Origin of the sequence: Methyloligella sp. GL2 (genome assembly GCF_013341275.1) — a bacterium.
In the GTDB taxonomy this organism is placed as follows: domain Bacteria; phylum Pseudomonadota; class Alphaproteobacteria; order Rhizobiales; family Methyloligellaceae; genus Methyloligella.
Window position 1 is genome coordinate 1,211,538 of the sequence record NZ_CP054476.1, and the last position, 57,157, is coordinate 1,268,694.

Annotated in this window: 49 protein-coding genes (1 of these 49 running past the window's edge); 23 read left to right on the forward strand and 26 right to left on the reverse strand. The window is 64.4% G+C overall.

Features of this window, described 5'->3' with window-relative positions:
- Positions 1-249: 249 nt before the first annotated feature.
- The gene (locus tag HT051_RS05685; protein ID WP_174541139.1) at positions 250-588 is read left to right on the forward strand and encodes a P-II family nitrogen regulator; all 339 of its coding nucleotides are present in this window, start codon (positions 250-252) and stop codon (positions 586-588) included.
- On the opposite strand, the gene treY is transcribed toward HT051_RS05685, so the two are convergent.
- The 7 genes from treY to HT051_RS05720 all read right to left on the reverse strand — a co-directional run bounded on the left by treY (position 585) and on the right by HT051_RS05720 (position 16,350).
- Positions 585-3,302 (reverse strand): malto-oligosyltrehalose synthase, encoded by a 2,718-nt coding sequence (treY, locus tag HT051_RS05690; protein WP_174541140.1) that lies wholly within the window; start codon positions 3,300-3,302, stop codon positions 585-587. The two genes, HT051_RS05685 and treY, sit on opposite strands and share 4 nt — an antisense overlap.
- Positions 3,302-5,170: a 4-alpha-glucanotransferase gene (gene malQ, locus HT051_RS05695; protein ID WP_174541141.1), complete on the reverse strand. Its 1,869-nt coding sequence runs from the start codon at positions 5,168-5,170 to the stop codon at positions 3,302-3,304. Before malQ ends, treY begins: the two co-directional genes overlap by 1 nt.
- On the reverse strand, positions 5,167-7,008 hold the full coding sequence (treZ, locus tag HT051_RS05700; protein WP_174541142.1) for a malto-oligosyltrehalose trehalohydrolase: 1,842 nt from the start codon (positions 7,006-7,008) through the stop codon (positions 5,167-5,169). The genes malQ and treZ overlap by 4 nt, the downstream gene beginning before the upstream one ends.
- Positions 7,005-9,080: a glycogen debranching protein GlgX gene (gene glgX / locus HT051_RS05705; RefSeq protein WP_174541143.1), complete on the reverse strand. Its 2,076-nt coding sequence runs from the start codon at positions 9,078-9,080 to the stop codon at positions 7,005-7,007. Before glgX ends, treZ begins: the two co-directional genes overlap by 4 nt.
- 8 nt (positions 9,081-9,088) lie before the next feature.
- The gene (glgB, locus tag HT051_RS05710; protein ID WP_174541144.1) at positions 9,089-11,305 is read right to left on the reverse strand and encodes a 1,4-alpha-glucan branching protein GlgB; all 2,217 of its coding nucleotides are present in this window, start codon (positions 11,303-11,305) and stop codon (positions 9,089-9,091) included.
- A complete protein-coding gene (treS, locus tag HT051_RS05715) occupies positions 11,302-14,604 on the reverse strand; it encodes a maltose alpha-D-glucosyltransferase (protein ID WP_174542883.1) in 3,303 nt (1,100 codons plus the stop codon). Before treS ends, glgB begins: the two co-directional genes overlap by 4 nt.
- 258 nt (positions 14,605-14,862) lie before the next feature.
- Positions 14,863-16,350, reverse strand: coding sequence for a trehalose-6-phosphate synthase (locus HT051_RS05720; protein WP_174541145.1), 1,488 nt, complete (start codon positions 16,348-16,350; stop codon positions 14,863-14,865).
- A 246-nt stretch (positions 16,351-16,596) separates the two neighbouring features.
- On the opposite strand from HT051_RS05720, the gene otsB reads away from it, so the two are divergent.
- From otsB to HT051_RS05735, 3 genes are all read left to right on the forward strand, one after another.
- The gene (gene otsB / locus HT051_RS05725; RefSeq protein WP_174541146.1) at positions 16,597-17,325 is read left to right on the forward strand and encodes a trehalose-phosphatase; all 729 of its coding nucleotides are present in this window, start codon (positions 16,597-16,599) and stop codon (positions 17,323-17,325) included.
- Between the two features lie 151 nt (positions 17,326-17,476).
- Positions 17,477-18,868 carry a hypothetical protein gene (locus HT051_RS05730; RefSeq protein WP_174541147.1) on the forward strand — a complete coding sequence of 464 codons (1,392 nt, stop codon included), beginning with the start codon at positions 17,477-17,479 and terminating at the stop codon, positions 18,866-18,868.
- Between the two features lie 181 nt (positions 18,869-19,049).
- Positions 19,050-19,616, forward strand: a complete 567-nt coding sequence (locus tag HT051_RS05735) for a hypothetical protein (protein ID WP_174541148.1) — start codon at positions 19,050-19,052, stop codon at positions 19,614-19,616.
- 27 nt (positions 19,617-19,643) lie between these two features.
- Here the strand turns inward: HT051_RS05735 and HT051_RS05740 are convergent, their stop codons facing one another.
- Positions 19,644-20,558 (reverse strand): metallophosphoesterase, encoded by a 915-nt coding sequence (locus tag HT051_RS05740; RefSeq protein ID WP_174541149.1) that lies wholly within the window; start codon positions 20,556-20,558, stop codon positions 19,644-19,646.
- Positions 20,559-20,738: 180 nt separating this feature from the next.
- Between HT051_RS05740 and HT051_RS05745 the strand changes: the two genes are divergently transcribed.
- Positions 20,739-21,233 carry an NUDIX domain-containing protein gene (locus tag HT051_RS05745; protein WP_246810189.1) on the forward strand — a complete coding sequence of 165 codons (495 nt, stop codon included), beginning with the start codon at positions 20,739-20,741 and terminating at the stop codon, positions 21,231-21,233.
- 66 nt (positions 21,234-21,299) lie between these two features.
- Here the strand turns inward: HT051_RS05745 and HT051_RS05750 are convergent, their stop codons facing one another.
- Both HT051_RS05750 and wrbA read right to left on the reverse strand, forming a co-directional pair.
- On the reverse strand, positions 21,300-22,274 hold the full coding sequence (locus tag HT051_RS05750) for a glutathione S-transferase family protein (protein WP_174541150.1): 975 nt from the start codon (positions 22,272-22,274) through the stop codon (positions 21,300-21,302).
- Between the two features lie 50 nt (positions 22,275-22,324).
- On the reverse strand, positions 22,325-22,936 hold the full coding sequence (wrbA, locus tag HT051_RS05755; RefSeq protein ID WP_174541151.1) for an NAD(P)H:quinone oxidoreductase: 612 nt from the start codon (positions 22,934-22,936) through the stop codon (positions 22,325-22,327).
- A gap of 379 nt (positions 22,937-23,315) precedes the next feature.
- On the opposite strand from wrbA, the gene HT051_RS05760 reads away from it, so the two are divergent.
- Positions 23,316-23,855 (forward strand): GNAT family N-acetyltransferase, encoded by a 540-nt coding sequence (locus tag HT051_RS05760; RefSeq protein WP_174541152.1) that lies wholly within the window; start codon positions 23,316-23,318, stop codon positions 23,853-23,855.
- On the opposite strand, the gene HT051_RS05765 is transcribed toward HT051_RS05760, so the two are convergent.
- The 4 genes from HT051_RS05765 to HT051_RS05780 are packed head-to-tail and all read right to left on the reverse strand — an operon-like array spanning position 23,821 to position 30,733.
- On the reverse strand, positions 23,821-25,902 hold the full coding sequence (locus HT051_RS05765; protein WP_174541153.1) for a hypothetical protein: 2,082 nt from the start codon (positions 25,900-25,902) through the stop codon (positions 23,821-23,823). The genes HT051_RS05760 and HT051_RS05765 overlap by 35 nt on opposite strands.
- 3 nt (positions 25,903-25,905) lie before the next feature.
- Positions 25,906-28,782, reverse strand: coding sequence for a DUF4159 domain-containing protein (locus HT051_RS05770; protein WP_246810190.1), 2,877 nt, complete (start codon positions 28,780-28,782; stop codon positions 25,906-25,908).
- Positions 28,779-29,726: a DUF58 domain-containing protein gene (locus HT051_RS05775; protein ID WP_246810191.1), complete on the reverse strand. Its 948-nt coding sequence runs from the start codon at positions 29,724-29,726 to the stop codon at positions 28,779-28,781. Before HT051_RS05775 ends, HT051_RS05770 begins: the two co-directional genes overlap by 4 nt.
- Before the next feature lie 8 nt (positions 29,727-29,734).
- Positions 29,735-30,733 (reverse strand): MoxR family ATPase, encoded by a 999-nt coding sequence (locus tag HT051_RS05780; protein WP_174541154.1) that lies wholly within the window; start codon positions 30,731-30,733, stop codon positions 29,735-29,737.
- A 165-nt stretch (positions 30,734-30,898) separates the two neighbouring features.
- On the opposite strand from HT051_RS05780, the gene HT051_RS05785 reads away from it, so the two are divergent.
- The 3 genes from HT051_RS05785 (at position 30,899) to HT051_RS05795 (ending at position 33,099) form a co-directional block, all read left to right on the forward strand.
- Positions 30,899-31,474: a DUF1285 domain-containing protein gene (locus HT051_RS05785; protein WP_174541155.1), complete on the forward strand. Its 576-nt coding sequence runs from the start codon at positions 30,899-30,901 to the stop codon at positions 31,472-31,474.
- A 103-nt stretch (positions 31,475-31,577) separates the two neighbouring features.
- Complete coding sequence (locus HT051_RS05790) at positions 31,578-31,838, forward strand: DUF6111 family protein (protein WP_174541156.1); 261 nt, start codon at positions 31,578-31,580, stop codon at positions 31,836-31,838.
- 28 nt (positions 31,839-31,866) lie between these two features.
- Positions 31,867-33,099, forward strand: a complete 1,233-nt coding sequence (locus HT051_RS05795) for a CCA tRNA nucleotidyltransferase (protein ID WP_174541157.1) — start codon at positions 31,867-31,869, stop codon at positions 33,097-33,099.
- A gap of 87 nt (positions 33,100-33,186) precedes the next feature.
- Here the strand turns inward: HT051_RS05795 and HT051_RS05800 are convergent, their stop codons facing one another.
- The 3 genes from HT051_RS05800 to groES form a co-directional block, all read right to left on the reverse strand.
- Complete coding sequence (locus HT051_RS05800) at positions 33,187-33,630, reverse strand: glyoxalase superfamily protein (protein WP_174541158.1); 444 nt, start codon at positions 33,628-33,630, stop codon at positions 33,187-33,189.
- 295 nt (positions 33,631-33,925) lie between these two features.
- On the reverse strand, positions 33,926-35,569 hold the full coding sequence (gene groL, locus HT051_RS05805; RefSeq protein ID WP_174541159.1) for a chaperonin GroEL: 1,644 nt from the start codon (positions 35,567-35,569) through the stop codon (positions 33,926-33,928).
- A gap of 79 nt (positions 35,570-35,648) precedes the next feature.
- A complete protein-coding gene (groES, locus tag HT051_RS05810; RefSeq protein ID WP_174541160.1) occupies positions 35,649-35,963 on the reverse strand; it encodes a co-chaperone GroES in 315 nt (104 codons plus the stop codon).
- Between the two features lie 233 nt (positions 35,964-36,196).
- Between groES and HT051_RS05815 the strand changes: the two genes are divergently transcribed.
- Both HT051_RS05815 and HT051_RS05820 read left to right on the forward strand, forming a co-directional pair.
- On the forward strand, positions 36,197-36,466 hold the full coding sequence (locus HT051_RS05815) for an usg protein (RefSeq protein WP_174541161.1): 270 nt from the start codon (positions 36,197-36,199) through the stop codon (positions 36,464-36,466).
- Positions 36,467-36,558: 92 nt separating this feature from the next.
- Entirely contained in the window at positions 36,559-37,125 is a 567-nt protein-coding gene (locus HT051_RS05820) for a DM13 domain-containing protein (protein WP_174541162.1), read from the forward strand.
- Positions 37,126-37,203: 78 nt separating this feature from the next.
- Here HT051_RS05820 and HT051_RS05825 read toward each other — a convergent pair whose 3' ends face one another.
- The 4 genes from HT051_RS05825 to hemF all read right to left on the reverse strand — a co-directional run bounded on the left by HT051_RS05825 (position 37,204) and on the right by hemF (position 40,615).
- Positions 37,204-38,181 carry a fatty acid desaturase gene (locus HT051_RS05825; protein WP_174541163.1) on the reverse strand — a complete coding sequence of 326 codons (978 nt, stop codon included), beginning with the start codon at positions 38,179-38,181 and terminating at the stop codon, positions 37,204-37,206.
- Between the two features lie 408 nt (positions 38,182-38,589).
- On the reverse strand, positions 38,590-39,018 hold the full coding sequence (locus HT051_RS05830) for a BA14K family protein (protein WP_246810192.1): 429 nt from the start codon (positions 39,016-39,018) through the stop codon (positions 38,590-38,592).
- Positions 39,019-39,231: 213 nt separating this feature from the next.
- A complete protein-coding gene (locus tag HT051_RS05835) occupies positions 39,232-39,447 on the reverse strand; it encodes a cold-shock protein (RefSeq protein ID WP_174541164.1) in 216 nt (71 codons plus the stop codon).
- A 271-nt stretch (positions 39,448-39,718) separates the two neighbouring features.
- Positions 39,719-40,615: an oxygen-dependent coproporphyrinogen oxidase gene (hemF, locus tag HT051_RS05840; protein ID WP_174542888.1), complete on the reverse strand. Its 897-nt coding sequence runs from the start codon at positions 40,613-40,615 to the stop codon at positions 39,719-39,721.
- Between the two features lie 430 nt (positions 40,616-41,045).
- Between hemF and petA the strand changes: the two genes are divergently transcribed.
- The 5 genes from petA (at position 41,046) to HT051_RS05865 (ending at position 45,758) form a co-directional block, all read left to right on the forward strand.
- Positions 41,046-41,630: a ubiquinol-cytochrome c reductase iron-sulfur subunit gene (petA, locus tag HT051_RS05845; RefSeq protein ID WP_174541165.1), complete on the forward strand. Its 585-nt coding sequence runs from the start codon at positions 41,046-41,048 to the stop codon at positions 41,628-41,630.
- 22 nt (positions 41,631-41,652) lie between these two features.
- Positions 41,653-42,915 (forward strand): cytochrome b N-terminal domain-containing protein, encoded by a 1,263-nt coding sequence (locus HT051_RS05850; RefSeq protein ID WP_305798178.1) that lies wholly within the window; start codon positions 41,653-41,655, stop codon positions 42,913-42,915.
- Positions 42,912-43,715, forward strand: coding sequence for a cytochrome c1 (locus HT051_RS05855; RefSeq protein WP_174541166.1), 804 nt, complete (start codon positions 42,912-42,914; stop codon positions 43,713-43,715). Before HT051_RS05850 ends, HT051_RS05855 begins: the two co-directional genes overlap by 4 nt.
- A 693-nt stretch (positions 43,716-44,408) precedes the next feature.
- A complete protein-coding gene (locus HT051_RS05860) occupies positions 44,409-45,278 on the forward strand; it encodes an S-methyl-5'-thioadenosine phosphorylase (RefSeq protein ID WP_174541167.1) in 870 nt (289 codons plus the stop codon).
- Positions 45,279-45,758, forward strand: coding sequence for a hypothetical protein (locus tag HT051_RS05865; protein ID WP_174541168.1), 480 nt, complete (start codon positions 45,279-45,281; stop codon positions 45,756-45,758).
- A 69-nt stretch (positions 45,759-45,827) separates the two neighbouring features.
- On the opposite strand, the gene HT051_RS05870 is transcribed toward HT051_RS05865, so the two are convergent.
- The gene (locus HT051_RS05870; protein ID WP_174541169.1) at positions 45,828-46,025 is read right to left on the reverse strand and encodes a hypothetical protein; all 198 of its coding nucleotides are present in this window, start codon (positions 46,023-46,025) and stop codon (positions 45,828-45,830) included.
- Between the two features lie 110 nt (positions 46,026-46,135).
- Between HT051_RS05870 and HT051_RS05875 the strand changes: the two genes are divergently transcribed.
- The 3 genes from HT051_RS05875 to HT051_RS05885 all read left to right on the forward strand — a co-directional run bounded on the left by HT051_RS05875 (position 46,136) and on the right by HT051_RS05885 (position 49,265).
- Positions 46,136-46,681 carry an adenine phosphoribosyltransferase gene (locus HT051_RS05875; protein WP_174541170.1) on the forward strand — a complete coding sequence of 182 codons (546 nt, stop codon included), beginning with the start codon at positions 46,136-46,138 and terminating at the stop codon, positions 46,679-46,681.
- Positions 46,682-46,803: 122 nt separating this feature from the next.
- Complete coding sequence (mtnA, locus tag HT051_RS05880; RefSeq protein ID WP_174541171.1) at positions 46,804-47,907, forward strand: S-methyl-5-thioribose-1-phosphate isomerase; 1,104 nt, start codon at positions 46,804-46,806, stop codon at positions 47,905-47,907.
- A gap of 59 nt (positions 47,908-47,966) precedes the next feature.
- Positions 47,967-49,265 (forward strand): MgtC/SapB family protein, encoded by a 1,299-nt coding sequence (locus HT051_RS05885; protein ID WP_174541172.1) that lies wholly within the window; start codon positions 47,967-47,969, stop codon positions 49,263-49,265.
- Here the strand turns inward: HT051_RS05885 and HT051_RS05890 are convergent.
- Positions 49,262-49,423, reverse strand: coding sequence for a hypothetical protein (locus tag HT051_RS05890; RefSeq protein WP_174541173.1), 162 nt, complete (start codon positions 49,421-49,423; stop codon positions 49,262-49,264). The two genes, HT051_RS05885 and HT051_RS05890, sit on opposite strands and share 4 nt — an antisense overlap.
- 297 nt (positions 49,424-49,720) lie before the next feature.
- Between HT051_RS05890 and HT051_RS05895 the strand changes: the two genes are divergently transcribed.
- From HT051_RS05895 to HT051_RS05910, 4 genes are all read left to right on the forward strand, one after another.
- On the forward strand, positions 49,721-49,891 hold the full coding sequence (locus tag HT051_RS05895) for a hypothetical protein (protein ID WP_174541174.1): 171 nt from the start codon (positions 49,721-49,723) through the stop codon (positions 49,889-49,891).
- A gap of 49 nt (positions 49,892-49,940) precedes the next feature.
- Positions 49,941-51,125 (forward strand): SH3 domain-containing protein, encoded by a 1,185-nt coding sequence (locus HT051_RS15235; RefSeq protein ID WP_174541175.1) that lies wholly within the window; start codon positions 49,941-49,943, stop codon positions 51,123-51,125.
- Between the two features lie 72 nt (positions 51,126-51,197).
- Positions 51,198-53,249 (forward strand): bifunctional aldolase/short-chain dehydrogenase, encoded by a 2,052-nt coding sequence (locus HT051_RS05905; protein WP_174541176.1) that lies wholly within the window; start codon positions 51,198-51,200, stop codon positions 53,247-53,249.
- A gap of 189 nt (positions 53,250-53,438) precedes the next feature.
- Entirely contained in the window at positions 53,439-54,653 is a 1,215-nt protein-coding gene (locus HT051_RS05910) for a methyl-accepting chemotaxis protein (protein WP_174541177.1), read from the forward strand.
- A gap of 40 nt (positions 54,654-54,693) precedes the next feature.
- Here HT051_RS05910 and ychF read toward each other — a convergent pair whose 3' ends face one another.
- The 3 genes in view from ychF to HT051_RS05925 are tightly spaced (at most 52 nt apart) and all read right to left on the reverse strand, a layout consistent with a single transcriptional unit that may run on beyond the window.
- Positions 54,694-55,791, reverse strand: a complete 1,098-nt coding sequence (ychF, locus tag HT051_RS05915; protein ID WP_174541178.1) for a redox-regulated ATPase YchF — start codon at positions 55,789-55,791, stop codon at positions 54,694-54,696.
- 52 nt (positions 55,792-55,843) lie between these two features.
- A complete protein-coding gene (gene pth, locus HT051_RS05920) occupies positions 55,844-56,539 on the reverse strand; it encodes an aminoacyl-tRNA hydrolase (protein WP_174541179.1) in 696 nt (231 codons plus the stop codon).
- A gap of 51 nt (positions 56,540-56,590) precedes the next feature.
- Positions 56,591-57,157, reverse strand: the 3' portion of a protein-coding gene (locus HT051_RS05925) for a 50S ribosomal protein L25/general stress protein Ctc (protein ID WP_174541180.1). Its footprint extends 78 nt past the window's final position; 567 of the gene's 645 nt are visible here — the last part of the coding sequence; its start codon lies off the right edge, out of view; it ends in the stop codon at positions 56,591-56,593.

The window sequence follows — 57,157 nt, forward strand, 5'->3', positions numbered from 1 at the left end:
AGCGGGCGAAAATGGTGTTGTTTTGCACGAATTCTGAGCACTGGTGATAGTTTCGGCAATTGCTTTTAAAGCCTACAAAAAAGCTAGCATCGTTCCCAAGTAGAGCTATAGCTTTCGCGTAGGTCAAAGCTTGCCCTGATCATATTGGGGGTGCTGAGGCTGAAAGCGAGGCTCCGGACTACCGGCGGTTTCGGGCGTTTTGTTCCGCAGCCGGCCCGGTGCCTGTAAGCAAAACAATGGGAGAACGCCATGAAGTATATTATCGCTATTATTCAGCCGCATCGGCTTCATGCCGTGCACGATGCTCTCGTCGGTATCGGCGTGGAGGGTCTGACGGTCACGGAAGTCCGCGGTGTCGGGCGCCAGAAGGGTCACACGGAAGTCTATCGCGGTGCCGAGTACCGCGTGGATTACGTGCCGAAGGTGAAGCTGGAGATCGCCGTCGATACGCCGCTTGCCAAGAAGGTCGTGGATACGATCATCGAGCATGCCAAGACCGGTAAGGTCGGCGACGGCAAGATCTTCGTGCAGAACCTTGAGAGCGTCACGCGGGTCCGCACCGGCGAGACGGGCGCAGAAGCGCTCTAAGCCGGTTCGGCGACCAATAGCGCCACGGGAAACGACGCAAGCAGTTCCGCAAGAAACAGCCCCGAGCCTTCGTCAGGTATCGTCTCACCGGTCAGGATATTGCGCCAGCTTCGGCCGGCCCAATCCGCGGGAAGGGCGACCTGCGTGTCCCCCCAAGCCTCGGGCGGCACATGCGGAAGCGTACGATCGCCGATCAGCTTGCGGGCCCGGATCGGCGCCACGGTCAAGACGGCAAGGGAGGGCGTGCTCCGCAGATAGCCGAGCGCGCTCTCCTTTTCTTTGCCGGCCAGCTCCAGCGGCCGGTATTCCCCTTCTAGAAAGAGCTCGGCATGCTCGCGGCGGAGATTCAGGCCGCGCTGCAGCACGCGCAGCTTGATGGCGCCGGTCTGCCAGTCGCCGACCAGGGCGGCGGTGCTCTCCTCGGCGTTGCGCAGCAGCGCCGCTTCGCGCGCCTCGAAATCGACCGGCCGCCGGTTATCGGGATCGACCAGGCTGAAATCCCAAAGCTCCGCGCCTTGATAGATATCCGGCACGCCCGGCGCGGTGAGCTTGAGCGCAGTCTGGGTGAGGCTGTTCAGGGCGCCGGCAATTGCGATCGGCTTATGGGTCTCGGCAAAGTCGTCCAGGAAAGCGGCTGAGCGTTCGGGGTCCAGAACGGTGCGGACGAAGTGCTCGATGGTCTCTTCGTAAGGGCGGTCCTGGTCGGTCCAGCTGGTCCTCACCTTGGCCTCGCGGATCGCCTTCAGCATGAAGGCTTCCATGCGCTCGGCGAGCTCCGCCATGGCGCCGGTGTCGGTAGGATCGAGCTTCAAGGGCCAGGCACCGGCCAGCGACTGATAGAATAGCCACTCGTCTTCGGCGGTCGGCGCGCGGACGGTCTCGCCGTCTTTGCGGGCATGGGCGTTGATCTCAGCCCAGCGGGAGACGGCATCGGCCCAATCCTCCGCCGCTTCGGAGAGGGCGTAGAGACGGGCGCGGGCGTCTTCGCCGCGCTTGGTGTCGTGGGTGGAGGTGGTCGAGAGGCCGGAGAGCTGGCGTCTCTCCCGTTCCTTCATGGCGCTATGGAAGGCGGCGACGGGGCTTGCGAAAATCTCCGGCGCGCCGCCCACCTCGTTCAAGGCGATCAGCCGGTTATAGCGATAGAACAGCGTGTCTTCGACCGCCTTGGCCATCAGCGGCCCGGTGGTCTGCTGCAGGCGGGTGACGAAGGTCAGCGCCTCGGCGCGGGCGGCGGGGTCTTCCAGCGCGAGCCGCCAGATGCGGGCGATGAAATCGATGGCGAGCTCGTCCTCCACCTCGCGGGAGCGCTTGGCGTCCTCGACCGCCTTGGCGATCAGCGCCTCGTCGGCCGGCTCCGGCCCTTCCACATCGACATAGGTGCGGTAGACGGGAAGCACCGCGGCAAGCTCGATGATGGCGCGGCGGAGCGTATCGGGGCCGAAATCCCGGGTGACCAGATCGGCGTCGGCCAGGCGCAAGGCGAGATGCGTGAGCACGTCCAGCTCGCCGGCGAGATTGCGCACGAAGATGCGGCGCTTGGTTTGCAGCACCAGGCGGGCATAGTCGAGCGGCGCGCCGGTGAAGGCGTGATAGGCTTCGGTCATCGGCGCTTCGCCTTGCGGGGCGGTGAGCAGCGCGCCGAGGCTGCGGATGAACTCATAGCCGGTGGTGCCGAGCACCGGCCAATCCTCGCGCAAGCTCTCGTCCTCGCCGAGGATCTTCTCCACCAGCAGGGGGAAGGGGCCGGGCTCCTCCGTCCTCTCGGCGATGGCCTCCTGCAATTTCTTGAAATAGGCGAGGGGGTCGGAGAGCCCGTCGACATGATCGAGGCGGATACCGTCGGCCAGCCCGTCCGCCACCAGCTCCAGCAGCAGGCGGTGGGACTCTTCGAACACGCTAGGCTGCTCCATGCGCACCCCAACGAGATCGGCGACCTCGAAGAAGCGGCGATAGGTCAGGGTCTCGCGGGCGGCGCGCCAATAGGCGAGGCGCCAGACTTGCGCTTCGTGCAGGGCGTGAATGGTCTCGCGGTCGTTCGCGGCCTTGGCGAGCGCCGCCTGCAGCGCCTTAAGCTGGGCTTCGTCTTCGAGCCGCGCTGCGAGCTCGGTCTTCAGCTCCTTGGTGGTCTCCGGCGTTGCGATGGCGAAGCGATTGGTGAGGTCCTCGAAGCTCTCGCCGGCACTCGACAGCAGTCCGGCATAGCTCGGCGGGTGCATGGGAAGCTTGAGGCCGTTGACTGCGAAATTGATGCCGCCATTCTCGATATCGAGATCGAGGCCGAAATCGCCGCGCTCCAGCACGATGCCGTAAGGCGCAGGCAAGGCCGGGATCAGCAGCTTGTCGGCCCGCCAGTCGATATCGAAGGTGCTGGCGTGGGGGCTCTGGGCACCCCATTCCAGCACATCGCACCACCAGCGATTGAACGGACTGGCCCCCATGTGGTTGGGCACGAAGTCGAGGATCAGCTGCATGGCCTCGCGGCGGAGTGCGCCGATCAGCCCGGCCAGCCCTTCGCGCCCGCCAAGCGCCGGCTCGATCTCGTTGTAGTCGGCGATGTCGTAGCCGTGGGTGGAGCCCGGGACGGCGCGGAAGATCGGCGAGGCGTAGAGATGGCTGACGCCGAGACGCGACAGATAGGGCAGCAGTTGGGCGGCGCGGGTGAAACCGATCCCCTGACGGAATTGCAGCCGGTAGGTTGCCGTCAGGGGTGCCATTAGCGGGGCCGTTCCGCGGCGATGGCGTCGGCGAGCTTGCGGAACAGATGATGCTGAGTCAGCTCGCCGATATTCACCGTCATCTTGCGCCGCCAGTTGGGATGCTCGTCGGTGGTGCCGGGGAGGTTGGCCTGCTCCTCGGTGCCGAGCACGTCGTCGAGCTGTACGGCGAAGAGGCGGCAGGGCGTCCAGGCGAGGAAGCGGTGAATGGCGATCAGAATATCCTCGCTCATCTCGCTGCGCCCCGACAGTACGGCGGGATCGCCGCCGAGCAGGCCGGATTCGCACAAGGCTTCCACCAGCAGGCGCTTTTCGCTGCGGCGTCCTTCGGCCTGGCTGGTCGCCTCGATATGGGTGCTGGCGCCGACGCGGAAGCGCCAGGCGACGTCGTTGCCCTGCCACCAGCCGCGCAAGGTCGGCAGGTCGTGGGTCGAGGCGCAGACCATAGCTTCGCGGCGATAGGCGTGGGGCGGCAGGAAGCGGCCCTCCTGGCGGCTGAAATACAGCACCTGATAGGAGAGCATGCCGCCGCGGACGATCGTGTCGGAGAAGCCGGGCGGTACGGTGCCGAGATCCTCGCCGATGACGAGGCAGCGGGCGACCCAGGATTCGTCGGCCACCATCTCCAGCATGTCGCGGAAGGGGTAGCGCACATAGGCGCCGCCGAGCGCGTCGCTATTCTCAGGGATCCAATACAGCCGCTTCAGCCCCATGGCGTGGTCGAGACGGAGCGCGCCGGCATGGCGCATATTGGCGCGCAGCAGCTCGCGGAACGGATCGAAATGCTGCTGGTCCAGCCCCATGGGCGAGAAGGGGATCAGGCCCCAATTCTGGCCACCGGGGCAGAGCGCATCCGGCGGGGCGCCGATGCGGGCCTTGCGCGCGGTGGCATGGCCGCCGCACCAGGCCGACGAGCCGTCAGGCGAGGCGCCGATGGCGAGATCGAGATACAGCCCGATGCGCATGCCGGAGCGGCGGGCGCGGTTCTGCGCCGCGGCAAGCTGGGTATCGGCGATCCATTGCAGCCAGATATGGAAGGCGATGCGGTCCTTGTGACCGCGGGCGAAATCGCGCACGGCGAGGCTGTCGCGGTCCTGAAATTCGGGCGGCCAGGTCGACCAGGCGACATAGCCGCCTTGCTCGACGAAATATTCGGACAGGGTCTCGTAGAGGGCGAAGTTCTGCAGCGCCGCGCCCTGCTCGAGCTGGAAATGGGCGAAAGCCTTGCGCGAGGCTTCGTCGGCGGATTGGATGAAGCGCTCATACAGTGCTTCCAGCGCCTTCATCTTCACCCGGTAGACGCCTTCGTAATCGATGAGCTGGCTGGCGCGCAGCTCGGGCAGCTCGGCGAGAAATTCGTCGCGGTTCGGCAGGCTGTCGAAACCGGCCACCTTGTCGGGGGCGATGAAGATCGGGTTGAGGAAATTGCGGGTCGAGGGGGCGTAGGGGCTGATGCGCGAGGAATCGGCGGTGAACAGGGCATGCAGCGGGCTGATGCCGATGAAGTCGGCGCCGAGCGAGGCCATGATGGCGGCCAGATCGGCGAGATCCTGGAAGTCGCCGATACCCCAATTGCGTGCCGAGCGGAGCGAATAGAGCTGGGTGGCGAGGCCCCAGACCCGGTTCTCGACGAGCCAAAGCGGCCAGAAGGCGCTCTTGGAGAGGTCGTGGATGTCGTCCTCGGCCACGGGCTCCGGCGCACGGGCGAGGCTTTCCTCGATCTCCGCCTCGCTGCCGACGGCGACGCCCATGACTTTGAGCACCTCGGCCTTGGTCGAGAGCGGGGTTTTTACCCACGCGCCGGTCTCGCTCATATAGCCGTCGTCGATACCGTAGCACTCGGCCAGTTGTTGCAGCTTCTCAGTCACCTCTCACTCCTAGCATTTCCCTCAACCAAGCGGCAGACCAGCGACCGGGGGGGCAGGCTGCCGCCTCGCAGCGCCGCGGCCGCCCCAGCCGGACGCTCGAATAGAACCGCACCTTCCATGAAGGCGGGCAAAGGCGTTTCGGTTTCACCGAAATTTGCGGCGATGAAGAGCGTGGCGTCTTCGGCCAAGCTCCAGCGCACGGCAATGGCGCGCCCCTCCACCGCTTCGATCGTGCCGGCATGCGGCGGCACAGCTTGAAGCAGCGGCACGATATGGCGATGACGGATGCCGAGCAATTCGGCGATCAGTGTCTCCCGCCGCTGGCGCTTGTTAGCCGGTACCAGGTCCGGCTTCAACCTGGAGGCTTCGAAGGTCTCTGGCGCATTGGGATCGGGGATGCGGTCGCGGGCGGCCGGATCGGCGAACAGGCGCACCTTCTTGAACTCGTTGCGGCGGCCCTTACGGACGGCGGCGGCGAGATCGCCGTGAAAATCGGTGAAGTACTGGAACGGGCTCTCCTCGGCATATTCCTCGCCCATGAAGAGCAGCGGGATATGCGGCGAGAGCAGAAGCAGGGAAAGGCCGGTCTCGACGGCATCGATATCGACCAGGGCGTCGAGCCGTTCGCCGAAGGGGCGGTTGCCGGTCTGATCGTGGTTCTGCAGGAAGTCGACAAAGGCGGTGGGCGGCAGATGGCCGGACGCCTCGCCGCGGATCTTGCCGCCGCGGAAGCGCGAGACCTCGCCCTGATAGTCGAAGCCCTCCGCCTCGCAGCGGGCAACACGGGCGGCGGGCGCACTGAGGTAATCCTCGTAGAAGCCGTCATCCTCGCCGGTGAGAAGATGGTGCATGGCGTGGTGCCAGTCGTCGTTCCATTCGGCGGTGAACAGTTTCGGCCGGCCCTCGGCGTCGAATTTCAGCAAGGTGGTGAGGTTGCTGTCGTCCTCCGAGGTCAAATGAATATGCCGGTCGGGGAAGGTCTCGCGCACGGTGCGGGCGATCTCCTGCAAGATCGGTTCTTCGCTGTCGTCGGCGATCTGGTCGATGGCGTCGAAACGCAGCCCGTCGAAGCGATACTCCTCCAGCCAGTAGAGGGTGTTGTGCAGGAAGAAATCGCGCACCGGACGGCGGCTGAAATCGATGCCCGGCCCCCAGGGCGTATGGCGCTTCTTGTCGAAGAAGTCGGCGGCATAGGCGTGGAGATAATTCCCGTCCGGGCCGAAATGATTATAGACCACGTCGAGTAGGATCATCAGGCCGCGCGCGTGGGCGGCATCGACCAGGGCTTTCAGCGCATCGGGTCCGCCATAGGCGAGATGCGGGGCGTAGTGCAGCACGCCGTCATAGCCCCAGCCGCGATTTCCGGCGAATTGCGCGACGGGCAGAATTTCCACCGCGGTGATGCCGGCTTCGGCGATCCGGTCGAGCTGGCGGGCGACGCCTGCGAAGTCGCCGGTCTCCGAAAACGTGCCGGTATGGGTCTCGTAGAGCACCGCTTCGCCCCAAGGCCGGCCGGTCCAGTCCGGCGTGTTCCAAGCATAGGCGTTGGGGTCGATCAGCTTGCTCGGGCCATGCACGTCGCCCACTTGCGCGCGAGCCGCGGGGTCGGGAACGCTCATGCCGTTCTCGAGGGCAAAGCTATAGCCTTCGCCGGGAGCGATCTTGTCGGTCACGAGCTCGAACCAGCCATCGCCCGCTGGCTGCATGTCTAAGGTCTCGCCGGTCTTGGCGACGCGTAAGCCGAGCTTTCTCTGCGATGGCGCCCAGAGGCGGAAGCGGACGCCGTCTGGCGTGATCTCGGTGCCCCAGGGCGAAGTATGCGAAAAGCGATTGGTCACGGCGCGACCCTTTCCAGCAGCAGCACGGCGCGGCCGGGGATCATCACCGCGCCGCCGACCAGCGGCCGGTCGGGGCGGATCTCGCCGGTCGCGGAATCGCAAAGAACGCGCCAGCGATTGCCGCCCTCGATCTCGGGCAGGGTGAAGGAGATTTCCTCCGCATCGCTGTTATAGAGCTGAAGCAGTAGCGTCTCGGCATCGGCCAGCGCCAGGCCGACGCATTTCGCCACCGGGTCTTCCCAATGCTCGGGCCGCTTCTCCTCGCCGTCGGGCTTGTACCAGGTGGCGTTTTCGATGCCGGGCGCTACCGGCTCTCCATGCAGGAAGCGGGTGCCGCGCAGCAGCGGATAGTCTTTGCGGAGCTGGGCGAGGCCGGCGAGGAAGCCGTAGAGATTGGCGTCGCGCGCCGAATGCTCGCCCCATTGCATCCAGGAAATGTCGTTGTCCTGGCAGAAGGCGTTGTTGTTGCCGCCTTGGGTGCGTCCGAGCTCGTCGCCCATGTTCAGCATCGGGGTTCCCTGGCTGAACATCAGGCTGGCCAGCTCGGCGCGGCGCAGCCGGTCGCGGATATCGAGAATCTCCGGATCGTCGGTCGGGCCTTCGACGCCGCAATTCCAGCTGCGGTTGTCGTCATGGCCGTCGCGATTGTCTTCCTTATTCGCTGCGTTGTGCTTCTCGTTATAGGAGACGAGATCGGCCAGGGTGAAGCCGTCATGGGCGGTGATGAAGTTGACGCTGGTCCAGGGGCGGCGACCTTCGCGGTCGTAGACGTCGGCCGAGCCGAGCACGCGGGCGCCGAGCCCGGGCAGGCTGCCCATCTCGCCGCGCCAATAATCGCGGATGTCGTCGCGCCAGCGGTCGTTCCATTCCGCCCAGCCCGGCGGGAAGCCGCCGACCTGATAGCCGTTCTCGCCGAGGTCCCAGGGTTCGGCGATCAGCTTCGCCCGGCTCAGCACCGGGTCTTGCGAGATCGCATCGAGGAAGGAGGAGTTGGGGTCGAAGCGGTCGCGGTCGCGGGCCAGCGCCGAGGCAAGGTCGAAGCGGAAACCGTCGACGCCGCCGACCTCGACCCAATAGCGCAAGGAATCCATCACCAGCTGGAGCACGCGGGGGTGGGTGGTATCCAGCGTGTTGCCGCAGCCGGTGGTGTCGTAATAGTGCCGCTTCTCCTCGTCGAGCTTGTAATAGGAGAGGTTGTCGATGCCGCGGAAGGAGAGGGTCGGGCCGAACTCGTTGCCCTCGGCAGTGTGGTTATAGACCACGTCGAGCAGCACCTCGATGCCGGCGCGGTGATAGGCATCGACCATGGTGCGGAACTGCTCGATGCCGCCGCCCTCGGTGAGATAGCGGCTGGCCGGGGCGAAGAAGCCGATGGAGTTGTAGCCCCAATAATTGCTGAGCCCCTGATCGACCAGGATGCGGTCGTTGACGAAGGCCTGCACGGGCAGAAGCTCGATGGCGGTGACGCCGAGGCGGCTCAGGTGCTCGATGATCTGCGGCTCGGCGAGACCCAAAAACGTGCCGCGGATAGCTTCCGGGATATCGCTGCGCCGCGCCGTCAGCCCTTTCACATGGGCCTCGTAGATGACGGTCTCGTTCCAGGGCAGGCAGGGGCGCTCGATATCCGACTGGGGAAGCTCGCCGGCCACCACACATTTCGGCATGAAGGGCGCGCTGTCGCGCTTGTCGAGAACAAGATCGGCGTCCTTCTTCACCCCGATCTTGTAGCCGAACAGGGCGTCGTTCCATTCCAGGGCGCCGGCATAGAGCTTGGCGTAAGGGTCGAGCAGCAGCTTGTTGGGATTGAAGCGATGGCCTTCGGCCGGCTCATAGGGGCCGTGCACGCGATAGCCGTAGAGCTGCCCCGGCTGAATGCCGGTGATGTGACCGTGCCAGATCTGATCGGTATATTCGGGCAGCGCGATGCGGGCGACCTCGTTGCCTTTCGGCCCGTCGAACAAGCAAAGCTCGACGCGCGTCGCATGGGCGGAGAACAGCGCGAAGTTGACCCCCGTCCCATCCCAGGTGGCGCCGCGCGGCGAAGGCGCACCGGGCCCGATTTTCAGCTCCATCGTGCGGATTACTCCTGAAGCTCTAGGAACAGGGTGCCGAGCGGCGGCAGGGTGAGGCCCACCGAATAGGGGTGCCCCTCATGGGGAACGGGTTCGGCCTCAACAGCGCCGCCATTGCCGACATCGCCGCCGCCATAGATCTTCGCATCGGTGTTGAGGCGCTCGCGCCAGGTGCCGGGCTCGGGCACCCAGACCCGGTAGTCGTAGCGGGGGATGGGCGTGAAGTTGCTGATCACCAGCATGGGCGGGGTGCCGTCTTCGCCTTTGCGCAGGAAGGCGATCACGCTGTTCTCCTCGTCGTGGGAGACCACCCATTCGAAGCCTTCCGGCTTGGTGTCCAGAGCATAGAGCGCAGGCGAAGAGCGGTAGAGCTTGTTGAGGTCGCGGACGAGGCTCTGGACGCCGCTGTGATAGGGATCGTCCAGATGCTCCCAGTCGAGCGCATAGTCGTGGTTCCATTCGCGTTCTTGCGCGAACTCGCCGCCCATGAAGAGCAGCTTCTTGCCCGGGTGGCCCCACATGAAGCCGAAATAGGCGCGTAAGTTGGCGAATTTCTGCCAGCGGTCGCCGGGCATCCTGGCGATCAGCGAGCCCTTGCCGTGCACCACCTCGTCATGGCTGAGCGGCAGAATGAAATTCTCCGAAAAGCCGTAGACCAGGCCGAAGGTCATGTTGTGGTGATGGTATTTGCGGTGGACCGGGTCCTCGCTGATGTAGTTCAGCGTGTCGTGCATCCAGCCCATATTCCATTTGTAGCCGAAGCCAAGACCGCCGGCATAAGTCGGCTGGGAGACGCCAGGCCAGGCGGTGGATTCCTCGGCGATCATCGCGGTGCCCGGGAAAGCTTTATAGACCACCTCGTTCAGCCGTTTGATGAAGGCGAGGGCTTCGAGGTTTTCGTTGCCGCCATGTTCGTTGGGCAGCCACTCGCCCTCTTTGCGGCTGTAGTCGAGATACAGCATCGAGGCCACGGCATCGGCGCGGAGCCCGTCGATGTCGAAATGGTCGAGCCAGTAGAGGGCGTTAGCGATGAGGAAGTTGGCCACTTCCTTGCGCCCGTAATTGTAGATCAGCGTGTTCCAGTCGTGGTGGAAGCCGCGGCGCGGATCCTCGTGCTCGTAGAGCGCCGAGCCGTCGAAATGGCCGAGCCCGTGGGTGTCGGTGGGGAAATGCGCGGCGACCCAATCGACGATCACGCCGATACCGGCATCGTGCAGGCGGCGGACGAAGCGGCTGAAGCCTTCCGGCGTGCCGAAGCGCGAGGTGGGCGCGTAGAGTCCGATAGGCTGATAGCCCCAGGAGCCGTCGAAGGGAAACTCGGAGACCGGCATCAGCTCCACATGGGTGAAGCCGAGATCCTGCAGATAAGGGATCAGCCGGTCGGCGATCTCGTCATAGGTGAGGAACTTGTTTTCCGGGCCGCGCATCCAGGAGCCCAGATGCATCTCGTAGATCGAGATCGGCGCATCGATGGCGTTGATCTTCTCGCGCTGCTCCGGCCAGCCGGGGGCGTGATGGAGGCGCTCGGCCGGTCCGTGCACGATGGAGGCGGTGGCCGGCGGATGCTCTTGTTGGAAGGCGACCGGGTCGGCCTTCTGCGGCAGAAGTTCGCCGTGATGGCCGAGGATCTCGAACTTGTAGACCTCGCCTTTCTCGATACCGGGAATGAAGATGTCCCAGACGCCGGCGCGCGCGTGGCGGCGCATGACATGGCGGCGGCCGTCCCACTGATTGAAATTGCCGATCACGCTGACGCGCTTGGCATTGGGCGCCCAGACGGCGAAGCGCACACCGGCCACGCCTTCGAGCGTCATCGGGTGCGCGCCGAGGGTCTCGTAGAGCTTCAGATGATCGCCATTGGCGATCAGCTCCAGATCCATCTCAGGGATGGCGGAGGGAAAGCGGTACGGATCTTCGGCCTCCCAACTGGCGCCGTCCTTATGCACGCGCAGGCGGTAGGGAATACGCTGCTGCGAGGGAAACCGTGCGCCGAAGAAGCCGGCCCTGTGCAGCATCGGCACGGTCCCGAACGCGGTGCCGTCATAGTCGAGCAGCTCGACCCTCTCGGCGCCTGGGACGAAGATGCGCACGGTGAGTGCGGAGCCGTTGCCGCCCTGCAGCCCGAGCACGGCGAAGGGATCGCTATGGGTGCCGTGGGCGATGGCATCGATCTCGCCGGCGGTCGGCGCATAGGCTTTCTGCGAATTTCCGTTCAGAGCAGTCAATCGGTCACCTCCGGGGGTGGCACGGGGCCGTTCTCTTCGATCAGTTCCATCGCCGCCTTAATCGGAACCCACAGCCAAGCGGGCCGGTTCAGCGCCTCATAGGTGATCTCGTACAGCAGCTTATCGGCCAGGAAGAAGGGCAACAGCTCCTGGGCCGAGTTATCCAGGGTCGTGTCGCCGGCTTCCACCAGCACCGCGGTATAGGCTTCGAGGAAGGTGCGGCTCGCCGATTGGCGCCAGATCAGGGCGCGCTCCTCGATCTCGTCGGGCTGACCGACGCCGGCTTGGCGCAGCCCCTCGATGGCCATGGTGGCGGCATAGTCGAAGGAGCGGAGCATGGTGGCGATGTCGCGCGCCGGCGGGGCCTTGGCGCGGCGCTCCTCCAGGCTCTTGTTCAGCTCGCCTTCGAAATCGACGATGTAGATATCGGCCTGGGCGATCAGCACCTGGCTTAAGTGATAGTCGCCGTGGACGCGGATCTTCTGGCTCTGGGAGCCTTTCGGCAGCAGCCGCTCCAGACGCTCCACCAGCACCTCGCGCATGGAAAGGAGATCGTCCACGGCGCGGCGGGAGTTCTCGTCCAGATTGGGCTCGATGCGGTTCAGAAGCTCGAAGATATCGGCGGTGCGGGCATGCAGGCGGTCGATCCAGCGGTCGAGATCGTCCTGGGTAACCGGCTCGGGCGCGAAGGCCGGATCCTCGGTATTGGCGGCGAGGGTCCGGTGCAGCTCGGCGGTGCGTTTGCCGATCACCTTGATCAGCGACAGGGAGTAGGGCAGGCCGCTCTTCGAATCCTCCCGCATCTCTTCGGCGAAGCGGGCATCTTCCAGCTCGCGCTCCAGCGCATCGACGATCACGCTCCAGCCATCGCCCTGATTGGGAATATGGGCGAAGGCGGCGGCAAGCGCGGTCACGTTGCCTTCGGTGTCGACATGCTCCATGGAGCCGAGCAGCGAGGGCACGTTGGCGAAGTCGGCGAAGGAGAGGTAGCGGCCGAGCTCGATCTCCGGCTGGATGCCCTGGCGGAGCTGGCGATAGAGCTTCAGCATGGTGGTTTGGCCGACCACGATGCCGGTATTGGTCTGCTCGGCGGTGACGGGGCGGACCGGATCGTCGTCGCGATATTCGATCTCGGTGAGCCAGCGGCTGTTGTGCAGACGCAAGCTTCCGTTATTGGCGGGAAGCGTTTCGCCGCGTTGCATCGCCTTGACCACGGTCCGTGCGAAATCGGGGCTGGCCGCGGCCTCCTGAACGACGCCGGCGCGCGGGCCGCGGCGGATCTTGGCCAAGGTGTAAGGCATGGCCGGATTTTCGTAGTGCAGATTGTGCTCGCCCCATTCCTGGGCCAGCGGGAGAAAATAGCGCGGTTCGGTCTCGTTGCTCAGATCGAGGTCGAGGCCGAGCAGCAGAAAGCTCTCGTCGCGTCCGCGCGGCAGCTCGCCGAACACCAGCGGCTTGGCCTCCCGGATGCGCGCCTCTTTGGGTTGGAACCAGCGCTGATTGTGAACATAGGCGGGGAGCAGCGTGCGCATGAAGCGCTCTTGGCGCTTGGGGTCGGTCAGGTGGCTCTCGACCAGGGCCCAGCCCTTGGCGAGCACCACGGTCTCCAGCTCCGGCAGGGGCTCCGGCTCAGGCTCCACTGTCATGGCGAGCGAGGCGGCTTCGGTCAGGTCGAACCAATAGAAGCCATAGGCCGGCATGGTGAGCAAATAGGGCAGGGTGCCGATGGCCGGAAAGATGGAACGGCCGGTCATCTCCACCGGGATATGGCCGCGCTTCTCCGACAGGTCGAGCTCGACGGCTTGCGCGGTGCGCGACAGGTTGAAGACGCACAGGATGGTATCGCCGTCATGCTCGCGCAGATAGGCCAGCACCTTGCGGTTGCTCGGATAGAGGAAGGTGAGGCTGCCCTGGCCGAAGGCGTGATGGCTCTTGCGGACGGCGATCATCCGCTTGGTCCAGTTGAGCAGCGAATGGGGGTCCTTCTCTTGGGCCTCCACGTTGAGCGACTGATAGCCGTAGATCGGGTCCATGATCGGCGGCAGGAACAGGCGCTGCGGGTCGGCGCGGGAAAAGCCGCCATTGCGGTCGCTGGACCATTGCATCGGGGTGCGCACGCCGTCGCGGTCGCCGAGATAGAAATTGTCGCCCATGCCGAGCTCGTCGCCGTAATAGATCACCGGCGTGCCGGGCATGGAGAGCAGCAGGCCGTTCAGAAGCTCGATCTTGCGCCGGTCGTTGTCGAGCAGCGGGGCGAGGCGGCGGCGGATGCCGAGATTGAGCCGGGCGCGCTGCTCGGTGGCGTAGGTCTGCCAGAGATAGTCGCGCTCGCTATCGGTCACCATCTCCAGCGTCAGCTCGTCGTGATTGCGCAGGAAGATCGCCCATTGGCAATGCTCGGGGATGTTGGGCGTCTGGTTGATGATGTCGGTGATCGGATAGCGGTCCTCGCGGGCGAGGCTCATATAGATGCGCGGCATAAGCGGGAAGTGGAACGCCATGTGGCATTCGTCGCCGTCGCCGAAATAGGGGCGGGTATCCTCCGGCCATTGATTGGCCTCGGCCAGCAGCATGCGGTCGGAATAGTTCGCGTCGATCTCGGCGCGGAACTGCTTCAGGATGTCGTGGGTCTGGGGCAGGTTCTCGTTATTGGTGCCGTCGCGCTCGATGAGATAGGGCACCGCGTCGAGGCGCAGGCCGTCGACGCCGATATCCAGCCAGTAGCGCATCACCTTCATGATGTCGGCGAGCACCCGCGGATTGTCGTAATTGAGGTCCGGCTGGTGGGAATAGAAGCGGTGCCAGAAATAGCTCTGCGCCACCGGGTCCCAGGTCCAGTTGGAGACCTCGGTATCGAGGAAGATAATGCGGGTGTCCTGGTATTTCTGGTCGGTGTCGCTCCAGACGTAATAGTCGCGGTAGCGCGAGCTCGGCTTGGCGTTGCGGGCGCGCTGGAACCAGGGGTGCTGGTCGGAGGTGTGATTGACCACCAGCTCAGTGATCACCCGGATGCCGCGGGCATGGGCTTCGGCCACGAATTGGCGGAAGTCGCGCATCGTGCCGTAGGTCTCGTTGATGGCGGTGTATTCGGCGATGTCGTAGCCGTCGTCGCGCAGCGGCGAGGGATAGAAGGGCAGCAGCCAGACCGCGGTGACGCCGAGCTCGGCGATATAGTCGAGCTTCTTGAGCAGGCCCGCGAAGTCGCCCACGCCATCGCCATTCGAATCGAAGAAGGCTTTGACGTGAAGCTCGTAGATGATGGCGTTCTGGTACCAGTGGCTATCGGTGCGGTCGATCATCTGCACGCAGGTCTTTTCGGTGTTGGTTGGTTGACTGTCGCGGGGAATTCCGGCGGGTTCAAACGCTATACCGCATTCGCGGCTTGCTTGGGACCGCCTTGGACGTTTCCTTGCACGCGCCGATTGCCGCTGTCGTTAAGGCTACCGGCCGCTTGCCCCGCAGGAGACGGCATTGCGGCGGGGTCTTGAGCGCCGGGTGGCAGCAAGGCAGTTGCGAGGAAGATAGCGGCGCTCCGCTCCCTTTCGCCGGTGGTCCCGTTAGGCGACACCCAGCTTGTCGGCGAAGACGTTGATCGGATCGGCGTCGGAGCTGGCAAAGGTCTGCAGAAAGCTGTCGCGCCAATTGGTGACATCATAGGTTTCGATGCGCTGCTTCAGCCGGTTGAAGCGGGCCCAACGTTCCTGGCGCGGCATGGTCAGCGCACGGTCCAAAGTGCGGGCCATCTCGTTGATGTCGTGCGGATTGATCAGCAGCGCCTCGCGCAGCTGCTCGGCGGCGCCGGCGAAGCGTGACAGCACCAGCACGCCCGGATCCTCGGGGCGCTGAGCGGCGATGTATTCCTTGGCCACCAGGTTCATGCCGTCGCGCAACGGGGTGATCAGGCCGACGGCGCTCTCGCGGCAAAGCCGCGCCAGAATATCCTGCGGGAAAGGCCGGTGCAGATAGATCACCGGCTGCCAGTCGAGATCGCCGAAGCGGCCGTTGATCTTGCCGACCAGGCGCTCCACCTCGCGGCGGATCTCCTGATAGACCGGCAGGGTTTCGCGGGTCGGCGGGGCGATCTGCACGAAGCGGACATGGCGGCGGTGCTGCGGGAACTGCTCTAGCAGCGCTTCGAAGGCGCGCAAGCGTTCGGGCAGGCCCTTGGTGTAGTCGAGCCGGTCGACGCCGATAATGGTCTTCATGCCCTCTTCGCCGTAATCGGGCAGCAGCTTGGTGGCGTCGTCGTCCTTCGCGGCCAGCTTGGCGAAGCTCTCCACATCGATGCCGATGGGGAAGACGGCCGCATGGGTGCTCTGGCCTTGCGCGGTGAGGATGTCGCCGGCGAGCTTCTCGCCGTTCATGAAGCCGTAGACGTAGCGGGCGAAATTCTCGCGGTCCGACTTAGTCTGGAAGCCGACCACGTCGAAGGCCATCAGCGCATTGCCGAGACGCTTTTGATGCGGCACGGCGGCGAAGATTTCCGGCGAGGGGAAGGGGGTGTGCAGGAAGAAGCCGATGCGGGCGGTGCATCCGCGGCGCTTCAGCTCCTCGGCGAGCGGGATCAGATGATAATCGTGCACCCAGATCATGTCGCCGGGCTGCAGCAGCGGGATCAGGTTCTCGGCGAAGCGCGCATTGACGCTGAAATACTGCTCGGCGTCGTCCTCGTTGCACAGCGCAAGATCGAGCCGGTAATGCAGGGTCGGCCACAGGCAGTGATTGGAGTAGCCGAGATAATAGCCGTCGGCTTCCTCAGGGGTGAGGTCGACGGTGGCGACGGTCAGCTCGCCGGCGGTCTCGACCTTGGGAAGCGTTTCGCGGGCATCGGCGCTGGTCTCGCCGCTCCAGCCGAACCACAGCCCCTTGGAAGCGCGCAAGGCGTCCGCCAGGGCGACGGCCAAACCGCCGGTCTGGGCTTTGGCTTTCAGATTGGCAACGCGGTTGGAGACGACGACGAGACGGTTCGGCTCCCGTTCCGGAGCCGGCCCGTCGGCATCCTTTTCGCGCACCGTGTTGGCGGGCGTCTTCGTGTCTTTCGGCATCCCTAACTTGACGCTGGTCACGTTCGTGTCCAAGACATCACCCCGTCATTCGCCGCGCTTAGACCCGAAGGCTGGGCCGTTTGGTAGACGATCGGAGCGTGCAAAAGTTCCATAGGCTAAAGCGTGCATCAAACCTAATGACTCTGCAAATTCCGGTCCAGTATCGCCCATTTTCAATACATTCCGATAACACATTGGAATTTCGCGGCCGGACTGCGTGGCAACGATTGAGAGAGGCTGAGTAAAGTGCAGAAACCTTTACCAACAGTGACGAGCAATGCCGCCTTTTTCATCGATTTCGATGGCACTTTGGTGGCGATCGCCGAGCGGCCGGATCTGGTGGTGGTGGAGCCGCGGGCCCTGGAATTGCTCAAGGCGCTGTACGAGCGATTCGACGGTGCGGTCGCCATCCAGACCGGGCGATCCCTGGCGGTGATCGACGATTTCCTGAAGCCGCTGAAGCTGCCGGTGGCGGCCGAGCACGGCTCGGTGCGGCGGGACGTCAGCGGTGAGGTGCATCGCGGCTTTGCCGGCAAGGAGAGCATCGAGACGGCGGCGGAGCGGCTGGCGCCAGTGGCCGAGGCTCACGAGGGGCTCTTGCTGGAGCGCAAGGAGAGTTCGATTGCCTTGCATTACCGGCGCCGTCCGGAGCTGGAAGGGCTGTGCCGCGAGGCGGTTTCTGAGGCCCTGAAGGGGCTGGCGCATGTGCAGCTTCTGGAAGGCAAGATGGTGCTGGAGATCAAGGCGGAGGGGCTGGATAAGGGCCGCTCGCTGAAAGCCTTCATGGAAGAAGAGCCGTTCAAGGGCCGCATTCCGGTGATGATCGGCGACGACGTTACCGACGAGTACGGCTTTGATGCCGCGAACGCGCTTGGCGGCCTCTCGATCAAGATCGGCGACGGCGAGACGAAGGCCAAATACCGGACCTCTCGCGAGGGGTTTTTTGCCTGGGCCGAGGATCAGGCTAAAGGCTGACCCCGACTGCACGGATAACGGTTAAACTCCCTGATTTATCGCGGTTTTTCACCGCTTTCTTACAAATGATGTCGGCCGTCCTTATATTAGGGCGGCATTGTGGCGGTGCGGCCGGGAGGGTCGTGTGCGCCCCGTTTGGCATGGAGAGAGCGTGCGAAAGCTGACCGATAGGCTGAACGAATTGCCGGGAAGCGACAGCACCGACCTCGTCGTCAAGGACGAGGCGGAAAAGGACTCGCGCGCCGAACCCAAGCCGCCGGCGAAGCGCAAATCGACCAAGCTGAAGCGCAAGCCCTCGCGCTCGCGCCGCAAGATCACGGTGGTGAAGGAGAGCCCGCTGGCAGCGCTGCTGAAGCCGATCGGCGTCAGCTTGGCGCTGCTGTTGATCGCTTATGGCGCGCTCTCCGTCGGCGTCACCTTCTGGCGCAGCTATCAACGGCATATGGAATTCAACACCGCAGTGCATGGCGACAGTTCGGTGCTGGATATCTTCTTCCCCGATCCTTCGATTCCGGCCGATGCGGTGAACCTCGTCTACAAGGATGTGGACGGCACGGTGCACAAGCTCCTGGCCAGCAAGTCGGCGACGGACGAGTTCGTCAACGAAACGCTGGTGATGCTCGACAAGGAGCGCGAGGCGATCAAGCAGGCGGCGCATGAGGATATCGACCGCAGCTTCGACGTGGCGTTCAGCGACCGCGAGCAGGCGATCGACGGTTACGCCGACTGGTTCTTCGCCTGGAAGCGCTCCTATGTGGTGCTGATGGAGACGATCTCTTCGGCAATCAACAACTTCTTCGAGGCCGGCCAATACGAGAGCCTGGACGAGGCGATCGAGGCCGATGTGGAAGAGTATTTCCTGGAGAACTACAAAGAGCAGGTGCTGAAGCCTGAGCTGCGCGACGGCACCTTGGCGCAAGGGGTGGAGCAGGCGGTCCGCCATGCCCATGAGAGCTATGTTCGGGTGATCGCCAATGGCGATATGCGGCTGCAGCTCTTCCTGGCGCAGAACACCCGGCAGCTGGAGGAGATCCCGGCCTCCGAGCCGGTGACCGATCTGAAGCTCGATTGGGATGCCCAGCGCTGGAAGGCGCCGACCTATCTGATGCAGGACAAGGCGTTCGAAGGCGTGGTCGGCATGGGCGCGATGGCGGCCGGCGGCACGGTCGGGGCACTTGCGCTTGGGCCGGCGCTGAGCCGGACGATCGGCCAGAGCTTCTCGGCGCTCTCCAGCCGCCTTGCCGCATCGCTCGGCTCGCGCATCGCCTTTGCCGAGGGCGGCGCGGTGGCCGGCACTTTCGTGCAGCCGATGGGCGGGCAGGTGATCGGCGCGGCGATCGGGCTCGCCATCGGCGCGGTGGCAGATTATCTCACCAGCGAGGCCAATGAGGCGATCAACCGGGATGCCTTCATCGAGGCCAACAACACGGCGCTGGATGCCACGATCGATGCCTGGAAGGCGCGGCTTAAGGCCAATGTCGATGCCGCGATCGACAAATGGTTCGACGATGCGCGCAAGAGCGTGGTGCTCTCGACGAGCTGATTGCCGACACCCAAAATCCCAGGAAAACCGGCTCAACGCCCTGAAACCCAACCGTTTTCCGTCCTTAACGATGTGTTAACGTCTCTCGGCGGCGGCGGATTTTCATGTTATAAATCCGCTAATGGGACGAGCCCTCCGGCGGAAGAGCCGATGGGCCGCAAATACGGGTAAGGCGACGGGGATGGACGATAAGGTCAAGGCGATTGCGCGGCCGGCGGCGAGCCGGTCCCTGCGCGAGGCCATACACCGGGCAAGGCTGGAAGAGGCCGAATTGATCAGCCAGGCGGCCGATTGGCGCGACAGCGAGATTGCGCGGCTGGAGATCCTGAAAGCCGAGCTGGAAGACGTCTTCGCCGAAGTGCCGCAGAGCGACGACCGGTTCGAGCTGGCGCTGGTGCCGAGCCGGCCGGCAAGGCTGTGGATCGACCTGTTCACCTATGTCTCCATCGACGACCGGGACGGCGATTATCTCCTGGTGCGCAATAGCGAGAATGGACGGCGGACGCTGTTCAGCTCCGGCAGCGCGGCAGAGACCGCCGACCGCATTACCCGCTATGTGGCGCATGAGATCGTGCGCCGGGAGCGCCAGGAAGCTGCCTTGCTGGAGCCGATCGAGCGGGCCGACACCACCGAGGACGCGGACGAGCCGGAAAGCTCCAAAGCGGGACTGGTGATTGCCGCCTTTGCCATCGGGCTGATGACCGGGGCGGGCGGGCTGCTGGCCGCGGTCTGGCTCAGCATTCCGTAGCGGTTTTCCTCTTTCGCAGGCCTACGGCTAGCGGTGGCGCAGCACCTGCGTATGGTCTTGCCAGATCGGATCGGGCATGCGCATCGGCGCGCGGCGCGTCATCTCGCAATACCAGCCGTCCTCCACCCGGGCTATGCCGTATTCGGCATAGCCGGCGGCAGGCTCCTCTCCCTCGACCATTTCCGATGCCGACGGCACGCCGACCACGAAGGCCGTGCCGGTCGCGGTGTCGAGGGTCTTCAGCGTCGCCTCGTGATCATGGCCGTGCAGCACCAGCTCGGCACCATGGGTTTGCAGGATCGTCTTCAGCTTGCCGGCATCGCGCAAGGCCCGCCGCCAAGGCGCCTGGCCGGGAAGCGGCGGATGATGGATCAGCACCACGCGGAACAGATCCTTTTGCCTGAGGCGCTCCAGCGCCACTCCCAGAAATTTGCGCTGGGTGCTGCCGAGACGTCCGGCGGCGAGGAAGGGCATGGTCGGGATTGCCGAGGAAAGCGCGACAAGCGCGATATCGCCGAAGCGGCGGACGAAGGGGAAGCCTTGCGGCGGCGTCGGGACCAGGATCTCGCCGGCCTCGTTGGATTGCATATAGGGCTGCCAAAGCCCGGTGCCGCGGTCCGGGTGAAGGCGCACATAGGCATCGTGATTGCCGGGGATGGCGGTGACATGGGGCGGGCCGCTCAAGCTTTTCAGCCATTCGGCGGCGCGCCTGAACTCCTCGGGAAGGCCGAGATTGACCAGATCCCCAGTCACCGCGATCTGGTCGGGGTGGCGGTCCAGCATGTCCTTGGTCAGCGCGTCGAGAATCTCCCGGCGATGCACCAGCTTCCGTCCGCGATGCCAATTGACGTAGCCGAGCAGACGCTTGCCCAGAAGATCGCGCCGGCGGGCGCGGGGCATCGGGCTGAGATGGACGTCGGAAAGATGGGCGAGTTTGAACACTGGGGGAGGGAAACTCCGTTCGCCGGTTTGTCGTTACGCTGGGGGCTTCGCGGCAGACGCCTCTTGCGCGATGCTGTTCACCCCGTGGTACCTAAGTCGTGCTTAATTTGGAATGTTTCATATTTGCTTTGCGGGGCGGCGATTGATGGCAGCTTGCGGCGAAGCGAGGCTGGCAAGGAGGTGAGACTGGCTCAAGATCCGATACGCAGCACGCGCAGCCAGCGCCTGGTCATGAGCGTGTTGCGGCCGGTTTGGCGCCTGCGCCGCGGCATGACGCTGGGCGCGCAAGGGGTGATCGTCGATGGCGAGGGCCGTGTGCTCCTGGTGCGGCACAGCTACCGGCCCGGCTGGTGCTTCCCGGGCGGCGGGGTGGAGTGGGGCGAGACGCTGGAGTTTGCCCTTGCCCGCGAGCTGGAAGAGGAGGTGGGGGTAAGCCTCACCGGACCTGCGGTCCTGCACGGCATGTTCTCCAATCACAGCAATTTTCCGGGCGATCATATCGGCGTCTTCCTGGTGCGCGACTGGACGCGGCAAGGCGAATACCGCGCCCGCGGCGAGATCGCCGAGACGGGCATGTTCGCGCCCGATGCCTTGCCGGCGAAGACCGATCGGGGCACGCGCAACCGGGTGGAGGAGATTTTCGGCGGTGCGCCGGTGAGCGGCGTTTGGGCGTAAGCTGCTCCGGGCGGCGAGATCTCGATTGCCCGATCAAGCCGGGCGATGACGCATCTAATTTCGCGGCTAGAACCGGTCGCGGCCGTGGGGGCTCCACAGATCCAGCGCCGGGCCGGCGGGCACGATGCCGTTCGGATTGATGAACGGATGGCTGGTGTAATAGTGGGTCTTGATGTGATCGAGGTGAACGGTCTCGGCAATGTCCGGCATCTGATAAAGCTCGCGCATATAGCCGGAAAGATTGGGATAATCGTCGATGCGGCGGAGGTTGCATTTGAAGTGGCCGACATAGACCGCGTCGAACCGGATCAAGGTCACGAAGAGCCGCCAATCGGCTTCGGTCAGGATGTTCCCCACTAGATAGCGCCGTTCGCCGAGGCGCTTCTCCAGCGCGTCGAGAGCGATGAACAGACGTTCGAAGGCCTCCTCATAGGCGCGCTGGGTGGTGGCGAAGCCGCAGGCATAAACCCCGTTATTCACCTTGGTGTAGATCTCGGCATTGATGGCGTCGATCTCGCCCCGCAGGCTTTGCGGATAATAGTCCGCATCCGTCGCGCCGACGCCGTCGAAGGCCGCATTGAACATGCGGATGATCTCGGAGGATTCGTTGCTGACGATGGTCTGGCGCTGCTTGTCCCACAAGACCGGCGTGGTCACCCGGCCGGTGAAGTCGGGGACGGCCTTCAGATAGATTTCGCCGAGTTTTGCCGCGCCGTTGAGCCGGTCGCCGGTGGCGCCGGGAAAGTCCGCATCGAAGGTCCAGCCGTCCGGGCCCATATAGGGATGGACCACATCCATGGAGATGAGGTCGTTCAGCCCTTTCAGCGCACGGAAGATGACGGTGCGATGGGCCCAGGGGCAGGCATAGGAGACGTAGAGGTGGTAACGCCCGGCCTCGGCCTTGAAGCCGGCGTCGCCGCTCGGCCCGGCCGAGCCGTCCGGCGTGATCCAGCTGCGCAGCGTGGTGGGATCGCGTTTGAAGGCGCCGTCGTCGGTGCTGTAGCCCTTCTCGTGCCACACGCCGTCGATCATCAATCCCATAGCCGAGCCTTACGTCTTCTGGGTGTTGTCAGCCTTTTTGCGGTCGGCCTCTAGGAGTCTTGGGCGGCGAGCTTCTTGGTGATCTTGCCGACGTGGTGACCCTGGAAGCTGGCGAGGTTCAGCTCTTTCTGGGACGGCATGCGAGATCCGTCAGGTCCGGCGATGGTGCCGGCGCCATATGGCGAGCCGCCCTTCACCTCACTGATATCGGCGAGATCGGGGGCCGAGTAGGGCAGGCCCGCGATGACCATGCCGTGATGCAGCAAGGTGGTGTGGAACGAGGTGATGGTGGTTTCGTTGCCGCCGCCGGTGCCGGTGGAGGTGAACACGCTGCCGACCTTGCCGATCAGCGAGCCTTCGACCCAAAGCGGTCCGGTCTGATCGAGGAAGTGGCGCATCTGGGAGCTCATATTTCCGAACCGGGTCGGCGTGCCAAAGACGATGCCGTCATATTCGGCGAGCTCGTCGGGCGATGCGATGGATGCCGGCTGGTCGACCTTCATGCCGGCCTCCTGCATGATTTCCTCCGGCATCAGTTCGGGCACGCGCTTGATGGAGACGTGCAGATCCTCGACGGCGCGGGCCCCATGCGCCACCGCATAGGCCAGAGTTTCAACGTGGCCGTATGAGCTATGATAAAGAACAAGCAATTTCGCAGACATAAGCAATTTCCCCGCTATCGGGTTCAAATCCCCCGCATCGGGCGCACTCCCCTCTTAGCGCGCCTTTCTCGAATAACTACCGTGCTGGGTCTCAGTATCCGAAAAAGCAGCTAAAGAAAAATTTTCTGTCACGTTCAAAACCTTCCTAGCGCGAAAGTGAAGGTGCTAGACCGTCGCGGTTTGGCGTGATAAAGGCAACGCCATCATGTTGAACGGCAGCGAAAAATTGCAGCTTTTGCGACGACGAGGCGGGGCGATTTCCATCGCTTTTCCGTCCCTTCGCGGCTGACGTTCATCCAACGCATCTCTTCCAAAAAAAATCGGTGATGCAGGCGTCCCGGGACGGGCTTTCCTAACTCCTTAGCCCTTCGATAGACGCATGCACGACAAAACCTTCGAAATCCGCTCTGAGCGGGCGGCCGATACGCCAGCGCTTGCCAAGCTCTCCGAGACCGCTTTCGGCCCCGGCCGGTTCACCCGGACAGCCTATCGCATTCGCGAGGGCGTGGCGCCGGTGGCCGCGCTCAGCCTGACCGGCTGGATCGACGGCGCCCTGATGGCAGGTATCCGCTTCACGCCGGTGACGGTCGGCGGCAAGAATCGCAGCTTGCTGCTGGGGCCGCTGGTGGTGGACCCCGCATTTGCCAATCAAGGCTTCGGCAAGGCACTGGTCGGCGAGGGGCTGGCCAAAGCGAAGCAGGCCGGCTACCGGCTGGTGCTGCTGGTCGGCGATCTTCCCTATTACGGGCGATTCGGTTTCGTGGCCGTGCCGGTGGGGAAGATCACGCTGCCGGGGCCGGTCGATCCGAACCGGCTGTTGGCTTGCGAGCTCGAGCCCGGAAGTCTTGCGGCCGCGCAAGGGCTGGTGCTGGGAGAGGTGGGCGCTAGCGCCCCTCTCGATACCAGCCGAGCGCAATAAGGCCGAGCAGCAGGGCGAGCGCGATATAGCCGTTGAACAGCGGGTAGAGGCTGGCGCCGGTGACGCGATAGGCCTCGCGGCGGTGCAGGCCGAGCCAATCTTCGCCATGCATCATCTGGCCGGAGCCCAGGGTGACGAGGCGGGGCATCTCACCGGCCTCGCCGTCTTTGCGGCCGAGCCAGAAGGCGCCGCCGCCGGTCTGGTTCAGAAGCGGCTCCAGATGCTCGTCGGTGGCGGTGACCGCTGCGAGCTCGCGGGTATTGGCGTTGCCGACAGTGACCACCGCGGCAAGCTTGCCGGCGGCGACCTGGTAGATGCCCTGATCCTCCACCTGCAGGCTCTTGCGCCAGACGCCGGGCTCGGAGGCCTCCAGGGCGATCTCTTCGGTTTTGCCGGTCGGGCCGGTCAGGGTGACGGGCGTGATGGAATCTTCGATGGAGCGGCGCTCGATGGTGATGGTCTGGCCGCGGCTGGTGGCGTGGAGCTGCTCTTCCTCCAGTTCCGGCTCCTTCATCAGCCAATGGGCGAGGCGGCGCAGCAGCCCGGTATAGGGGCCGCCGCCTTCATAGCCGCGGGCCCAGAGCCAGGCCTGGTCGGAGAGCAGCAGGGCGACACGGCCCTGGCCGCGCTCGCCGAGCACCAGAAGCGGCCTTTGCTGTGCGCCCTTCAGCACCACTTCGGCTTCATAGGGCTCGGCCTCGACATTGCGGAACCAGGAGCCCCAAGTCGGGGTCTTGCCGCCGCCGGGAAGGTCGCGGGTGACGGGGTGGCGCAAGCCCAGATCCGTAGCTTGCGGCTTGAACGGCCGATCGACGACACGGCCGGTGGGCGCGGCGGGCAGCACCTGGGCCAGCGGCGTGCGGTAGAGGCTCAAGGCGGAGGCGTAATCCTCGCCGGCGGCGACCAGCACCGCGCCGCCTTGCTCCACATAGCGCGAGACATTGTCGAGATAGGCGAGGGGCAGCACGCCGCGGCGCTGATAGCGGTCGAAGATGATCAGATCGAACTCGTCCAGCTTCTCCTGGAACAGCTCCCGGGTGGGGAAGGCGATCAGCGAAAGCTGGTTGATCGGGGTGCCGTCCTGCTTCTCCGGCGGGCGCAGGATGGTGAAGTGGACGAGGTCCACCGAGGCATCGGATTTCAGCATGTTGCGCCAGGTGCGCTCACCGGCATAGGGCTCGCCGGAGACCAGCAGCACGCGCAAGTTCTCGCGCACGCCTTCGATGGTGAGCACGGCGCGGTTGTTCAGCGCGGTAAGCTCGCCGGGGGCGGTCTCGACGCCGATCTCGACGATATTGGCGCCGGCATGGTCGATTCTAACCGGCACATAGACCTTCTCGCCGATCTGCACGGTGCGGATGTCCGGCTCCTCCTCGCCCTGGCGCTTGATGGCGAGGGTGACGGGGCCGCTATCCTGTCCGCCGGACTGCATCACCTTGAGCTCGATCTTCGGGGTTTCGCCGACGAGGCTGAAGCGCGGCGTGGCGAGCAATTGCAGGCGCCGGTCGAACTCTTCCGGCTTGCCGGTGATCAGCGCGTGCACTGGCGCGTCGAAGCCGAGGTCCTTGGCCTCTTTCGGCACGTCGTGCACCTGCCCGTCGGTGACCATGACGACACCGGCGAGGCGCTCATGGGGAATGTCGGCGAGGCCCTTGCCGAGATCGGTGAACAGGAAGGTGCCGTCGCGATCGCTGCCTTCGCGCGCGGCGGAGGAGTGGATGGTGCGGACGTCGAGATTGGGGAGCTGGCGGAGATCCTTCTCCAGCCGGTCGGTGACCTCGGCGGTGCGCTCGGTGCGGCCGGCGACGCCCTGGCTCTGGCTGTCATCGACGACCACGGCGACCACGTCGTTCAGCGGCTCGCGCTCCTCGCGCTTGAACTGGGGATTGGCGAGGGCAAGCAGCAAAAGCGCATAGGCGAGGCCGCGAATCAGCGCGCCGCGGCGGGAGCGCCACAGCAGCAGGCCGAGCAGCAGCAGGCCGAACACGGCAAGCGCGCCGATGATCGGCCAGGGCAGCAAAGGCAGAAACTCGATGGACCAGCTCATGACCTATTGCCCCAGACGCTCGAGCAGGGCCGGGACGTGGACCTGGTCGGCCTTGTAGTTGCCGGTGAGGGCATACATGACGATGTTCACCCCGGCGCGGAACGCCATCTCGCGCTGCACCTCGCCGCCGGGCACGGCGGGGTAGAGCGGCCGGTTCCGGTCGTCCAGCGCCCAGGCGGAGGCGAAGTCGTTGGAGGTGATGACGATGGAGCTGACCCCGTCGGTCTGGGAGCGGGCGCTGCTGCCGGGATCGTCCGATTGCGTCGCCTCGACCCAGAGATTGCCGCCGTCCCAGCGGCCCGGAAAGCTATCCATCAGATAGAAGGACTTGGTCAGCACGTGGTTGGCCGGCACCGGCTCTAGCGGCGGGATGTCGAGCTTGCCGATGAGTCGGGACAGCGCCGATTGCTGGAACTGGTTGCCCGCCGCGCTGTCATGGTCGCGGGTATCGAAGACGATCAGCCCGCCCTGCTTCATGAAGGCGTCGATCTTGGCCAGCGTCGCATCGGAGAGCGGCGCGGCATCCTTGGCGACGGGCCAGTAGAGGATCGGGAAGAAGGCCAGCTCCTCATTGTCGATATCGACGCCGATGGGCTCGCCCGGCTCCAGCGCGGTGCGGGCGGTGAGCACGCGGGTCAGGCCGGCCAGGCCCTGGCGGCTGGTCTCGTCGATAGCCGGATCGCCGGTCAGCACATAGGCGAGATGGGTCTCCAGGCTGGACTTCAGGCCGAACTGCTCCGCCGCGCTGATCTGCTGATCGGCGGGCGGGGCCTGGGCGAAAGCCGGGGCGGGGGCGAAGCTGGCGTAAGCAAGCCCTGCGGCGAAGAGCAGGGCTGTGGCGGTATGGGCCGCGCGGGCGCCGCCGCGGAAGCGCATGCCGCCGCTCAGGATCAGCATGGCGAGCATGTCGATGGCGAACAGGGCAAGCGCGGCGAGATAGAGCCAGACGTCGAGGGCCAGCGGCGGGCGCAAGGTATACCCGCTCAGCTGGGCGCTGCCGGCGACATTGGCAAGATTGGCCAGCGGCACCAGCTCGCTTTTCGCATTGCCGATATTGAGGGCGCGGGCCGACTGGCCGCGGCCGTAATAGCCCGGCGGATGCTCCGGCGAGGGCGTCAAATTCTCAAAATCCTGCGGCGCGATGGGGGCGGCTTGCGGCGTCGGCGGTCCGATCTGGCCGAACCCGTCGAGGGTCTGGATCGGCGCCAGCGCGGTCTCCGACAGGCCGGAATCCTCTTGCGGTTCGGCGCTGGCCTCCACGCCGGTGGCTTCCGTGCCGGTATTGACGTCGACCTTGGTGGGAGCGAGCGCAACCAGGCGGCGCAGCATCTGCACGAAGAGGCCGGAAAGGGGCAGGTTGGACCAGTCGGAATTGGCGGTGACGTGGAACAGCACCACCCAGCCCTTGCCCTGGCGCAAGGCGGTGACCAAGGGCGTGCCGTCGGCGAGGCGAGCCCAGACCTGCGCGTCGGTGGCTGCGGTCGGGTCGGCCAGAACCTGGCGCTTCACGTCGACATCGTCCGGGATATCGAGACCGCGGAACGGGCTGGTTTCGTCGAAAGCGGCGAGCGGCTGCGGGTTGCTCCAGGACATTGAGCCGCCGAGCGAGCGGCCGCCGCGGCGCAAGATCACCGGCAGCAGCTCGTCGCCGCCTTGCTCCATGCGCGGGCCGGCGAAGCGGATCAGCATGCCGCCGCCGGCAAGCCAGTTCTCCAGCGCAACTTGCGTGCCCGGCAGCAGCTTGCCGATATCGGCCAACACCAGGACCGAGACGTTCTGGTCGATCAGCTCATTGACGGCAAAGCGGACATTGGCTTCGCGCGGCGAGACCACGTCGGCATAGGGGGAGAGCGCGCGCTGCACATAATAGAGCGGCGAGAGCAGCGGCTGGGCCGCCTCGCGGGATTCGCCGGAGATGACGCCGACGCGGTGCCATTGCGAATTGCCGTCGAGAAGATGGACGGCACCGGCGGACTGGCTGTTCTCGATCTCCAGCTTGGCGGCCTGATTGCGGATCTCCAGCGGCAGGTCGAAGGTCGCCTTGGTCTCGTGGGCGCCGGAGGGAATTGCGAAGGAGGCCGTGCCGAGCGGCTCGCCCTTGGCCGTGAGCGCGGTGACGGTGCCGTCGACCGGGCCTTCGGCGCCGCTGAGCACGCGAACGTTGAGGATCGAGGCGTCGCCCGAGGTCTCGCCGAGAAGCATGGCTGTATCGGCCTTGCCGGGCTGGAAGATGGAGAGCTTGCCGTTGTCGCCCGCGATCTTCTCCAGAGTTTCGGCGAAGGCGAGGCCGTTGCCGTAATTCAGCCCGTCGGAAAGCCACAGCACTCTATAGCCGGTCTTTCCGCCGAGCTCCTTCTGCAGCCGCGTCGCGAGGGCTTTGCGGTCGGGCGCGAAGGGCTGCGGCATGATCCCGGCGGCGCGCTCCCGCGCCCGGTCAGGATCGTCGGGGCCGGCGATCGGACTGCCCGGCGCGGTGGGGGCGAGGATGACGGTGCGGTCGTCGCGGCGGGCGCGGTCGATGGCCGTGGCGATGGCCTCGCGGCGCTTGTCCCAATGGGTGCCGGAGGCCCAGCCATTATCGATGACCAGCAGCAGCGGGCCTTGGCCGGTGAAGCCCTGGCGGTCCGGATTGATCACCGGCTGGGCGAGGGCGAAGATGATCAGTGCCGCCAGCAGCATGCGCAGCAAGGTCAGCCACCAGGGGCTATGGGCCGGGGTTTCCTCGGTGCTCTGCAAATCCTGCAGCAGGCGGGTCGGTGGGAACACCACGCGGTTGGGGCTCGGCGGGGTAAGGCGCAGCAGCCACCAGATCGCCGGCAGGGCGGCGAGGCCAAGCAGAAGCCAGGGCTGCAGAAAGCCGAGTGAGCCGAGGGTCATCATGATGGGCGATCTTCCCCATCTTGGCTGTCCGAAGCGGCAGGCTGCCGGAAGCGGTAGCTTTGCTCAAGCCCGGCAAGGTGATTGTGCAGGGCGAGCAAGGCTTCGCCGGCGGGGCGGTCGGTATGATGCACGAAGAAGGACCAGCCGAGCCGGGTGGCGAGCGAGGAGAGGGCTTTGCGGTGATCGCGCAGGCGTTCGGCGTAAGCCTCGCGCAAGGTCTCGGCGCGGCCGGCGATGACGCGGGTATTGCCTTCGGAAGCGGCGAACTCGGTGCGGCCCTCGTAAGGCAGGCTCTCCTCGGCCGGATCGAAGATCTGCACCAGATGACCGCGAATGCCTTGCGCTGCGATAGCCTCGACGGCGGCGGCGGTCTCCTTCGCCGGCTCGAGAAAATCGCTGAACAGGATGCATTCGGAGAAGCGGTTGAGAGAGGCCGGCGGCGGCAGGCTGCGGCCGGTCTCGAAATCCTGGATCAGAATCTCGGCAAGGCGGCGGGTGGCGAAGCGCCCGGCCATGGGCGGATGGCCGATGACGCCGACCCGCTCGCCGGCGCGGACCAGCAGCTCGCACATGGCAAGCGCCAGAACGGCGGCGCGGCTGTCCTTATAGGTTTCCGACAGGCCGGAGCGGAATTGCATCGAGGGCGAAAGGTCGACCCAAAGCCAGACGGTGTGGGCGGCCTCCCATTCGCGCTCGCGTACATAGAGATGGTCGGAGCTGGCCGAGCGGCGCCAGTCGACCCGGGCAAGCGAGTCGTTCTCGTCGAAATGGCGGAATTGCCAGAAGGTCTCGCCGGGGCCGGCGCGGCGGCGCCCGTGGGTACCATAGGTCACCGTATGCGCAACGCGCTGCGCCTCGATGAGGAGGGCAGGCATGCGGTCGGCGAGGCTATGGGCCTCGGTAACTTCCGGCGGGAGCGTCTGGACCGATTTCTGCTGGGCCAAGCTTCACTCTATCCCAGGGGCTCGACGAGGCGGGCCACCATATCGCTGATCTGGATGCCTTCGGCGCGGGCCGCGAAGGTCAGCGCCATACGGTGCTTCAGCACGGGCTCGGCGAGGGCGATGACGTCGTCGATGGAAGGTGCCAGGCGACCTTCGATCAGGGCCTTGGCGCGGACCGTCAGCATCAGCGCCTGGCTGGCGCGGGGACCGGGGCCCCAGGCGATCAGCTCGTCGAGCTCGGCATTGCCAGTCTGGCCGGGGCGCGCGGAGCGGACGAGGTAGAGGATCGCATCCACCACCTGATCGCCGACGGGAAGCTGGCGGACCAGGTCCTGGGCCAGCATCAGCTCCTCGGCGGAGAGGATGGTCTTCAGCTCGCGGCGGTCGACGCCGGTGGTGGCCATCAGCATGCGCCGCTCCGAATCTTCGTCCGGATAGGAGACGTCGATCTGCAGCAAGAAGCGGTCGAGCTGCGCCTCGGGCAGCGGATAGGTGCCTTCCTGCTCCAGCGGGTTCTGGGTCGCGAGCACGTGGAAGGGCTGGGGCACGTCGTGGCGCACGCCGGCGACGGAGACGTGATGCTCCTGCATGGCCTGAAGCAGCGCGCTCTGGGTCTTGGGGCTGGCGCGGTTGATCTCGTCGGCCATCAGAAGCTGGGTGAAGATCGGGCCCGGCACGAAGCGGAAGCTGCGCTGGCCGCCGGCGCCTTCCTCCAGCACCTCGGAGCCGACAATGTCGGAGGGCATCAGGTCCGGGGTAAACTGAATGCGCTTATTGGCAAGGCCGAGCACGGCGCCGAGCGCTTCCACCAGGCTGGTCTTGGCGAGGCCGGGGACGCCGATGAGCAAGGCGTGGCCGCCGGAGAGCAGGGTGATCAGGGCGAGGTCGATGACCTTTTCCTGGCCGAAGATGACGGAGCTTGTCGCCTCGCGAACATCCTGGATCTTGGCGACCGTCTCCTCGGCAAGGGCGACGAGTTGATCTTCAGTCGAGGTGAGTGTTGTCATGGGTTCCTATATCTTAGGAGATGGCGGCCCATGCGGCGACCGCGAAAAGCCGCATTCCGCAAACTCTCAGTGTCGGCACCAATTTCGTCACAATAGTGGTGGTTCGGGCCGCATGCACGATGCAATCTAAGGTCGCTGGCTGTTCTGCAGGATTAAATTTTGTTCATGGCAACGGAGACCGAAGCCCAAGCCGCCGCCAGCCTGACAGCGCTGCAAGGCAAGCAGGACGGCGGAAAACAAGCTGAGACGGCGGATCAAAAGGGCCGGCGAGAGCCCACATTTTGCGGCGATATCGGCATGGAGATTCGCCGCGACGGGACCTGGTTTTATCAGGGAAGCCCGATCGGCCGGAAGGCGCTGGTGAAGCTCTTTGCCACGGTGCTGCGCAAAGAGGCGGACGGGACTCACTATCTGGTGACCCCGGTGGAAAAGGTCTCCGTCAAAGTCGAGGATTCGCCGTTTCTCGCTGTCGCCATGGCTGTGATAGGCGAGGGGAAGGATCAGGCGCTCAGCTTCCGCACCAATCTCGACGACGAGGTCACGACGGACGCGGCGCATCCTTTGAGCTTCCGACCGGAGAGCGACGGCAGCTTCACGCCGTACGTTCTGGTCCGGGATGCGCTTCTGGCGCGGGTCAACCGGGCGGTGTTCTACGATCTCGTCGAGCTGGCGGTGGAGCATGAGGGGCGACTCGGGGTCTGGAGCGGCGGCACGTTCTTCGCCTTTCCACAGATCGATTGAGACGGCTTGGCGAGACTGCGCGCATTCGGTCGCCTTCGGCTGCGCTGACCGCTATGGTCTAGGCCAAGAGTGCCGGGCTCGAATTTTGGAGGTGGACGCCCCGATGCTGCGTATCGTTCTGATCGATCTGCTTCTGCTGATTCTTCCGTTTCTGGTCTATGCCGCTTATGTGGTTTTGGTGAAGGGGACGGAGCCGGCCAATGTCTGGCAGGATGCCCCTGTGACCTGGCTTATTGGCGCCAGCGTTCTGCTCTTGGCGATCGCCATGGTGACGCTGGTGTCGTTTCAAGGGGGCGATCCTTCGGCCGTCTATCACCCGCCGGTCTATGAGGACGGGGTGATCAAGCCGGGATATGTCGAGTAGCGGATTGGGTGTTGGCGGCGCTGGCACGATGAGCCTTCCTTCTCTTGAAAATGCAGACTGGCTGAACGATCCGGCTTTGCAGTCGGTGTTCGCGGCGCTGAACGGCGAGGGCGTGGAGACGCGCGCGGTCGGCGGTGCGGTGCGCAATGCGCTGATGGGGCTGCCGGTGGCGGAGGTCGATCTCGCCACAACGGCCACGCCGGAAGAGACGATGCGACTGGCAGAGGCCGCCGGGCTGAAGGCGGTGCCGACGGGGATCGATCACGGCACGGTAACGGTGGTTTCCGGCGGCAAGGGCTTCGAGGTCACCACGCTCCGCCGCGATGTGGAGACTGACGGGCGCCATGCGACGGTCGCCTTCACCACCGATTGGGCGGAAGATGCCAAGCGGCGCGACTTCACCCTCAATGCGCTTTACGCGGACCGGCAGGGAACCGTGTTCGATCCGCTGGACGGTTACGCCGATCTGGAGGCGGGGCGTATCCGCTTCATCGGCGATGCCGAGACCCGCATCAAAGAAGACTATCTCCGCATTCTGCGCTTCTTCCGCTTCACTGCCACGTTCGGGGAGGGGGAAATCGATCCGGTCGGCCTTGCCGCCTGCGTGCGGCTGCGGGCTGGACTTGCCGGGCTTTCGGCGGAACGGATCTGGGCCGAGCTGAAGCGGCTGCTGGTGGCGCCCAAGGCGTGTGAGACGGTCGAGATCCTCTACGATTACGGCTTGCTGCCGGGCATCTTGGGTGCGGCGCCGGAGCTGCCGCAATTCAAGCGGCTGGTCGGGCTGGAGCATTTCTTCGAGCTTACTCCCGACGCGCCGCTCAGGCTCGCCGTGCTCGGCGTGCTGGTCACCGAAGATGCGGAGCGCTTGTCGGCGCGCTTCCGTCTTTCCCGCGCGGAACAGGCGGTGCTGCTTCTGGTGGCGGAGGCGGGCGAGAGCCATCGCTTCGAGGAGACCCATGCCAAGGCGCTGCTCTACCGGTTAGGCGAAGCGGATTATCGCCGCGTGCTGCTGATCGGCTGGGCGCGGGCCGGCGAAGCGGCGGACCGGGCGCAGCTCAGCGCCTTGCTGGCGCTGCCGGCGCGCTGGGAGGTGCCGGAATTTCCGCTCAAGGGTGAGGATATCGTGGCGCTCGGCGTGGCTGCTGGACCGGAGGTGGGGCGTATCCTCGGCGCGGTGGAAGCGGCCTGGATCGAAGACGATTTCGCCGACGAGCGCGAGGCGCTGCTGCGGCAGGCCGAGGCGCTGGCGAAGGGCGCTTGAGGCCATAAGGAACGCCGCGCCCCGAAGAGGCGCGGCGTAATGATTTCAGTGACTTAATTGGGTCTCTTGGGCGGCTGAAACGCGTGTTTAGCCGGGAAGATCCAGCTCCATATGGGGCCGGCCGTCGGAGGTTTTCTCCGCGGTGCGGCCGAACGCATCGACGGTGCAGGAGACCCGCCTGCGATAGGCGGAGAAGCTCTTGAAGGTCACCACGTCGACCGGCTCGTCGAACTGCACGGTGATGCGGCTATAGCCGCTGGCGCCGACTTTCGCGATGGCGATGATCTCGCCCTGGAAAGCCTGGCCGAGATAGCGGCCGCGGACGCGCATACCGAGATTGAGCGGCTGGCGCGGCGCATTGCCGAGCGCGGCGTGGAGCGCATTCCAATTGCGGTAGCCGTGGCGGTTGGCGATCCGCTCCAAAGATTGGCCGTGGCTGATGGCGGTGCCGAAATCGGCGAGATCCCGCCGAAGCTGCCTTGCCTCGTCCTTCAGGTCGGAAAGCGGCGGCAGGGAAGGAGACGTCTGCATCTGGTCCTCTCACAATTCCGCATGCCGGCTTGGGGTGGAGCGGGGTGCTCCCGATGGGGCTCGCCTTGCCATCTGCGCCGGATGCTGATTTGCGATCGGGCCGATGTGTCGTCTCGATGGAAGGGCTTCACCATAAGCGTCGAGACGCTTGCGAGCGGCTGGGGCCTTCACCCGGAAGGCTGAAATAAGAACCTGCCCCCGGTCTGTCAATGGCGCTGGCTGCGGGAGGCGCACGGGCAAAAGAAAAGGGCGGCTCGAAAGCCGCCCTCTCCGGATCGTCTCTTGGGGATGAGGCTTAGAAGCCCATGCCACCCATACCGCCCATGTCGCCGCCGGGCATGGCCGGAGCGGCTTCGGACTTGGGATGCTCGGCAACCATGGCCTCGGTGGTGATCAGGAGGCCGGCGACGGAGCCCGCATCCTGCAGCGCGGTGCGCACCACCTTGGCCGGGTCGATCACGCCTTCCTTGACGAGATCGAGATAGGCGCCGGTCTGGGCGTTGTAGCCGAAGCTGTAATCGCCGTTCTCCAGAACCTTGCCGGCGACCACGGCACCGTCCTCGCCCGCATTCTCGGCGATCTGGCGGATCGGAGCCTGCACCGCGCGGCGCACGATGTTGACGCCGACGGCCTGGTCGTCATTTTCCGGCTTCAGGTCCTTGAGGGTCTCGGTGGCCCGCAGCAGGGCGACGCCGCCGCCCGGCAGGATGCCTTCCTCGACGGCCGCGCGGGTTGCGTTCAGCGCATCGTCGACGCGGTCCTTCTTCTCCTTCACCTCGACCTCGGTGGCACCGCCGACGCGGATCACCGCAACGCCGCCGGCGAGCTTGGCCAGACGCTCCTGCAGCTTCTCACGGTCGTAATCGGAGGAGGTCTCCTCGATCTGGGCGCGGATCTGAGACACGCGGGAGTCGATTTCGGCTTTGTCGCCAAGGCCGTCGACGATGGTGGTGTCGTCCTTGGTGATCTGCACCTTCTTGGCCTGACCCAGCATGTCGAGGGTGACGGTCTCAAGCTTGATGCCGAGATCCTCGGAGATCATCTGGCCGCCAGTCAGGACGGCGATGTCCTGCAGCATGGCTTTGCGGCGGTCGCCGAAGCCCGGCGCCTTGACGGCGGCGATCTTCAGGCCGCCACGCAGCTTGTTGACCACGAGGGTGGCAAGCGCCTCGCCCTCGACATCCTCTGCGATGATCAGCAGCGGACGGCCGGACTGAACCACCGCCTCGAGCAGCGGCAGCATGGTCTGCAGGCCGGAGAGCTTCTTCTCGTGGATCAGGATATAGGGGTTCTCCAGCTCCACGCGCATCTTCTCCGTATCGGTGATGAAATACGGGGAGAGATAGCCGCGGTCGAACTGCATGCCCTCGACGACTTCGAGCTCGGTGTCGAGCGCCTTGGCTTCCTCGACGGTGATGACGCCGTCATTGCCGACCTTCTCCATCGCCTCGGAGATGATGGTGCCGATCTCGGAATCGCCATTGGCCGAAATGGTGCCGACCTGGGCAATCTCGCCGGAGGAGGTGACCTTCTTGGCCTTGGCCTTCAGCTCTTCGATGACCTTGGCGACGGCGAGGTCGATGCCGCGCTTCAGATCCATCGGGTTGGCGCCGGCGGCAACCGACTTGGCGCCTTCGCGGACGATGGCCTGGGCCAGCACGGTGGCGGTGGTGGTGCCGTCACCGGCATTGTCGTTGGTCTTGGACGCGACTTCCTTGACCATCTGCGCGCCCATATTCTCGAACTTGTCCTCAAGCTCGATCTCCTTGGCGACGCTGACACCGTCCTTGGTGATGCGCGGGGCGCCGAAGGATTTTTCCAGCACCACGTTCCGGCCCTTGGGGCCGAGGGTTACCTTGACGGCGTTGGCCAGGATGTCGACGCCGCGAAGCATGCGCTCGCGGGCGTCTTGGGAAAATTTGACGTCTTTAGCAGCCATTTATGGTTCTCCAATTCAAAGCTGTCGTCCTTCAGGCGGCGTGACGGTGTCGTCCGCGCCTTGCAGATGACGGAATGATTTACGCAGCTTGCTTCGCAGCCGTGCCCGAGCCGAGCACGCCGAGAATGTCGCTTTCCTTCATGATCAACAGGTCTTCGCCGTCGATCTTCACTTCGGTGCCGGACCATTTGCTGAACAGCACGCGGTCGCCGACCTTCACATCGAGGGGCTGAAGCTCGCCCTTTTCGTCGCGTGCACCGGGGCCGACGGCGACGACTTCCGCTTCCTGCGGTTTTTCCTTGGCAGTGTCGGGGATGATAATACCGCCCTTGGTCTTCTCGCCCTCCTCGACCCGGCGCACCACGACACGGTCATGCAACGGACGAAACTGCATGGCTTAACTCTCCTCTAAGCATTGATGTTCTTAAGATCCGGCCCCGGGATCGAGGCCGTTTCGCACGGTATTTAGCGAGGGATTTTAGCACTTTCAATAGGAGAGTGCCAATTCTGTCAGCAGTCCCTCGCGATGGCTGCTAGATACCTGATTTTCCTGCATAATATCTGGACTTGGGTGGGAGAGAGCGATTTAATTTTGAATCGTAAAAGAACAAAAGCAGGGGACTTCGCATGACCGACACCGCGCTCCTTTCCCAGCTTCAGGGTTTTTCTCTCACCACCGCCGAGATCCTTTACCGGCTGCCCGACCATCCGGGGCTGCTGCAAAGCTATGTCTGGCAGGATTACGATCAGGCGCCACGCTTTCCCAAACTGATCCAGTTCCTGGACTTCTGGACGGAGAATCTGGAAGGCCCGCTCTACCGGGTGCGGGTGGCGCATAAGCGGCTGGTGGGGCCGCGCGATTTCCGCTTCTTCGACGGCGAGCTGCGCGTCCACTAGAACCGCCGCTCGGCAAGGCGCCGCTGGCGTGTGTTCCGGCCCTATGGCAGGCTCAAGGTTGTATCTGCTTGAGGGATCGAAGGGGCGCGCTCATGTGGAACTGGCTGAAGGGGCTGTTTTTCGGCGGGATACTCGGCGGTGCGATCGGATTTCTGATCGGGATCTTCTCATTCCCTTATTTCTTCCCGCCGCCGCCCGCCTCCGAGACGCTGACCGAAGCGGAAACCGCCAACCCGGTCGCCACGGGCGAATTCATCCACGCCAATCCGTCCGATCCGGTGCATTACGGCAAGGGCAGGGTGAGCGTCTATCCGGGGCTCGTGTTCTTGGGCGAGGATTTCGAGGTGGGGCCGGGGCCGGACTATCATGTCTATCTGGTGCCGAAGGCGGATATCCGCGCCTCCAGCGACGTGACCGACACGATGTATGTCGACCTCGGACGCTTGCGCGCCTTCAAGGGCAACCAGAAATATCCGATCCCCGCAGGCGTCGATCTGAAGGATTATCCGAGTGTGGTGATCTGGTGCCAGCAATTCTCGGTGCTGATCTCGCCGGCCGATCTCAGCTTCGAGGGGCAGGCTCGTGGGAGCCAAGGCGTGAAGGATCAAGGCGTGAAGGATCAAGGCGTTGAGGACCAAGGCGTCGAGAGCCAAGGCTGAGCGGGGGCTCGCGGCGCTATTCCGGCACAAAGCGCCGGTCCGCCACGGCCCGGTGATGACGACTCAAATCAAGTTTCGCTACGAGGCTTCCGACTCGTGGCCGAAAGGCTTGGGATGGAAGTCGCCGTATTCGTGGATGCGCGCACGCTCCTTATCCAGCACCGGCTTCAGATCCACGAAAGCCTTGCCGTAGAGATAGAACGGCACGCGCGGGAACAGGTGGTGGACCAGGTGGAAGTTCTGGAAGAAATAGACCGCGTTCACCAGCGGACCGGTGATCTTGCCCTTGAACCAGAACACGTTGGTGTCGCGATAGCGCTCGCGGGTGACATGCGGCTGGTGGGCCACGAAGGCGAACAGATAGATGATGATCGCCGAGGCCAGGATGTGCGGGATCAGCCACAGCATGAAGACCTCGCGCCAATAGCCCATGTAGCAGAGCACCGCGGCGAGGCCGTAATAGAAGGTGTACATCAGGACGATGTGGGTCGCCAGCGGCCGCATGCCCGGGATATGCGGTTTGAAGGCGACGTATTTCCAGAAATAGTGCTGGTAGTAGAAGACGATGGTCAGGCAGCGGAACAGCACGTTCCAGAAGCCCTTCACATCCACCCAGTGGTCGGGATCGAGCTCGGGGTTATTGGTCTCGCGGTGATGCGCCATGTGCATGTGGCGGAAGGCCTTGTACTCGTGGAGCAGCAAGGAGCCCGCGACGAAGCCGACCAGATGATTGAGCCACACCATCTTGGAGTTCTTGCCGGCGATATTGCCGTGGCAAGCCTCGTGCAGCGGGGTCTGGTCGGCATAAAGAATGAGGGTGTTGAGGATCATGCCCAGCCAGAGCGGGATGATCCGCATGGTAGCCAGGGTCGTCACCAGGGCGAAGGCGATGAGGATGCCGAGGGCGAGAAACACGGTGGGCCAGGCGACCATGCCCTGATAGGGCCTCACCTTGCCCATAGCCTCCCGCTCGGTCTTCGGATCGGGGCGGTCGCGCGGCGCTTCCTCTCCGCGCGGAATACCGTCAACATACGGGGGCAATGCTTGAGTGCTCATAGCCTTGTGTTCCCTGTCTTCCCTTTCGCCGCGATCCAATGGACGCCGGTCAGTTCAAGGCTTGCCGGCACGGCCGCGAGTCTTTTCGCCGAGTCTCAGGCAATAGCCTGGCATTGAACCAAATCGATTCCAGACTCATATCTTGACCTTCGCGCATGACAGCGCGGCTTCGCAAGCGACATTTCTTCCCGATCACCGGCGAAATGTCCCATCAGTAAATAGCTTCTCAACGAACGTTCAGGGATTGGCGACAGTTCGCGGCTCGCGCGGTTTGTCGCAATGCTCACGGTCCCCGCCGGGCAGCTCGGCTCAGCGTAGGGTTCTGTTCCGCAAAGAAAAAACCCGCAAAGACCGGGTTGGTCCTTGCGGGTTGAGTGGGCCTCGTCTTGGGAGAGACGTCTTACGAGACTAACGACAGAAATGGGCGCGCCCGTCATAGCCCATGAAATAGCCGGTGCGCGGGTTGAAGCTGCGATAGCGACTGGAGCAATAGGAATACCAGTCGGGGGACCAAGCCGCCGGTGCAGCATAGCCGACCGGGCCGTAATAGGCCGGCGGCGGGGGCGGGGCAGGCGGGGCCGTTATGGCGCTGCCGACAACGGCGCCGACACCGAAGCCGAGCAGGCCGGCGGCCAGGGCATCGCCATTGTCGTAATCGCGTCCGCGGTGATAGCCGCGATCATAGCCGCGGTTGTAACCGCGATTGTAGCTATAGCCGCGATCGTTGTGATGATAGCCGCGGTGGCGGTCGCCGGCATAGGCCGGGGCGATCGCGGAAACCGCGACCAGGGCAATCGCGGCCGCGGCGAGGGAGGTTTTGAAGAAAGTCTGCATCATTGTCAGTTTCCTCGATCGAGAACCGTCTTCCGAGTGGGGCGGTTCCCTTCGGCTGGGGGTCAGTTCCGCCATGATTAACGGCGGTTTAAGGCGAAATAGCGCCACCAAGCTGAACCCCGGATGAATGGGGCTTTTGGGAAGGAAACGGACAAACAAAAACCGCCGGACGTTTCGCCCGGCGGTTCGAAATCTCTCGAAGCTGACGCTTAAGCGTTAGCCGAGCTGCAGATTGGCAGCCTGCTTGCCGCGGCCGCGGCGGTCGTCCTCGATCTCGAAGGAGACCTTGTCGCCTTCGTTCAGCGGCGGAATGCCGGAACGCTCCAGAGCGGAAGCATGGACGAACACGTCCTTGCCGCCGTCATCGGGGGCGATGAAGCCAAAACCGCGGGTGTGATTGAAGAATTTTACAGTGCCGTTGACACGAGTCATGAGGGAATCCTTTCCCGTAGAAGTTTACACAAACGGGCCTCTCGTCCTCCGAGATAGGAGGTCCGTAAGACGTCTTGAAATGTCGGGAAAGGGTCGTGCTTCTTCTTCAAAGGAGGCCGCTAACTTTGCCGTCGTCCAAGTCCGCGCCCTAAAACCTCACAAACCAAATAGGGATCAGGCGCCCAGTATCCGCGAGCATGATCGAAGTGCGACAACTTGGCAAGGGGTATTATGGTGGCAAACTCGGGGCGAAATTGAGGGAAACCGCGGTTTAAGGCCACTTCACCACCGGCGGCATGGAGGAGAGGATCGAGTCCACGTTGCCGCCGGTCTTCAGCCCGAAGATGGTGCCGCGGTCGTAGAGCAGGTTGAACTCGACATAGCGGCCGCGGCGGACGAGCTGCTCTTCGCGGTCCTCGTCTTGCCAAGGCTTATCCATATTGCGGCGGACGATCTGCGCATAGATATCGAAGAAGCGCTTGCCCACCTCTTGGGTGAAGGCGAAATCCGCCTCCCAATCGCCGGTGTCGAGATAGTCGTAGAAGATGCCGCCGATGCCGCGCGGCTCCTGGCGGTGGGCCAGGTAGAAATACTCGTCGCACCATTCCTTGAAACGCGGATAGTCGGCCGAGGGCTGACCCTCGCAGGCCGCCTTCATGGCGGCGTGGAAATCCACCGAGTCCGGATCCTCCTGGGTGCGGCGCTTGTCGAGCACCGGGGTGAGGTCGCCGCCACCGCCGAACCAGCCTTTGGAGGTGATCACCATGCGGGTGTTCATATGGGCTGTGGGGACGTTGGGATTGAGCGGATGGGCGATGAAGGAGACGCCGGATGCCCAGAAGCGCGGATCCTTATCGGCACCGGGGACGTGGGAGGCGAATTCCGGCGGGAACTCGCCATGCACGGTGGAGGTGTGAATGCCGACCTTCTCGAACACGCGGCCCTTCATCACCGACATGATGCCGCCGCCGCCTTCGGCGCCGGTATGGTCTTTGCGCTGCCAGGGTGTGCGCTCGAAACGGCCGGGCGCCAGATGCTCGGTGCCGGGCAGGCCGCCGGCCTCGTCCTCGATCGACTGAAGCGTGTCGCAGACCGAATCTCTCAATTGTTCGAACCAGTTCGAGGCGCGGGCTTTGTGCTGCTCTGATTCGAAACTGCCGGCTTCCAGGCCTTCCGGCTGTTCTGGGCGCTGCTGCGTCTGCTGATCGTTGGACACGCGAATTCTCCCTTTAAAACCAATTTTTTGGCTGTTTTCGACAGCCTATCATTCGATAGGCATTTCCTATCGAGGGTGCGTCAATCTGCGCCAATTTAGCGCTAGACGGAGGTGGACAAGCCCAAGCGGGGGGTGCGACAAAAGGGCATGAGATGACTCGCCCCACCCCAAACGAGGGCGAGATGAGGGAGCGACGCACGTGCCGCCGGGGACTATCCGGGCAAATCTGCACGGCAAGGAATATGGGAGTTGTTGTGGCCGTGTTCGACCATAATCGACGGCTGGAGACCGCGTTAAGACGTCTCGCCCGACAGCCGCATAGCTGCGGACGCCTTCTGCATTTCCGATCCTCCGTTTTCAGTATCTGCAGTCTCCAGGCCTCATGAGCACATCCATTACCGAAGACGACGAAGACGTTTCGCGCCGCGACGTGATCCTGATCACCGCTGGCGGGTTCGCGGGCGTTCTGGGCGTGGCCTCGATCTGGCCGCTGCTGGATCAGATGAACCCCGACAGCTCGGCGCAGGCGCTGGCGACGACGGAGGTCGATCTCAGCCATATGGAGCGCGGCCAGGCGATCACCGTGATGTGGCGCGGCAAGCCGATCTTCATCCGCTACCGTACCGACGACGAGGTCGCCGCCGGCAAGGACGTGCCGCTTTCGGAGCTTCCCGACAAGGTGGCGCGCAACGCCAACCTGCCGGACGACGCCCCGGCCACGGACGAGAACCGCGCCGCGGAAGGCAAGGAACCCTGGCTGGTGATGATCGGCATCTGCACGCATCTGGGCTGCATTCCCGACGGGCAGGCGCCCGGCTCCAATAAAGGCGAGTTCGGCGGCTGGTTCTGCCCGTGCCACGGCTCGCAATACGACACCGCCGGACGCATCCGCAAAGGCCCGGCGCCGGAGAATATGGCGATCCCGCCTTACGCCTTTACCGGCGACACCAAGATCAAGATCGGCTGACCTGACGACCTCTGGGGGGTAAGTGGCACATCAGTCTACATATCAGCCGAGCAGCAAGCTCGGCGCGTGGTTCGATGAGAGACTGCCGATACCGCGCATGGTGCACGGGCAGTTCATCGATTTTCCGACGCCGCGTAATCTGAACTACTGGTGGACCTTCGGGGGCATCCTCGTGTTCTGCCTGGCGGTGCAGATCGTCACCGGCATCGTGCTGGCGATGCATTACGTCGCTTCGCCCGACCACGCCTTCAACAGCGTCGAAGCGATCATGCGCGACGTGAATTGGGGCTGGTTCTTGCGCTACACCCATGCGGTGGGCGCCTCGATGTTCTTCATCGCCGTCTATATCCACGCCTTCCGCGGCCTCTATTACGGCTCCTACAAGGCGCCGCGCGAGGTGCTGTGGATGCTCGGCGTGCTGATCCTGCTTTTGATGATCACCACCGCCTTCATGGGCTATTCGCTGGTCTGGGGGCAGATGAGCTTCTGGGCGGTGACGGTGATCACCAACCTGTTCTCGTCGCTGGATATGCTGGTCCCGGGGCTCGGCACCACGCTGGTGCAGTGGATCTGGGGCGGCTATGCGGTGGGCGGACCGACGCTGAACCGGCTATTCGCCCTGCATTACCTGCTGCCCTTCGTGATCGCGGGCGTGGTGCTGCTGCATATCTGGGCGCTGCATATTCCGGGCAACGGCAACCCTGCCGGGATCGATGTGCGGCTGAAGTCGGACTCGCTGCCCTTCCATCCGTATTACACGATCAAGGACGGGTTCGCGCTGGTGGTGTTCCTGCTGCTGTTCGCCGGCTTCGTGTTCTATGCGCCGAACTATCTCGGCCATCCGGACAATTACGTGCCGGCCAACCCGTTGCAGACGCCGCCGCATATCGTGCCGGAATGGTATTTCCTGCCCTTCTACGCGATCTTGCGCGCCATCCCGAACAAGCTGATCGGCGTGGCGGCGCTGTTCGGCGCCATCGCCATCCTGTTCTTTGTGCCGTGGCTCGACCGCAGCAAGGTGCGCTCCACGACATACCGGCCGGTGTTCAAATGGTTCTTCTGGCTGTTCGTGGCCGACTGCCTGATGCTCGGCTATCTCGGCTCGCAGATGCCGGAAGGTATCTACGTGCTGCTGTCGCGGCTTGGGGCGATCTACTATTTCGCTTTCTTCCTGGTGGTGATGCCGGTGGTCGGCATGTTCGAAAAGCCGAAGCAGCTTCCAGGCTCGATCACCGAGGCGGTGCTCGGCAAGGAAGCGGCTGCCAAGGCGGAGGCGTCCGCATGAGCTTTTCGATGACGCGGATGCGCGCCGCCGGACTGGCTGCGGCGCTTGGCTTGGCGGCGGTGCTTGCGGTGCCGGCGCAGGCTGCCGAACACGGGCCCGAGCTGAAGGAGCTCGACTGGTCGTTCTCCGGTCCGTTCGGCATGTATGACCGGGCGCAGCTGCAGCGCGGCTATCAGGTCTATAAGACGATCTGCGCCAACTGCCATTCCATGAACCTGATGTCCTATCGCAATCTCGGCGAGCCCGGCGGACCCGAGTTCTCCGAGGGGGACGTGAAGACCCTGGCGTCGCAGGCGCAAGTGACCGACGGGCCGAACGATCAGGGCGATATGTTCAAGCGGCCGGGGCGGCCGTCTGACCGCTTCGTCGCGCCGTTCGCCAATCCGCAGATGGCCCGCGCCGCCAATGGCGGGGCGCTGCCGCCGGATCTTTCGGTGATGGCCAAGGCGCGCGAGGGCGGGCCGGACTATATCTATTCGCTGCTGACCGGATATGGCGAGAAGCCGGACGACATGCAGATGGCACCGGGCATGCATTACAACGAGGCGTTTCCCGGCCATCAGATCGCGATGCTGCCGCCGCTGGCCGATGGGGTGGTGCCCTATACCGACGATACGCCCAAGACGCTCGACAATTACGCCAAGGACGTTGCCGCCTTCCTGATGTGGACGGCGGAGCCGAAGCTGGAAGAGCGCCACAAGCTCGGCACCCGGGTGATGGTGTTTTTGTTCGTCTTCGCCATCATCATGTATCTGGCCAAGAAGGCGGTGTGGAAAGGCAAGCACCACAAGGCGATTTAGCGAGGTGGGGTGAGCTGGACAGGCGATCCTATCGGTAGATCGCCACATTCTCCGTCGTCACCCCCGGGCTTGACCCGGGGGTCCAGAGCCACACGCTCGGAGCAAGCCATTCTGGATTGCCGGGTCAAGCCCGGCAATGACGTGGTGAAGGACGTGAACCGGCATCTTGGATCGGCACGCCGCAGCCTGCTCCCTCTCCCCTTGGGGGAGAGGGTTGGGGTGAGGGGGTGCCAAGCTTGCGGGCTCCTCTTTCCCCTCACCCGAATGCTGCGCATCCGACCTCTCCCCAGTGGGGAGAGGTGAGGCCCGTGCCGTCTTCTCCGTCGTCACCCCCGGGCTTGACCCGGGGGTCCAGAGCCGCGGGCTCGGAGCAAGCTTCCCTGGATTGTCGGGTCAAGCCCGGCAATGACGTGGAAGAATGTGCGTGGGCACACGGGCTCCGTCATTCCGGCGTCAGCCGGAATCTAGCGGCAGCACGGGGCTTAGCTGGATGCCGGCTGTTGCCGGCATGACGAAGGTGGGTGGGGCCGCGCCGTGCGTCTCGAACCACGAGGCGGGTTTGTTTCGCCGGCTTAAACACCGTCCCCTCTCGCCAGCGATGGAAATCATCGGCTAGGCTGCGTCCGTCATGGTGCGGGACGCGCCTGGCCATGACGGCGGCTTGGACAACGAGAACGGCAGGGACAGGCAAGAATGACCAAAGCGGTGTTGGGGGTGATCGGCGGATCGGGGATCTACAATCTGCCGGGGCTGGAGAATGTGCGCGAGGAGCGGGTGGAGAGTCCGTGGGGCGAGCCGTCCGGTGCGCTTCGCATCGGCGAGATTGCGGGCCTGCCGATCGTGTTTCTGCCGCGGCACGATACCGGGCATCGCCTGTCGCCGTCGGACATCAACTACCGCGCCAATATCGACGTGATGAAGCGGGCCGGGGTCACCGACCTGATCTCGCTTTCGGCCTGCGGCTCCTTCAAGGAAGAGCTGCCGCCGGGCACTTTCGTGCTCGTCGATCAGTTCGTCGACCGTACCTTCAACCGGGCCTCCTCTTTCTTCGGCAAGGGCTGCGTGGCGCATGTCTCCATGGCTCATCCGGTCTCGCCCCGCTTGCGCATTCATCTCGCCGAGGCGGCGATGGCGGAGGATATCGAGGTGGTGCGGGACGGGACCTATGTCTGCATGGAGGGGCCGCAATTCTCCACCCTGGCGGAGAGCCTCACCTATAAAGCCCAAGGCTATTCGGTGATCGGCATGACCAACCTGCCGGAGGCCAAGCTCGCCCGGGAGGCGGAGATTTGCTACGCGACCGTCGCCATGGTCACCGATTTCGATTGCTGGCATCCGGACCACGACGCGGTGACGGTGCAGGACATCATCAAGGTGCTGACGGCGAATGCGGAGCGGGCAGGGCGTCTCGTCGCCCGGCTGGCGCAGGATTTCCCGCGCGAGCATGAGCCCTGCCCGATCGGGTCGGACCGGGCATTGGAGACCGCGATCATCACCGCGCCGGAAGCGCGCGATCCGGAGTTGATCGCCAAGCTCGATGCCGTGGCCGGGCGGGTGCTGTGAATGATCGAGGCAAATCGCTACTACGAGCAGATTGTAAAGCCGACGGTCGAGGACTTCGTCAAATCAAATCGAGATCTGCGCTTAGGGATGCTCGCCTGTATGGCGACGTTTCACGTGGTCGACTATGTATTCCAGAATCGGATTCTGGACGCCAAGAAGGCCGATCAAGAGGCTAGAAGATTTTGTGATAAGATGCAGAAGCAAAACAATAATGCCTTTGAAATTGTTCGGGGATTTGCGCTGGCGTCGAAGCATTGCCGTCTTTCGCGTACGGACAGTCTTCAAGGATTTGACTCCGGGCGAACAAGGCCGACTTATCCGTCCATTGCGGGAGTTATGAGAACAGGAGCTACCTACATCGGCGATACCGAAGGAGGGCTTCTTGTGGAATGGATCGATGGCCGTAAGTACAAGCTGCATCGAGCAATTGAGAAAGCTCGCCAGACACTCGAACACGAATTCCCCGAACTGACTCAATAGAATCGAGCCAGCATCGAGAAATCCATTTGGGCGCGTGCTGAATGCCTAAAGCCGCGCGCCGGCCTTGCGCTATTCGATGGTCTCGGTCGGCAGCTCGACGCCGAACATCGCCAGAACCATTGCGACGACCACCACCACGGCGGTGTAGATCACCAGGAGAGCGATCATCGCCGGGATGGCGGCGATGCTCCATTTGATCATGATCGCCACGATCCGCCAGAACGGGATGTCGATATCCTTGATGGTGACGCGATTGGTGTCTTCCATTGGAACCCCCTTTGTTCCCCGGCTGCTTTCGGCAATTGCGCGATTGACTATCGACGCCGAAGCCCTTTCCCTTAACGGGTTGCGCAATTCGTCAGGGAGACCTTTTTGCAATGACCGTTACAACTGAGGTGGAGCTCAAAGGTCTCGTGCGAACGATACCGGATTACCCCAAGCCCGGCATCATGTTCCGCGACATCACCACCTTGCTCGGCCATGCGGAGGGGTTCCGCTCGGCGGTCTCGCAGCTGGCGGAGCCGTACCGCAATGCCGGTATCCAAGCGGTGGCGGGGGTCGAGGCGCGCGGCTTCATTCTCGGCGGCGCAGTGGCCGACAAGCTCGGCTGCGGCTTCGTGCCGATCCGTAAAAAAGGCAAGCTGCCCTCGAAGTCGATCGGCCAGGATTACGAGCTCGAATACGGCGTCGACGTGATCGAGATCCACGAGGATGCGATTCAGAATGGCGAGCGGGTGCTGCTGATCGACGATCTGATTGCTACCGGCGGCACGGCGGAGGCGGCGGCGAAGCTGCTGCGCAAGGTCGACGCCAATTTGGTCGGCGCGGCCTTCGTTATCGACCTGCCGGATCTCGGCGGCTGCGCCCGGCTCGGGAGCCTCGGCATCAACTGCCACACGCTGATCTCGTTCGAAGGGGAGTGAGGCGCTTCGGGTTGTTCCCGCAGTCGTCATCGCGGGGCTTGACCCGGCGATCCAGGGCCGCGACCCTCAGGACTTTCAGCTCTGGATGCCCGGATCAAGTTCGGGCATGACGAGGAGTAAAGATGAAAATCAACGGCAAGCCCTACCGCACCATCTGGCTCAACGAGGATGGCTGGTCGGTCTCGATCATCGACCAGACCAAGCTGCCCTTCGCGTTCGAGATCGTCGCGCTGAAATCGGTGAAGGATGCAGCGCATGCGATTAAGACCATGCAGGTGCGCGGGGCGCCGCTGATCGGAGCCACCGCCGCATACGGGCTGGCGTTGGCGATGCGCGAGGATGCGACCGAGGATTGGCTGGTGGACGCCAGCGAGATCTTGGCCTCGACCCGGCCGACGGCGATCAATCTGCGCTGGGCGCTGGAGGAGATGAAGCGTGCCGTTGCCGACAAACCTGCCGACGAGCGGGCCGAGGCGGCCTATGCGCGGGCGGCGGAAATCTGCAACGAAGATGTGGAGACCTGCCGCCGGATCGGCGAGCACGGGCTTGGCGTCATCGAGGCCCATGCCGCCCATAAGAAGGGCGAGCCGGTCAACATCCTCACCCATTGCAATGCCGGCTGGCTGGCCACCGTCGATTGGGGCACGGCCTTGGCGCCGATCTATATGGCGCACGATGCCGGTATTCCGGTGCATGTCTGGGTCGACGAGACGCGGCCGCGCAATCAGGGCGCTTCGCTCACCGCTTTCGAGCTCGGTGCTCATGGCGTGCCCCATACGCTGATCGCCGACAATGCCGGCGGGCATCTGATGCAGCAGGGGCAGGTCGATCTTTGCATCGTCGGCACCGACCGCACCACGGTGGGCGGCGATGTCGCCAACAAGATCGGCACTTATCTCAAGGCGCTGGCCGCCAAGGATAACGATGTGCCGTTCTTCGTGGCGCTGCCCTCTAGCACCATCGACTGGACTTTGACCGACGGGCGCGACATTCCCATCGAGGAGCGGGGCGGGGACGAGGTGAAGTTCATCACCGGCAAGCTGCCCGACGGCTCCGTCGCCACGGTGGAGATAACGCCGGAGGGAACGCCGGCAGCGAACTATGCCTTCGACGTCACGCCGCGGAAGATGGTGACCGGTTTCATCACCGAGCGGGGGGGCACGCCGGCAACGCCCGACGGCTTGCGCGTCCTATATCCTGAACACGCGAAGAGACAGGCAGCCTGAGGCGCTAAGTCTTAAGCTGACTGCAAGACAATCGTCCGGACCGACCGGGAGGAGACCGGATGGAGCGGCAAGCGCTTCTCAGCGTCGCTTTGAACTTTGCCATCGCGATTTTGCTCGGCGCGCTTGTCGGCATCGAGCGGGAGAAGCGCAAAGGCAGCGGCAAGAAAAGCGACGGCACCAAGGGCGATCTGATCGCCGGGCTTCGCACCTTCACGCTTCTGTCGCTGGCGGGCGCGGCTTCCGGCTGGCTTGCCAAGGATGCGGGGTTTCCGTGGCTTCTGCCGGCGACCTTCCTGCTGGTCGGCGGGTTCGTGTTGGTCGGCTATTTCGTCACCGCCAGAGAGGACGAGGAGACCGGGCTGACCACCGAGATCGCCGCGCTGGTGGTGTTCCTGCTCGGCGCCATGGTGATGCTGGGCTACCGCGAGCTCGCCATCGGGCTTGCGGTGGTGACCGCCGCGGTGCTCGCCTATAAGCGCCCGCTGCACAATTTCGTCGCCAAGCTCGGCTGGCCGGAAGTCTTCGCCGGCTTGCGGCTGTTGATCGCCAGCTTCATCGCCCTGCCGCTCTTGCCGGACCGGACCATCGATCCGTGGGGGGCGATCAATCCCTATCTTCTGTGGCTGCTGGTGATCCTGATTTCCGGGCTTTCGCTGGTCGGCTATCTGCTCACCCGGCTGCTCGGCCCCGGGCGGGGCACGGCGCTGACCGGGCTCAGCGGCGGGCTGGTCTCCTCAACGGCGGTGGCGCTCTCCTTCGCCAAGCAGAGCCGGGAGAAGCCGCAGCTCGCTGATGCGCTGGCTTGCGGCATCATGCTGTCCTGGGTGGCTATGTTCGGCCGCATCCTGGTTGCGGTCGGCATCGTCAATTGGAGCCTGTTCATGGCGCTGCTCTGGCCGGTTGTGGCCATGGGTGCGGTCACGGCCGGATTTGCGGCCTGGCTGTATTGGCGCAGCCAGAAAACCGGGATGAACGGCGAGGCGGCGGAAGATCTTCAGGTGAAGAATCCGTTCAATCTGCTGGATGCGGCCAAGTTCGCCGCGTTGTTCGCCGTGGTGCTGCTGGCGGTGAACATCGTGCAGCAGGATTTTCCGCCGCAAGGCATGTATGTGGTGGCGGCGCTGGCCGGGCTGACCGATGTCGACGCCATCACCTTGTCCATGGCCGAGGTGGCGCGGAATGGCGATATGCAAGGCGCGGTGATCGCCATCGTCGTCGCCGCGCTCAGCAATACGCTGGTGAAGGTCGGTATCGTTACCGGACTCGGCGATTTCGCCGTCGCCAAACGGGTGATGCTGGCGACGGCGGCGATCATCGCCACCGGGCTCGGCGCGGCGCTGCTTTGGGTCAGCGTCTAGCGTCTGAACAGCAAGGCGCCGAGAATGGCGAGCGCCGCGACGACGAGAAACACCAGCAATATGATGACGCCCGCAGCGCCGATGATGGCTTTCAGGGTGCCCCAAAACCCGAAGGTCGCCACCAGGGCGACGAGAACGAGAAAGAGAATAATCGGCATGTCGGTCCCCCCTATGCCTCGAAATGTCGATTGCGCGTTTGCCCGACCCTAGCCTGCTTGGCGGTGATTTGGAATGAGACTTAGCGGGCCGCAATGACGGTTTTCGGTCGCTTTCAGGCGGCCGTTTTGGTGATCGGGAACGGCGTTCCACATTTGGGCCACGGTTGTGCGGTTGCATTAACCTTTGAGGGGGGAATACAATTTCCTCAAGGGATCGGCTGGGGCGCGAGGATAAAAAACGCGCCGAAAAGCCCAAGATTTAGCAGGGGTTGAGCTGGGGGGCTTTGGAGGGACGCAATGCGTCTTGTCTTCAAGCTCGTGTCTTCGCGCTTGCATCCTGCCCGGCCGGCAGGTTCGAGCGATCTGCTGCGCCCGATGCGCCGCAGGAAGCCGCGTCCGCCGACCTCTGGTTTTCCAACGATCGACTATTCCGGCTGTTTCGCGCCGGACGAAGATGCGGGTGAGTAATGCATGATCGCCGTAGGCGGTCACCGGACCGCATGAGGGAGAGATGTCGATGAGCAACCCACAGCACGACCGATTTAGACCCCCGCCGGCGCCGGGCATGCCGGGACGGCCGCGTCCACAGATGCAGACCGGCGCACCGCAGCCGACGCGCGAAGAGCTGAGCCACGATGCCCTAGCCCGGCATATCGCGGCAGAGCAGCCGCAAGTGCCGCCGCAGCGTGTGGCGCCGGCGAGCCCGTCGCCCCGGGCGCCGCGGGTGAAACCCAAGAAGCCGTTTTTCAGCCTGAACTCCTGGTCGCGCAACCAGCTTATCCTTGCCGGATCGGGCGCGGCGCTGGCCGTGTGCCTCCTGATCGTCGGCGTGGTGCTGCTGGCGAGATCGGGCGGCTCGGGGCCGGAGGAGGTCGCCCAGGATGCCGAAGAGGCGGTGCAGTCGGTTTCGGTCTCGCCGGCCGATGCCGCAACGCCGCCCATGAAAGAGGAGCCGGCGGTGACGCCGGTTCTCTCCAGCGTGGCGACGCTGGATGCGCAGCCGGCAATGCCCGCCGCTTTCCCCATCGCCATCGACGGCACGGACGGACTTCCCGATGGCAGCTATGTCGGCATTGCCGGCCTGCCGAATGACGCCGATCTTTCGCCCGGGCGCCGCTTGGGCGAGGGCAAATGGGGGCTCCGCACCGATGAGATCGGGGCGGTGACGCTCACCGTGCCGCAAGATGCCACTGGTGGTGCGCATGACGTCACGGTCGCGCTGATCACCGCACAAGGCGAGGTGCTGGATAGGTCGCAGACCCAGCTCGTCATCCATGGCGCCAAGGGAGGGGCCAAGGGAGGGGGCATGGGAGATGCGGTGGACGGTGCTGTGGCCGACGCCGGAGCGATGGCTTCGGAGCCGGCGGAGGCTGAGCAAGGCTCGGCCCCGGATGCGCAGCAAGCCACCGCGTCTGCACCGGCGGAAAGCGAAACCGCCGCGGCCAGTGCCGATCTGCAGCCCAGTGCGACGGTCGGCTCGGCGGCGGATGTGCCGGCAGTGCAAGGCGGTAAGACCATGGTGGTCTCCACGGCGGTGAATCTGCGCAAGGAGCCCTCCAATGACGGGGCCACCATCGCCGTGGTGCAAGGGGGAAAGAAGGTCCAGGTGGGGGAAGAGAAGCTTGGCTGGCTGCATGTGACCGATGCCGAGAAGGGGCAGAGCGGCTGGATCTATAAGAACTTCCTCAAAGAGGTGGAGTGAGCCGGCAGGTTTCGCCGGTTTGCACATCGAGCCTGCTTGCCGGCGCGCGCGAACTCTGCAAGAAATTCCGGCATGCAGAGCCAGTGGAGCGATAGCGACGCCGCCGAAGCGGTTATCCACTACGCCAAAGAAGGCGTCGGCGAGGATGTGGCGCTTCGCGTCTACACCACGCGGCTGTTGGGGGGCGATCCGCTGCTGGTGCTGCATGGCGGCGGCAATACCTCGGTGAAGACCACGGCGACGGACGATCTTGGGGAAACCCACGACGTTCTCTGCGTCAAAGGCTCGGGCGCCGATATGGGCGAGATCGAGCCTTGGGGCTTGCCGGCGGTGAAGCTTGGCCCGCTTCGCAAGATGCGCGCGCTGGACGAGCTTTCCGACGAGGCGATGGTCAATTCCCAGCGGCTGAATCTGCTGGATGCATCGGCACCGAACCCTTCGGTCGAGACGCTGCTGCATGCCTTTCTTCCGCACAAGTTTGTCGATCACACCCATGCCGCGGCGGTGCTCTCCATCGTCGACCAGCCCGACGGCGAGGCTCTGGCGGAAGAGATCTATGACGGGCGCATGGGCATCGTGCCCTATATCGCGCCGGGTTTCGGCCTCGCCAAAAAGGCTGCCGACGTGTTCGAGCAGAACCCGGATTGCGAGGGGCTGATCCTGCACAAGCACGGCATCTTCACCTTCGGCGACAGCGCTCAAGAGGCTTACGAGCGGATGATCGAGATGGTGAGCCTGGCGGAAGCGCGGCTGCGCCAGGGGCGGCCGCAAGTCTTCCGGGCGCGGAGCTTTGCCGAGACTTTGGCGCCGGTCGCCGAGGTGGCGCCGATCCTCCGCGGCGCGGTGGCGATAAAGGGCGAGGCGGGCGAAGAGCCGAAGCGCTTCATCCTCGATTTCCGCACCAGCGACGAGATCCTCGACTATGTGAACGGCGAGGAACTGGCCGATTACAGCCAGCGGGGCGTGGTGACGCCGGACCACATCATCCGCACCAAGAATACGCCGATGATCGTGCCGCCGCCGGCCGCTTCCGACATGGCCGGGTTCAGGTGCGCGGTCGAGCAAGCGGTGAGCGAATTCGCCGCCCGCTACGATGCCTATTTCGAGCGGGAGAATGCCCGGGTCGGATACAGCAAGACCAAGCTCGATCCCATGCCGCGGGTGGTGCTGGTGCCGGGGCTCGGCCTGTTCGGCATCGGCCGGACCGCCAAGGCGGCGCGCCAGGCGGCGGATCTGGCCGAGAATTCGGTGCACGTGATCACCGGCGCGGAGGCTATCGGGCGCTATGAGCCGCTGCCGGAAAGCGATCTGTTCGCGCTGGAATATTGGAGCCTGGAGCAGGCCAAGCTGAAAGGTCAGGTGGAGAAGCCGCTGACCGGACAGATCGCGGTGGTGACCGGCGGGGCCGGCGCTATCGGGGCTGCGACCGCAAAGGCGCTGGCCGGGCAGGGCGCGGCGGTGGCGGTGCTCGACCGGGACGGCGATGCGGCGGCGGCGGTCGCCAAGAGCCTCGGCGGGATCGGCATTGCCTGCGACGTCACCAAGGATGATGCAGTGGCTGGTGCCTTCGCCACGATCTGCGAGACTTTCGGCGGGGTCGATATCGTTGTCTCCAATGCCGGCGCGGCCTGGCAGGGACGGATCGGCGAAGTTTCCGATGCAGTGCTGCGGGAAAGCTTCGAGCTCAATTTCTTCGCCCATCAGCGGGTTGCCTCGGCAGCGGTGAAGGTGATGCTGGCGCAGGGGACAGGCGGGGTGCTGCTGTTCAACATCTCCAAGCAGGCGGTCAATCCGGGGCCGAACTTCGGGCCTTACGGTCTGCCCAAGGCGGCGACCATGATGCTGATGCGCCAATACGCGCTGGATTACGGCAAGGACGGCATCCGCTCCAACGGGGTGAATGCCGACCGGATCCGCTCCGGGCTTTTGACCGATGCGATGATCGCGGCGCGCTCCAAGGCGCGTTCCGTCTCCGAGACCGACTATATGAGCGGCAATCTCCTGGGCGCCGAGGTGAGAGCGGAGGATGTGGCGCAGAGCTTTCTGGCGCTTGCGCTGGCCCGGCGGACCACCGGCCATATCGAGACGGTGGATGGCGGCAATATCGCCGCCGCCTTGCGTTAGACGGCAAGGATCGGACCGCGAAGGGCGGTCGTAAGCATCCGTTAGCCCTAACAGAGTTTTAACCACAATCGGGCGAGTGTTTCCCGCAAGGGGGTTGCTGCCGGCCGCATGTCCGGCAGGAAGGCCCCGTTCGGCTAAACTGCTTTGCTTGGGTCTTCGATGGGTCTCCGTCTTCAATTGATGTTCGCTATGGCGATTGCCGCGATTCTCGGCGTCGCCGCTGCTTTTTTCACGGTTGGGTTTCCGGCGGAGCGGCCGAGCGAGGCGTTTCTGGCGCTGGCTTCGGCCGGTGCGATCGCCGCGATCGGCGGTTACCTGATGGGCGGGGCCTTAGGCCGCGCGATGAGCGATTTGAAGGCGGTCGTCTACCGGCTGACCAAATGGAATTTGGACGGCGCGGTGCCGCATGTGAAGCGTGCCGGCGAGATCGGGGATCTGGCGCGGGCGCTGGCCGCCTTCCAGGAAGACGCCACGGCGTGGAGCGCACGGCACCAGCAAGATCTCGAGCGCAAAGCGCAAGGCCGGTTGCCGCAGCAGCAGCGCAATGAGCGGCTGATCCGCGAATTCCGCTCCTCCATCGCCGGCATCCTCAGCGTGTTTGCCGACAACACCCATAAGATGGACGAGACGGCCCATGCGCTGGCGAGCCTTGCCAGCAGCAGCAATGAGCGGGTCTCGTCGGTGGCGTCCGCCTCGGACGAGGCCTCCTCCAATGTGCAGACCGTGGCGGCGACGACGGAAGAGCTTGCCGTCTCGGTGGGCGAGATCGGCACGCGGGTCTCGACGGCGAGCCGCATCGTCTCCGAAGTCACAGGCAATGCCCGCATCGCCAATGAGAAGGTGACGGGGCTGGTCTCGGCGGCACAGCATATCGGCGACGTGGTCAGCTTGATTCAGGATGTGGCGGCGCAGACCAATCTTCTGGCGCTCAATGCGACCATCGAGGCAGCCCGGGCGGGCGAGGCGGGGCGCGGCTTCGCCGTGGTGGCCAACGAGGTGAAGACGCTGGCCGATCAGACCGCCAAGGCGACGGTGGATATCCGCCAGCAGATTGCCGCAATCCAGCTTTCCACCCAAGGCGCGGTGGAGGCGATGGAAGGCATCGTCGTGTCGATGAACGAGGTGAACAAGCACACCCAAGAGATTGCCGGTGCGGTGCATCAGCAATCCTCGGCGACCTCGGAGATTTCTCACAGCGTGCGGGAAGCGGCGCGCGGCACCGAGGAGGTGGCGGCGCATATGCCCGGCGTCACCCAGACGGTGGACGAGACGAGCGAATCCGCAACGCGGGTGCTGCAGGTCTCGCAGGATCTGACGCGCCAGGCCGAGGTGCTGCGCGAGACGGTGGAGACCTTTCTGCACGAAGTGGTGCCGCTGGAGCAGCCCCTCGACAGGGCGAGCTAGGGGAGGCGCCCGTTTGCGGGCGCGTCTTAAACGCTTTCCGCTAATTGGCGAAGCGGAAATGCATCACGTCGCCATCGGCGACGACGTATTCCTTGCCTTCCAGGCGCATCTTGCCGGCATCGCGGGCGCCGGCTTCGCCGCCCAGCCCGATGAAGTCGTCATAGCCGATGGTCTCGGCGCGGATGAAGCCCTTCTCGAAATCGGTATGGATCACGCCGGCGGCCTGGGGCGCATGGGTGCCTTGCGGCACGGTCCAGGCGCGGGCCTCTTTCGGGCCGACGGTGAAATAGGTGATCAGATCGAGCAGGCTGTACCCGGCGCGGATCAGCCGGTCGAGGCCGGGCTCGTTCAGCCCGAGCTCGGCGAGATAGGCGGCGCGCTCCTCGGCATCGAGCTCGGCGAGTTCCGACTCGATCTTGGCGGAGATTACCACGGTGCCGGCGCCTTCCTTGGCGGCGCGCTCCTCCACCAGCTTGGAATATTCATTGCCGGTGGCGGCGGAGGCCTCGTCCACGTTGCAGACATAGAGCACCGGCTTTGAGGTGAGGAGGCCAAGGCTCTTGAAGGCGGCGCGGTCGTCGTCGGAGACGTCGGCGAGGCGGGCGGGCTTGCCTTCGCGCAACAGGGCGAGGGCCATCTCCACCAGCTCCAGAGCCTTCTTGGCTTCCTTGTCCTGGCCGCGGATCTTCTTCTCCAGATTGGGGATGCGCTTCTCCAGGCTGTCCAGATCGGCGAGCATCAGCTCGGTCTCGACGGTCTCGGCATCGGCCAGCGGATCGACCTTGCCCTCGACATGCACCACGTCGTCATCCTCGAAGCAGCGCAGCACATAGGCGATGGCGTCGACCTCGCGGATATGGGCGAGGAACTGATTGCCGAGGCCTTCGCCCTTGCTGGCGCCGCGCACCAGCCCGGCGATATCGACGAAGGTGAGCCGGGTCGGGATGGTCTCGGCCGATTTGCTGATCTCGGAGAGCTTGCTGAGGCGCGGGTCCGGCACCGGCACGTCGCCGACATTGGGCTCGATGGTGCAGAACGGGTAGTTCGCCGCGGCCGCGGCGGCCGTCTGGGTCAGGGCGTTGAACAGGGTCGACTTTCCGACATTGGGCAGGCCGACGATGCCGCATTTGAATCCCATAGGTACCAACCGTCATGTTGTTCGGGCGAGATGCCCGGCGTGAGAAGAGCCGCTAGCTTTTCAGCCAGCGTTTCAGAGCGGAGCTGAGGGCGCTGTCGCCTTTCGGCTCGTTGGATTGCGATGGCGCCGGCGCCGGTGCGGATTTCGGCTCGGCTGCCGGCTGCGCTGACGCAGAGGGGGCGTCCGGCTTCCAATGGGCGACCGCCGTCTGGAACTTGTCGTAGGCGCCCTCGGCGAGATAGGGCGCCGCGTCGGAGATTGCCGTCAGGCTATCTTCCAGCCAAGTCTGATCGGCTTTCGGGAAGTCGCCCATGACATGGCCGTGCACCCGCTCCTTGGAGCCGGGATGGCCGATGCCGATGCGTACCCGCACATAGTCGTTGCCGATATGGGCGGTGATGGATTTCAGCCCGTTATGGCCGGCAACCCCGCCGCCGGTCTTCACCCGCACCTTGTCCTGGGCGAGGTCGAGCTCGTCGTGAAAGACGATGACGTCGTCGAGGTCGAGCTTGAAGAAGCGCACCGCCTCGCCGACCGAGCGCCCGGACTCGTTCATGAAGGTCTGGGGCTTGAGCAGCAGGCATTTCTCGTTGCCGAGACGGCCTTCGGCGCAAAGCCCCTGGAAGCGCTTGCGCCAGGGGCCGAACTCGTAGGATGCGGCGATGAAGTCCACCGCCATGAAGCCGATATTGTGCCGGTTGAAGGCGTATTTCGCCCCCGGATTACCAAGGCCGACAAGCAGCTTCATAGGACACCCGAAATGCGCAACTGCGCCGAAAGAGGAGTTTGGGGAGGAGGATTACTCCTCGCCCGACTCTTTGGCCTCTTCGGCGCCTTCTTCCGCTCCACCTTCCTCGCCTTCCTCAGCCGCAGCCTCGGCCACGCGGCCGGTGATGGTGGCGACGGTGAAGTCGCGGTCGGTGATGGTGGGCTCGACGCCTGCTGGCATCTTGATGGCGGAGATGTGGATGGAATCGCCGATTTCCAGACCGGTCAGATCCACCTCGAAGCTCTCCGGGATGGCGTCGACCGGGCAGGAGACCTCGACCTCGTGGCGCACCACGTTGAGCACGCCGCCGCGCTTCAGGCCGGGGGCTGCTTCGTCGTTGAGGAAGTGCACCGGCACCTCAAGGGTGATGGTCGCATGCTCGGCGATGCGCAGGAAATCCACATGCAGCGGCAAATCCTTGACCGGATCGAGCTGGATATCGCGGGGAATGACGCGGGTCTTCTTGCCCTCGATATCGAGCATGTAGACGGTGCTGCGGAAGTGACCGGTGTTGTATTGCTTCCAGATCTCCTTGTACTCGACAGAGATCGGTTCCGGCGTTTCCTTCTCGCCGTAAAGAATAGCCGGCACGCGGCC

What these genes read in the sequence shown, in the direction of transcription:
- HT051_RS05750 (WP_174541150.1), bottom strand. Translation starts at nt 22,274, where the DNA reads ATGGGATTGATGATCGACGGCGTGTGGCACGAGAAGGGCTACAGCACC.
- HT051_RS05760 (WP_174541152.1), top strand. Translation starts at nt 23,316, where the DNA reads ATGCACGACAAAACCTTCGAAATCCGCTCTGAGCGGGCGGCCGATACG.
- HT051_RS05875 (WP_174541170.1), top strand. Translation starts at nt 46,136, where the DNA reads ATGACCGTTACAACTGAGGTGGAGCTCAAAGGTCTCGTGCGAACGATA.
- treY (WP_174541140.1), bottom strand. Translation starts at nt 3,302, where the DNA reads ATGGCACCCCTGACGGCAACCTACCGGCTGCAATTCCGTCAGGGGATC.
- HT051_RS05890 (WP_174541173.1), bottom strand. Translation starts at nt 49,423, where the DNA reads ATGCCGATTATTCTCTTTCTCGTTCTCGTCGCCCTGGTGGCGACCTTC.
- mtnA (WP_174541171.1), top strand. Translation starts at nt 46,804, where the DNA reads ATGAAAATCAACGGCAAGCCCTACCGCACCATCTGGCTCAACGAGGAT.
- HT051_RS05855 (WP_174541166.1), top strand. Translation starts at nt 42,912, where the DNA reads ATGAGCTTTTCGATGACGCGGATGCGCGCCGCCGGACTGGCTGCGGCG.
- HT051_RS05765 (WP_174541153.1), bottom strand. Translation starts at nt 25,902, where the DNA reads ATGAGCTGGTCCATCGAGTTTCTGCCTTTGCTGCCCTGGCCGATCATC.
- HT051_RS05820 (WP_174541162.1), top strand. Translation starts at nt 36,559, where the DNA reads ATGTGGAACTGGCTGAAGGGGCTGTTTTTCGGCGGGATACTCGGCGGT.
- groES (WP_174541160.1), bottom strand. Translation starts at nt 35,963, where the DNA reads ATGCAGTTTCGTCCGTTGCATGACCGTGTCGTGGTGCGCCGGGTCGAG.
- HT051_RS05735 (WP_174541148.1), top strand. Translation starts at nt 19,050, where the DNA reads ATGGACGATAAGGTCAAGGCGATTGCGCGGCCGGCGGCGAGCCGGTCC.
- HT051_RS15235 (WP_174541175.1), top strand. Translation starts at nt 49,941, where the DNA reads ATGAGCAACCCACAGCACGACCGATTTAGACCCCCGCCGGCGCCGGGC.
- ychF (WP_174541178.1), bottom strand. Translation starts at nt 55,791, where the DNA reads ATGGGATTCAAATGCGGCATCGTCGGCCTGCCCAATGTCGGAAAGTCG.
- treS (WP_174542883.1), bottom strand. Translation starts at nt 14,604, where the DNA reads ATGATCGACCGCACCGATAGCCACTGGTACCAGAACGCCATCATCTAC.
- HT051_RS05870 (WP_174541169.1), bottom strand. Translation starts at nt 46,025, where the DNA reads ATGGAAGACACCAATCGCGTCACCATCAAGGATATCGACATCCCGTTC.
- HT051_RS05910 (WP_174541177.1), top strand. Translation starts at nt 53,439, where the DNA reads ATGGCGATTGCCGCGATTCTCGGCGTCGCCGCTGCTTTTTTCACGGTT.
- glgX (WP_174541143.1), bottom strand. Translation starts at nt 9,080, where the DNA reads ATGGAGCTGAAAATCGGGCCCGGTGCGCCTTCGCCGCGCGGCGCCACC.
- HT051_RS05825 (WP_174541163.1), bottom strand. Translation starts at nt 38,181, where the DNA reads ATGAGCACTCAAGCATTGCCCCCGTATGTTGACGGTATTCCGCGCGGA.
- HT051_RS05785 (WP_174541155.1), top strand. Translation starts at nt 30,899, where the DNA reads ATGGCAACGGAGACCGAAGCCCAAGCCGCCGCCAGCCTGACAGCGCTG.
- HT051_RS05830 (WP_246810192.1), bottom strand. Translation starts at nt 39,018, where the DNA reads ATGATGCAGACTTTCTTCAAAACCTCCCTCGCCGCGGCCGCGATTGCC.
- HT051_RS05905 (WP_174541176.1), top strand. Translation starts at nt 51,198, where the DNA reads ATGCAGAGCCAGTGGAGCGATAGCGACGCCGCCGAAGCGGTTATCCAC.
- HT051_RS05860 (WP_174541167.1), top strand. Translation starts at nt 44,409, where the DNA reads ATGACCAAAGCGGTGTTGGGGGTGATCGGCGGATCGGGGATCTACAAT.
- HT051_RS05895 (WP_174541174.1), top strand. Translation starts at nt 49,721, where the DNA reads ATGCGTCTTGTCTTCAAGCTCGTGTCTTCGCGCTTGCATCCTGCCCGG.
- HT051_RS05865 (WP_174541168.1), top strand. Translation starts at nt 45,279, where the DNA reads ATGATCGAGGCAAATCGCTACTACGAGCAGATTGTAAAGCCGACGGTC.
- wrbA (WP_174541151.1), bottom strand. Translation starts at nt 22,936, where the DNA reads ATGTCTGCGAAATTGCTTGTTCTTTATCATAGCTCATACGGCCACGTT.
- HT051_RS05885 (WP_174541172.1), top strand. Translation starts at nt 47,967, where the DNA reads ATGGAGCGGCAAGCGCTTCTCAGCGTCGCTTTGAACTTTGCCATCGCG.
- HT051_RS05780 (WP_174541154.1), bottom strand. Translation starts at nt 30,733, where the DNA reads ATGACAACACTCACCTCGACTGAAGATCAACTCGTCGCCCTTGCCGAG.
- petA (WP_174541165.1), top strand. Translation starts at nt 41,046, where the DNA reads ATGAGCACATCCATTACCGAAGACGACGAAGACGTTTCGCGCCGCGAC.
- HT051_RS05685 (WP_174541139.1), top strand. Translation starts at nt 250, where the DNA reads ATGAAGTATATTATCGCTATTATTCAGCCGCATCGGCTTCATGCCGTG.
- HT051_RS05720 (WP_174541145.1), bottom strand. Translation starts at nt 16,350, where the DNA reads ATGCCGAAAGACACGAAGACGCCCGCCAACACGGTGCGCGAAAAGGAT.
- HT051_RS05815 (WP_174541161.1), top strand. Translation starts at nt 36,197, where the DNA reads ATGACCGACACCGCGCTCCTTTCCCAGCTTCAGGGTTTTTCTCTCACC.
- HT051_RS05790 (WP_174541156.1), top strand. Translation starts at nt 31,578, where the DNA reads ATGCTGCGTATCGTTCTGATCGATCTGCTTCTGCTGATTCTTCCGTTT.
- groL (WP_174541159.1), bottom strand. Translation starts at nt 35,569, where the DNA reads ATGGCTGCTAAAGACGTCAAATTTTCCCAAGACGCCCGCGAGCGCATG.
- HT051_RS05770 (WP_246810190.1), bottom strand. Translation starts at nt 28,782, where the DNA reads ATGATGACCCTCGGCTCACTCGGCTTTCTGCAGCCCTGGCTTCTGCTT.
- HT051_RS05800 (WP_174541158.1), bottom strand. Translation starts at nt 33,630, where the DNA reads ATGCAGACGTCTCCTTCCCTGCCGCCGCTTTCCGACCTGAAGGACGAG.
- HT051_RS05835 (WP_174541164.1), bottom strand. Translation starts at nt 39,447, where the DNA reads ATGACTCGTGTCAACGGCACTGTAAAATTCTTCAATCACACCCGCGGT.
- HT051_RS05795 (WP_174541157.1), top strand. Translation starts at nt 31,867, where the DNA reads ATGAGCCTTCCTTCTCTTGAAAATGCAGACTGGCTGAACGATCCGGCT.
- pth (WP_174541179.1), bottom strand. Translation starts at nt 56,539, where the DNA reads ATGAAGCTGCTTGTCGGCCTTGGTAATCCGGGGGCGAAATACGCCTTC.